Genomic DNA, 57,671 nt, shown 5'->3' on the forward strand with positions numbered 1-57,671 from the left:
CCTCGCCAACGGGCGGATCTACCTGCCCCCCGCGTCGATCCCCGGCGGGCACGGGCTGCGCTCGATGGCGCTCCAAGCGCTCGCGCACCGTCTGCTCGGGCATCAGGAACCCGAGAGCTACGCCGAATTCCTTCGCCAGCGGCTGGAGATCAACTACTTCGCGGCGGCCTGTCTCATGCCTCTCACCCAGTCGGTGGAGTTCCTCAACCGGGCGAAGGCGGAGCGCAACCTCGCGGTCGAGGACTTCCGGGATGCCTTCGGCGTCACCCACGAAGCGGCCGCACTGCGATTCACCAACCTCGCGACGACACACCTGGGGATGCCGGTGCACTTCCTGCGGGTCGGCGAAGACGGCGCGCTCTACAAGGGCTACGAGAACGACGGATTGCAACTGCCGACGGATATCACGGGCTCGACCGAGGGCCAGCTGGTGTGCCGCCACTGGAGCGCCCGCACCGCGTTCTGGCGCCCCAACCGCACCAACGAGTTCTACCAGTACACCGATACCCCCACCGGCACCTACTGGTGTTCGACCCAGACCGGCACCGCGAGCAACGAGGAGTTCTCCATCACCTTCGGGGTGCCATTCGCCGATGCGAAATGGTTCCGTGGGCGGGACACGACCAATCGGGTGACCTCACGCTGCCCCGACGCGAATTGTTGCCGGCGCCCCGACACGGAGTTGTCGAAGCGGTGGGCGCACCAGGCGTGGCCGAGCGCGAAGCTGCACGCTCACATCCTGGCGCCGCTGCCCTCCGGCACGTTCCCCGGCGTCGACGACACTGAGCTCTACGCCTTTCTCGAGGCTCACTCGGGGGAGTGATCCGCGGCCCGGGCGGCGGCTGCTCCGGCCTCCCGCAGCCAGCGGGCGGGGTCGGCCATCGCTGCCGCGGCCGAGCCCGCGACATCCGCTAGCCCGGATGCCCAGAGCGCCCTGCCGTCGGAACCGACCGGCGCCACCGCGAGCTGCCCCGCGATCACGGCGACCGGCACGCCACGGTCGCCCGCCAGACCGATCAGAGTGCCGACGAGCTTTCCCGTGCTGGATGTCGCGTCGAAGCGCCCCTCGCCGGTGATCAGCAGATCCGCATCCGCTACCGCTTCCGGCACTCCCGTGAGGGCGCAGAGGTACTCGGCGCCGGGCTCGATGCTGGCACCCCAGGCCGCGGCGAAACCGTAAGCAGCGCCACCCGCGGCGCCCATTCCCGGTCGTGTGGGATCGGCAGCGTGGCGGTCGGCGGTGGCAACTTCGGAACCGCACGAATCTGCACTGCGGAGGTCAGCACCGAGAAGCCGCGCGAAGTGGGCGAGAGCCGCGTCCAGCTCTGCGACCTCCGTTGGCGAGGCCCCCTTCTGTGGCCCGAAGACCGCGGCGGCGCCGGTCGGTCCGAGCAGGGGAGCCGAGACATCCGTCAACAGCGTGACACCGCCCGGCGGCGGCGCTCTGAGCTGCGAGCGGTCGAGGGAGCCCAGCGAGGCGAGCGCGCCTCCACCCGCGGTGAGGGTGCCGTCGGAGCGAAGACCGAGCGCGGAGAGAGCGCCGGCCGCCCCATCCGTCGAGGCCGACCCTCCCAACCCGATGATGAGCCGCGATGCCCCAGAGGCCAGCGCGCTGCCGATCACCTGACCGAGCCCTTCCGTCGATGCACCGAGCGGATCGAGCCTTCGCATCAGCGGGATCCCCGACATCTGCGCCAGTTCGACCACGGCCGTGCCGTCCGGCAGCAAGAGCCAGGCTCCGGGGGTCTGCCTTCCATCCGGACCGGACACCGGACCGGCGTCGCGTCGCCGCGCCCCCGGCACGGAGGCTTCGACAGCGTCGAGTGTGCCCTCGCCCCCGTCGGCCAGCGGGATCAGCGTGAGTGAGTCCCCTGGGCGCACCGACGCCCAACCCTCCGCGATCGCTCGGGCAACATCGAGCGCACCGAGAGAGCCCTTGAACGAGTCGGGCGCGATCACGATCTTCATTCGACAGTGCCAGTCACGCTCCCGATGTTAGCGGGGCGGGTTTGTCAGGGTGTTGCCTCATCCAGCCGGGCGAAGGCGAGCGCGAGCGCGGCGTGCGCCGTCGAGGTGACCTCGACCGTCGCGCCCGCGGCTTCGAGAGTGAGCAGCGCGGCGCCGACGATCGGCCGGTCACGCACGAGGGATATCCGGGCGAGGGGACTGCGCCGGTTGAGCTTCTCCTCGATGGCGGCGAGAAACGGCCCGTGTCCCGCGGCGAGCACCCCGCCGCCGAGCACCACGGGAACGGGACGCGAATCCAACTCCAGTCGACTGATGGCCGCACCGGCGAGCGCCACGATCTCCTCGGCCTGGCGGTCGAGGATGAGCATGGCCGCCGCATCCCCGCTGTCCGCGGCATCGAAGACCAGGGGGGCGAGGAGCGCAAGGCTCGACACGGAGAGGCGTGCGAAATGGAGCGCTTCGATCACCGCCCGGATGTCGGGCAGCCCGAAGAAATCAGGAACGGACCGGCTGAACTGTGTGGCGGGCCCGCGGCCGTCGGCCGCCCGGGCGGCATGCCACAGGGCCTGCTCGCCCAGCTGGAAGCCGCCGCCCCAATCACCGGAGATGGGGCCGAGAGCGGGGAATCGGGCAGTGGCCCCGTCGGCGCGCACGCCGACGCAGTTGATGCCGGTCCCGCAGATCACGGCGACGGCATCCGCCTGCTGGGTGCCGGTGCGCAGGAGGGCGAACATGTCGTTGTCGACGAGGGGGCTGCCGACCGAGGCCCAGGGAAGGTGAGCGACAGCCTCACGAAAGATCTTGATCTCGCTCTCCAGGTCGAGGCCGGAGACGAAGACACCGGTGCCGACGAGGGGGAGTCCTGAGCTCTGGAGCACCTCAGTGACGAGGGAATCGACCACCGCGACGGCCGCGCCGAGCCCCTGCGTCTGCGGGTTGGAGGCCGCGCCGCGGGCATGTGCCCGTACGGTGCCCTCGAGGTCGACCGCGACGGCATCCGTCTTCGACCCGCCGCCATCGATGGCGACGATGACGCCCGCATCCGCGCTCATCGCGTCCACGCGAGATGTCGGCTGTTCTCGGCCAGCAGCAGGTCGGTGAGCTTCTCGGCGCGATCGAACTGGCGCACGAGTGGATGGGCGACCATCGCCCGCAGCACACGGTCGCGGCCGCCGTGCAGCGCAGCATCGAGAGCGAGCCGTTCGTAGCCTGCGACGTCCGCGATGAGGCCCGCCAGGTCATCCGGGAGCGGGGCGATCGGCAGGGCCGTGAGCCCCGCTGCGGCCACCGTCGCCGGCACCTCGATCACGTGGTCGTCGGGCAAAAACGGCAGGGCGCCGTCATTGCGGATGTTCACCACCTGCACGTCGCGCCGGTCCGAGACCAGGGATGCGATCAGGTCCACCGCCGCCTCGGAGTAGTACGCGCCGCCACGTTTCTCGAGGATGGCCGGCTTGGTGTCGACGTGGGGGTCGGCGTAGAGCTTCAGCAGTTGCGCCTCGACCTCCATCACCGCTTCCGCACGGGTGGGGGAGCCGAGCTGCTCCCGCAAGACCTGGTCATGACTGTAGAAATAGCGGAGGTAGTAGGAGGGCACCGATCCCAGCAGCGACAGGAGCTCCGGTGGCAGTTCCACCTCTTCCGCGAGGTCTCCGAGGCGTGAGGCGAGCAGTTCGGGCAGTGCATCCCGGCCGCCGACGGTGACGCCGCGCTCCCAGGTGAGGTGGTTGAGGCCGACATGGTCGAGGCGCACCTCGCGGAAGTCCACGTCGAGCATCGCGGCGAATCGCCGCTGGAAACCGATGGCGACATTGCAGAGTCCCACGGCGCGGTGGCCGGCCCCGACAAGGGCTCGCGTGACGATGCCGACCGGGTTGGTGAAGTCGATGATCCAGGCGTCCGGTTTCGCGTGGGTTCGCACTTTCTCGGCGATGTCCAGCACCACCGGCACCGTGCGGAGGGCCTTTGCGAAGCCTCCCGGTCCCGTCGTCTCCTGCCCGATCACTCCGGCCTCGTGCGGCCAGGTCTCGTCGCCATGACGCGCGGTCTGTCCTCCGATGCGCAGCTGCAGCAGCACGACATCGGCGTTCTCCACCCCGGCGACGACATCCGAGGTCGCGTGGATGACTCCCGGATGCCCGGCGCGGGCGAACATGCGCCGCGAGACACCCGAGACGAGTTCGAGGCGGTGCGCATCCGGATCCACCAACCAGAGTTCCTCGATGGGCAGAACCTCGCGAAGGCGCGCGAAGCCGTCGATGAGCTCGGGCGTGTAGGTGGAGGCCCCGCCGATGACAGTGAGTTTCATGCTGTTTTCCTTAACCTTTGACGCCGGTGAGCGTGATGCCCTCGACGAAGATTTTCTGTGCGAAGAAGAAGATGATGACCACGGGAACCAACACGAGGATCGTCATGGTCATCGTGATGCTCCAGTCGGTGCCGTGAACGCTGCGGAAGCTTGCCAAGCCGTACGCCACCGGCCAGGCCGCCGGGTTCTCGGAGGTGTAGAGCAGTGGTCCGTAGTAGTCATTCCACGAGTTGAAGAACATGAAGAGCCCCGCGGCGGCGATGCCGGGACGCGCCATCGGGACGATCACCCGCAGCAACACGGCCCACTCGCTGCAGCCGTCGATCCGCGCGGCATCCGCGTATTCCTTCGGGATGGTGAGGAAGAACTGGCGCAGCAGGAAGATCGAGAACGCGTCCCCGAGCAGATTCGGCAGGATGAGCGGCCAGAGCGTGCCGGTGAGATGCAGTTGCGACCACATCACATAGATCGGAATCGCGGTCACCTGAGGCGGCAACAGCATCGCGACGATGATGCAGAGGAACAGCACCCCCGATCCGCGGAACCGGATGCGTGCGAGCGCGTACGCGGCCGGCACCGATGAGACAAGCATGAAGCCCGTCGCGAGCACGGCGTATAGCGCCGAATTGCCGAACCACTGCCCGAGCGGCACCGTCTGGAACACGCGGACGTAGTTCTCCCAGTGCCAGGTGGTGGGGATCAGCGACGCGGTAAGCGCCTGCTTGTTTGACATCAGTGAGGTGAGGAACACGAAGGCTATCGGGGCGATGAACAGCACCCCGATGGCGACGAGGATCGCGTGTTCCCCGATCCACGCCAGCACCCGACGGCGGGAGCGCGGGGCCGCGACTACGGTCATGATGCCTCCTCCGGGGTGAAGGCGCGCACCCGGCGAAGCAGCACGAGAAGCACCACGCTCGCGACCGCGAACAACACCACCGCCAGCGCGGAGGCGTAGCCGAGCTGGTAGTTGCTGAAGCCGCGCACGTAGAGCCATTCCGTGTAGGTGAGCAGTGAGTTGTCGGGGTAGCCGATGGTGGCTCCGCCGCCCTCGCCGACGGTCGCCCGACCGGAGGCGACGCTCGACGCGACCGCCGCCTCGGTGAAGTACTGCAGGGCGGCGATGACCCCGGTGACCACGGAAAATACGAGCACGGGCACGATAGCGGGCAGTGTGACGTACCAGCCCTTCTGCCAGCTCTTCGCGCCATCAAGCGACGCCGCCTCGTAGAGCTCCTGCGGAACGTCGAGGAGAGAGGCGAGGAAGATGATCATCACGTCACCCATCACCCACACGCCGAGAAGCAGCAGCGAGGGCTTGGACCACGCCGGATCATTGAACCACAGCGGTCCGTGGATGCCGATTGCCTTCAGGATCAGGTTCACCGGCCCGGTCCCCGGGTTGAACAGGAACACGAAGGCCACGACGGCGGCCACCGGTGGCACCAGGGCGGGCAGGTAGAACAGCGTGCGCCAGAACCCGGATGCCTGCTTTGCCCGTACCAAGAGCCAGGCCACCCCGAGGGCGGTCAGGATGCGCACGGGCACCAGGATCACCACGAACCAGAGCGTGTTCCCGGCCGCCTGCCACACATTCGGATCTTGGGTGAACAGGTAGGCGTAGTTGCGCAGGCCGATCCACTGGGGGGCCGAGACCAGGTCGAATCGCGTGAAGGAGTAGTACACGGAGGCGATGAGCGGGTAGACGAAGAAGATCAGCAACCCGAGGATGGCGGGCGCCAGCATCCCGAGCACCGCCCATCGCCTTGGTCGGCGGCGCATCCTGGGTCGCGCCGCTGGGGTGGTCGTCACGCTACGGTCCGGCGGTCAGGGCGATGGAGGCGTCGATGTCCTTGTCCACCTTCGCGAGGCCCGCGGCGAGGCCAGTGCCCGATCCCGACTGGTACTTGTGCCAGTAGTCCTCGAACGACTGCTGGTAGCCCGCACCCACGGGGCTCGGGGGTGTGGTGCCCGAGTGCTCGTTGGCCGCGATGTCCAGAAAGGTCTTGAACTGGGGGGTGACCTCGAGGTCCGGGGAGGCGAGGGCCGCGGATGTGGTTGGCACATTCTTGAGCCCATTGGAGAGCTTGACGATCGCGCCGGTGTCGGTGGTGAGGTACTTGAGCAGTGCCCAGGCTGCCTCGGGGTTCTTCGCCCCCTTGGAGATTCCGGCGATATTGCCGGTGATGTAGCCGCCACCGTAGAGCTCGGTGTGGTCATCGGCGGTCGGAAGGGGCGCGGTGCCGTACTCCAAGTTCGGAGTCTGGTCGTCGATGAACGCGGTGCGATACTCCCCGTCCAGGTTCATGGCCACCTGGCCGGTCTGAAAGGCGTTGTCTGCGGAGAACTCCTGACCGAGCCCGGAGGTGAAGGCGTTGACCTTGTCGTACCCGATGGCATCGATGAAGCCCTTCTGCCACGTCATCAGCTCGGTCCAGGCGGCATCCCCGCCTATGGCCGAGTTGCCGTTCTTCTTGAGCCAGGTCGCGCCGGCCAGCGGGCCGAGGTGCGAGGCGGCGTTCTCGTAGAAACCCATCATCGGGTTGAACCCGAGGGTCTTGATCGACCCGTCGGCGTTGTACGTGGTGAGGGCGATCGCCATCTTCTCGAGTTCGCTGAGGGTCCTCGGCGGTTCCGAGTATCCCGCCGAGGCCAGGAGTTTCTTGTTGTAGTAGAGCCCGTAGTCGTCGGCGAGCACCGGCATGCTGCAGCGGGTGCCCTTGTACTCCGTGTAACTGCGCACGGTGGTGCTGAACTGCGTGAGATCGACCTTGTCGCGGGTGATGTATGGTCCGAGATCGCGGAATGCGCCGCTGCTGCAGAAGTTGCCGACGATGTCGGTGGAGTACGAGAGTCCGACGTCGACCGAGTTGCCAGCGGCGATGGCCTTCTGCAGCTTCTCGTCATCCTGGCCGCTGTGCACGTCGACCTTCACACCCGGGTTCGCTTTCTCGAAATCGTCAACGACCGACTGCACGACCTTCGCCTCTCGATCCGAGAAGAAGTGCCAGAAACTCACCGTCCCGGTGAGTTTGGCCGGGGCTGTGGCATCGATCGCGGAGTTCGTGGCAGCGGGAGAGCATCCGGTCGCAACCAGTGCGACGGCGGCCGACATCGCTAAGACGAAGGCAGCGCGACGGGTGGGGGAGTGACGGTTCATGGTTCGAGACCTTTCTGGTGGGGCGAGGGGGTCAGGACAGGGTGTCGAGTTCGGCGGACAGGCGTTGGCGCACCTGGTGCACGAGAGTGTGGCGGGCACCGCGCAGCACAGGATCGCCCGACACCGCCGACCCGCGAATCCGTGGTCGCCAGGGCTGGTCACGTTCGATCTCGGACCGCACGAGGGTCGCGAGCTCGTCGCCACCGGCGATCCCGATCGGGCCGCCGATCACGACGACCCCCGGATCGAGGATCGCGAGCACCGGCACGACACCGAGCGCGATCCGAGGGGCCATCTCGGCGAAGACGGCACTGCGGTTCGGGTGGTCGGTGAGGGCAAGGGCGATGCTGCGGGCATCCGTTCCCTCGACGCCGTGGCGTCTCGCGATCCCGACGATCGCCGGGCCGCCGATGAGGTCCTGAAGGTCGGCGGCGTCGGGATCGATGCCGGCGGCAACGCGAGGCACGGGGAGGTAGCCGATCTCGCCGGCACCCCCGGCGCTGCCGCGGTGCACCGTGCCGTCGAGGTCGACAGCGAGGCCGAGACCGTCGTCCATCCAGAGCAGGGCGAAGCTGGATGCTCCCGCGCCCGCGCCTTCCGATCGCTCGGCGATCGCGGCGAGGTTCACGTCGTTCTCGATGTGAACGGTGCGGCCCAGAAATTCCTCGAGCTGGCGACGAACCCCGGTGCGCGGCCAGCCGGGGAGCGTATCGATGAACGAGAGCTCATCGGTTCGCGGATTCACCGAGCCCTGCACCCCCACGCAGACCAGGCGCACAGTGGAAGCGCTCGTCGCGCTGGCGAGACTCGCGGCCTCGATCGCTCCGCGCAGGTCGGCGACGGCCGAGCGGTCATCATCCCCCTGAAGCCGCGTCTCGACGACCGGATGCTCGGTGCCCGTGGCATCCACCACCGTCGACCGGATCACGGATTCGTTGATGTCGACGGCGACTCCGAGCACCCGGTCCGACCGCACGCCATAGGTGACGGCATTGGGGCCACGGCCTCCCGATATCTCGCCGACCACCTGGATCAGTCCGGCGGCCTCGAGGCGGGAGACGATCTGCGAGGCGGTGGGCTTCGACAAGCCGGAGAGCTGCCCGATCCCGTTGCGGGTGAGCGATCCGTGCTGAAGAAGCAGGGAGAGCGCAGTGCGATCGTTGGTCTCGCGCAGCCAGGCCGGGGTGCCCGGCACTGTTGTCGACATCGGTGCTCCTGGTGTTCGGTGCGAATTCACGGATTCACGAGTGCGCCGAATGTATCAGTAAAGTTTCCTAACAGTAAAGAGGGACCCGATCATTTCGTGGTCAGCAGGGCGAGGGAAGTGCTGCGTCACACCGCCAGAGGTGGGTGCAACTGCGGCTCCGGCCGATTCGAGTCGAGTCGGGAGCTCCGGCACGGATACCATCGATGAATGGCTGACGGTGGCGGTGGAGCACGCGTCACCGGCACTCTCACCTCGTGGAATGACGATCGCGGATTCGGTTTTCTCACGACGGATGTCGGTGACCGGCGCGTATTCGTGCACATCTCGGCATTTCCCCGGTCCGCGGTGCGTCCCGTGCTCGGCGACGCCCTCAGCTTCGAGATCGAGACCGCCGCTGACGGGCGCTCGGTCGCGCGCCGGGTCACCGGAGAGCGGATTGCGCAGTCCGCGATCCCCGCACCGGAGCCGTCCGCGCCACCCCGGCGCACCCTGATCCAGCGGATCCTCGCCGGCAGGAGACCAGCATCCTTCGACTATCTGGCGAACGTCGGATTCCTCCTGGTCTACGTCTTTGTGAGTGTTCAGTGGCCCATGCCACCCTGGGTTCTGGGCGTCTACCTCCTCACCAGCATCCTCTCCTTCATCGTGTACGCGGTCGACAAGAGGGCCGCGACGAGCGGCGGGTGGCGCATCTCTGAGAGTTCGCTTCTCGCGCTGGGCATCATCGGGGGCTGGCCCGGTGCAATCGCGGGGCAGCAGGTCTTTCGTCACAAGACGCGCAAGCGTGGCTTTCGTTCGGCGTTCTGGGGCACCGTGGTTCTGAACGTGCTCGCTTTCGTGACCTTCAGCGTGGTGCTCTCGGAGCGGTTGCACGGCACTTTCTAGTACCAATCCCGCAGGCGGGGCGGGTAATATTCTCTCGACTACAGCGGTCTCACCTCACTTTTTCTTTTCTCAGGACGGTTCACTCATGACGATCAACGAAGAGAAGCAGGGCACCAGCGTCGGCGACAAGCTCCAGGCTGTCGTCGACCAGGCCGGTGAGCTCTACCAAGCCGGACCGAACACTCTCAATCGCAAGATCAACGAGGTGGATGCCGTGCTCGGCGCCGCAGTCGAGGCGATCCAGGAGCTCGACGAGCGAACCTCCTGACAGCGATCGATCGCCTCTCACCGGGCGGTGCAGTAGCCGTATTCGCTGATCGTCGCGTCCCCTGTGCAGCGTTCGTGGGTCCAGGTGCGCGGCCCGAACGAATCCGCCGTGGCGTCCACGAAAAGGTCGATTCCGTCGATCTGCGGGCCCACCCGGAAATACGAAACGATGGCATCTCCCTCGGTCGTCAGGGACGACACCGAAAGCTCTGCGCCACCCCGACCGGCGGCCTCCTCCATGCATGCGATCGCGCCGGGCGGCACCGTCTCGCCCTGCGCGAGCACGATTTCGCCGCACGAGACGAGTGGCGACCGGTCGGTGAACTCTGGCGGTGCGAACGAGCGGATGCTGCATCCCGCCAGCATCACGACCGCGCCGGCCAGCACGACCGCGGTGCAGGAGTTGGTGGCGGACATCGCTGCGACCCTTCCACAATCGCAACGCTAGCGGCGCGAATGCCGACACGCGACCCAACGTTTCGGGGTCTTCGGTCGTCGTGGCCCGCCGGGCGAGCCCGCAGCGGCCGACGGTGGACCCCACACCGCAATCTCCAGATTCCTGGTGTAGAAGGTGATGAGGACTATCGGATCGGAACCATCATGCCCCTCGTTCGAATCGATCTCGTCGCCGGACGCGATCGGGATCAACTGCACGCCATCGGCAATTCCATTCAGGCGACTCTCGTAGACGTGTACGGGCTGCCAGAACGCGACCGCTTCCAGATCGTCACCGAGCATGCGCCGGGCATGCTTGTGGCTCTGGACGTCGGGCTCGGCATCGAGCGTTCAGAACTTCTCGTGATCATCCAGATCTTCACCCAGGCCGGACGCACGGATGAGGCGAAGCAGCAATTCTTCGCCGCACTCGCGCGCAACCTGGACGCCGTCGGTGTCGCCGGTTCGGATCTCGTCATCGGTTTCGTGGAGAATTCGCCTGCGGACTGGTCGTTCGGGTTCGGTCGCGCCCAATATCTGACCGGCGAGGTCGAGCTCCCGGGGAGCTAACCGCGGGCCGGATCGGCTTCTGCTGCCGTTCGCCTGCGACGGACGGAGGGAGGCGAACGTGACTGTGCGGAAGGGGCGCACCAGCGACCCCTGCGCACACTCGCACCGCCGCCTTCGACGCTGGGGCGGGGAAGCCGTCGCGTCCGTACCGACGCGGCAGGCGAGGCGTATCCGACTAAATGACACTTGTGTCATAAATGGCCCGCCTCAGACCTCGGGCGTGCACCCTCATCACTAGGAGTCAGCACCCCCGCGCTCCGATTGTCAGGGGAATATCATGCAACCATTTGCCGGCACATCCTTTCATCTGGGCTCGAAGCGCCGTTCGCCACGGCGGTCCGTCATCGCGCTCATCGTGGCGCTGGCTATGGTGATCAGCGGGTTCGGCCCCTGGGCGGGGATGAAGACGCTCTTTCGACCCGATGTGGCTGCGGCCGCTGTCCCGACGAGCGCCACCGATGTGACGAAGGTGCCCCACTACTTCGGCCCGTACCCCAACTGGGCGAACAGCCCGCAGACCCTGGCGGACGCCATGGTGAAGATCGGCATCGGCACCCCGACTCCGGTGCTTTACGGCAACCCGCTGACCGAGCGCAAGTACGCGACCGACTACGCGAAGCCGACCGGGGAGTTGGGGCCGGTGCTGGTGGTGCTCGACCATTCCACACTGCCGGACGGCACCCTCAACGACTTCCAGAGCTGGAACCAGGGCAACGCGGGAGGGAGCCCGACAACCTCCGCCGGCAACCTCTTTCACGCCCTGGTGCTGCGACCCACCGGTACCGCGGGAGAGTACACCGTCGTCTATGTCAGTGACGAGCTGAAGGTACCGGTGCCGACAGTGAGCACCGGGGAGGTCGCAACCTATTCCGTGCCCGGCGTGGCGGTGCGCAAGAACGACGTGATCGGCTTCTACGGCCAGGGAGTCCCGGTGGATACCGAGGTCCTCGCCAACGCCGACACTCTGAGTACACCGGCGAGCGGTGACCCGACGCTGGCCACCAACCTCGCTCCGGCCAAGGACAGCACAATCGCGCTCGGGGTCTCGAACTACCCCGACTTCTCCCACGACCGCACCTATTCCTTCGCGGCCGACGTCACGCCGACGATCACCGACCCCGGCACGGGCGCTGAAGCCACGGCTTCGGTCGACCCGAAGACGGGCGCCATCTCCGGGGTCACGGTCACCAGCCCGGGTTCCGGTTATGCGATCCCGCCAACGGTCGAGATCACCACAGCCGGGGTCATCCCAACCACGGTGGCGAAGGCCGTCGCCAGAATCGCCACCGGTGTGATCACCAGCATCGATGTCAACGAGACCGGGTACGGGTTCACCGCGCCTGCCGCGACCCTAACGGGCGGCAACCCCACCGCTGGCGCTGAGGCCCACGCGCTGGCGAGCGGGACTGTCGACAATCTCAAGCTCACCGACGGCGGCAAGGGGTATCAGGCCCAGCCGCTGGTCACGGTGTCCAAGCCCGATCTTGCCGACGGCGTGCAGGCCACCGCCAGCGCGACGATGGATGCCAGCGGTGTGGTCACCGGTGTGGACATCGCGAACGCCGGTAGCGGGTATACGTCTGCTCCGACCGTCACCATCACCGATGCCAGCAAGACTGCTCCCGAGCGTGAAGCCAAAGTCGAGGCCACTATCGGTGTCACCCGCATCGATGTCACCGACGGGGGAGCCGGCTACGATTCGGCACCGACCGTGACGATCGCCGACACGGTGGGCACGGCAGACAAGGGTGCCAGCGCCACCGCCAAGGTGGCGGTCAAGGGCTCGGTCACCGACATTGTGGTCACCACTCCCGGGGCGGGCTATCTCACCCCTGGGATCAAGAAGTTCGTCGACACCCTGCCGGGAGAGGGGGAGGCCAACGCGAACGATCTGGGCCAGTACATCCCGATCGCGGTTCCCGACACCACCACCTACCCCGGCACTGACTACTACGAGATCGCGGTCGTGCAGTATCGGATGAAGTTCCACCGTGACCTGCCTGCCACTCTGTTGCGCGGCTATGTGCAGCTCTCCACCAGTGTCGTACCGGGCAAGAGAGTCCCCCTCGGCAACGCGAACCTGGACCCGGCAGTGCCCGACAGCCCGATCAGTTTCACCGGGGTGGACAAGCCGCACTACCTCGGACCGACGATCATCGCCACGAAGAACAAGCCTGTCAGGGTCCTGTTCCGCAACCTTCTGCCCACCGGTGTGGCGGGTGACCTGTTCCTCCCCGTCGACACCTCGGTGATGGGTGCGGGTGCAGGTCCCGACATGATGATGCTCGACCCCACCACCAAGATCCCCGTGGACATGGCGAAGGACGAGAAGAGCGTGCTCGACGGCGTGCGCAACCCGATGTGCGGGCAGACACCGAAGCCGACCACCTGCTATTCGGAGAACCGCGCCACCCTTCACCTCCACGGCGGCATCACCCCGTGGATCAGCGACGGCACACCGCACCAGTGGGTCACCCCGACCGGGGAGAATACTGCGTACCCGAAGGGTGTCAGCGTAAGCAACGTGCCGGATATGCCCGATCCCGGCCCCGGTGCTGAGACCTTCTTCTACACCAACCAGCAGAGCGCGCGGATGATGTTCTACCACGACCACTCGTGGGGAATCACCCGGCTCAACGTCTACGCCGGTGAAGAAGCCGGATACATGATCACCGACGACACCGAGCAGAAACTGATGGCTCCCGGTGGCGCTCTCGAGGGACTCGGCATGGGCACCTCGCTCACCATCCAAGACAAGACCTTCGTGCCGAACACGAAGCGGATGGCACAGCTCGACCCGACCTGGGATGCGAAGAAGTGGGGCGGTGAGGGCAACCTGTGGCAGCCACACGTCTACATGCCCGCCCAGAACCCCGGTGACCCCAGCGGGATGAGTTCGTTCGGTCGCTGGTTCTACGGTCCGTGGTTCTGGCCGCCGGCTAAAGACGCCAAGTACCCGCCCATGGCGAACCCCTACTACGACCCCACCTGCGACCCGAATGTGGCTGACTTCTGCGAGCCCGCCCTGATCCCGTCGACACCCAACAACTCGGTGGGCATGGAAGCCTTCCACGACACGCCAGTCGTGAACGGCACCGCCTACCCGACGACGACGATGGATCCGAAGTCTTACCGGTTCCGGATCCTCAACGGCTCCGACGACAGGTTCTGGAACCTGTCGTGGTATGTCGCCGATCCCGCCACCGGCACGGAGGTGGCGCTGAAAGCGAGCGAGGTCCAGGCGGCACTGACCGATACATCCATCTCGCCGACTCCGGACACTGCCAAGAGCCCGAAGGGTCCGGACTGGATCCAGATCGGCAACGAGGGTGGCTTCCTGCCCACCCCCGTCGTGGTGCCTGCCCACGAGACCACCTGGATCACCGACCCCACGCGATTCGACGTGGGCAATGTCGACCAGCACTCGTTGCTTCTGGCCCCGGCCGAGCGGGCCGATGTTGTGGTTGACTTCTCCGCCTACAAGGGCAAGACGCTGATCCTCTACAACGACGCTCCTGCCGCCTTCCCGGGACGTATCGCCGGATACGACTACCGAGCTGGCGGTCCGGACCTGTCTCCCGGTGGAGCCCCGACCACCCTTCCCGGCTACGGGCCGGACACCCGCACTGTGATGCAGGTGAAGGTCTCCAACACTGCTCCGGCGCTGGCCTTCGACCGGCCGAACACCACGGCCGACCAGATGGGCAAGCTGATGGCGGCGTTCGATCACCACACGGACGCTGCCGGCAATCCTGCCGGGGTCTTCGAGTCGAGCCAGAACCCGATCGTGGTCGGCCAGGCCGCGTACAACCAGGCCTACGGAAAGAGCTTCGTCGGTAGCGGATACTGCAACTCGCCCACCAACCCTGCCGCCAAGTGCGACGGCTTCGCACGGATCGCCGAGCAGGGTGGAGACCAGTTCAAGTTCGACACCCTCGCAGGCCCACAACTCAGTGTTCCCATTGAGGGCAAGGCCGTGCACGACGAGATGAACTCGGCGAACTTCGACGAGTGGGGACGGATGAGCGGCAACATCGGGTTGGAGGCACCGGGCGCAACACCGCTCTTACAGAACATTATCCTCTACCCGTACGTCAACCCCGCGACGGAGAAGCTGGACGGCACCAAGGGGACGAACAGCCTCAACGTGACTCCTATCTCCACCAACGCCGATGGAACGCAGATCTGGAAGATCACGCACAATGGCGTGGATACCCACCCGCTGCATTTCCATCTCAACGATGTGCAGGTGATAAACAGGGTCACCTGGGACAACATCATCATCCCGCCCGACCCGACAGAGCTCGGTTGGAAGGATACCGTGCGGGTCAGTCCGCTCGAAGACACGATCGTGGCGGTCCGGCCCATCCTTCCGAAGCTTCCGTTCGCGATCCCCGACAGCGTGCGGCCGCTCAACCCGATGATGCCGCTTGGCGCCAAGGGCTCGACAACCGGACCCAATGGGTCGGAAGCCGGGTTCAACAACACCGATACGAACGGTGATCCGATCAACCCGATCAGCAACGACATGACCAACTTCGGCTGGGAATACGTGTGGCACTGCCACATCCTCAGCCACGAGGAGATGGACATGATGCGGCCGATCTCGGTCAGTGCCGCTCGGACGCTGCCCGACGCGTCGGTGGTGAGCTTCACTCGGCCCACAAGTGACGTGCTGTTGAGTTGGACCGATCCGACTCCGGTGTCGGCCACCGATCCCACCACCTGGGGCAACGCGAAGAACGAGATCGGCTACAAGGTCGAGCGCGCCCCGTTGGTCAATGGCACGGTCGGCACTTACGCCCAGATCGCAACCACACTGGCGAACGTCACCGTGTACAGCGACGTGACAGCGGGGACCGGGCAGTACGCCTACCGGGTGATCGCCTGGAACGCGGCCGGCAACACGGTGTCCGCACCGATGCTCACCGCATCCACAACGCCGAAGGTGACCGCCACGTCCCCCCTGTCCGGGGAGACCGGGGTGTCGACGAAAGTCCGGCCCTCCGCGACGTTCAACGAAGCGGTCACCGGCATCAGCAACACCACCTTCACGCTGAAGCAGGGCACCACGGCCATTCCGGCCACGGTGACCTACGACACGACGACGCAGACGGCCACCCTCGTCCCGACGACGGCACTCGCCGCAGACAAGCCCTACACCCTCTCGTTGACCACGGCCATCAAGAGTGTGTCGGGCGGCTCGGTAGCCGCCACGAGCTGGGGTTTCATCACCGGCCCCAGGCCGACGGTCACCACCACCAATCCCACCGCCGGAGCCACCGGAGTCGGGCTGGGGACAGCCACAGTGCGGACTCCGTTGAGTGCAACGTTCAGCGAGGCCGTCACAGGCCTACCCACCACGGCCGCCAGCACGACCAATTTCACCCTGAAGCTGGGAACGGCGACCGTGGCCTCGAAGGTGACCTACAACGCCACTTCGCGGGTCGCGACTCTGACCCCGGATGCCCCGTTGTTGGCTGATCGTACCTACACCCTCTCCCTGGCCAACGCGGTCAAGGATGTGGCAGGCAACCAGCTCACCGCCAAGACGTGGACCTTCATCACGGGTCCCGCCCCGGTCGTCATCGCCCGCACCCCCGCGGTCAATGCCACCAGGGTCAGCCGGACGGCGAACATCACCGCGACCTTCAGCGAGGCGGTCACCGGACTGCCGACCACGGCTGCGGCGAGTGGCAACTTCACCATAAAGCGGACGTCCAATGGTGCCGCCTTCGCCTCAGTGGTCAGCTACTCCGGCACCACCAGGGTGGCAACGCTCAACCCGACCGGCACACTGCTGGCCAACACGCAGTACACCGTCACCCTCAGCAGCGGAATAAAGGACACCGCTGGCAACCCACTGGCTCCCGTGACCTGGAATTTCACGACGGGCAACTAGCGCCTCCCAACCGCACACCGCCGCCCGGAAGTCGGGACCGGCGGCGGTGTGCCCGGCACACGGCCGCACCGTTACGGCGGACTAGGAGGGGATCATGTCCGGAATGGGTTCCCGCGCAGCGCGGGTGGAGCAACGCCGAGCACGGGGACGGCTGGTCCGTCGGCTGCTCGGCCTGCTCGTGGCAGCTGTGACTCTCGTGCTGATTCTGCCTTCGTCCCCTGCCTGGGCGCACGCCGAATTATTGACCACGACGCCGGCTGACGGTGCGGTTCTCGCCCACGCACCGAGCTCAGTGGAATTCGTGTTCGATGAGCCCGTATTTCTTGTTCCCGACGGCTTCCAGCTCTACGGCGGTGGCGCTGGCCACCGTACGGTTCCTGCCGAGGCTGTGGATGCGACAGTGCGGGTGACACTGCCGAAGGGCCTGGCCGAGGGAAGCTATGTGCTGGGCTGGCGAGTGATCTCCGACGACTCGCACCCAGAGTCCGGCGTGCTGTCGTTCGCTGTGGGTCATGCCGACGCATCGGTCCCGACGGTCGTCGAGCGGGACACCCGACCGGTGGATATCCTCTATGGCGTGCTCACCGCTCTCGGCTATCTGGGCCTCTTCTGCCTTGCCGGTCTCACGGTTTTCGACCTCTGGGTCGCCCGCACCATCGCGCCGGGACGTCGGTTGCCCCGTCTGGCCGCGATTGTCGCCCTCAGCGCGTACCTGATCCTCGTGCCCCTCACCTCCGTTCGGGAGCGGGGCTTGAGCCTGGGTTCGCTTCTCGATCCGGCGGTCGTCACCACCGGGTGGTCCGGGGGCGCCGCGGTCGTCCTGGTCCTCGCAGCCTCGGGGGTCGTGCTGATGCTGCTCCGAAGGCGACTGCCCCGCCGGGCGGCCTTCTGGGCAGGGATGGCGGGGGCAGCGGCCGCGCTCGCCTCGGTGCTGCCTGTGGGCCACACCCGCACATTCGAACCCCTCTGGCTGGTGATGACCGCCGACATCATCCATGCCGCGACCGCGGCAGTGTGGCTGGGCGGTCTCGTGGCGTTGATTGTGCATCTCGCCCGTGCTCGACGCCGGGACGGCGACCCTGCGGAAGCCGCGCTCGTACTGGGCCGGTTCTCTACGCTGGCCGGTGGCCTCGTCGTGTTGCTGGGTATTACTGGTGCCGTCCTGGCCGTGGTGATCGTCGGCTCTGTTCCGGCTCTCGTCGGCACCGCCTATGGCCGGTTGCTGCTGATAAAGATCGGTGTCGTGGTGGTGATCGGTTTTCTTGCGGCGTGGAACCGGTTCGGTCTCGTCCCTCGCCTGGCGCGAGAGAGAATCACGGGGAGGGCCTGGCGCCGGCTGGCAGTGACGATCCGGCTCGAGCTGCTGGGGCTGGTGCTGGTCGTGGGGCTCGCCACTGCCCTGACGCTGCAGAACCCGCGGGCGACCGACGTGGCGGCCGCGCCGGTATCGGCCGCGACCGACGTGCTGACATCGGCGGGGATTCCTGTGGCGGCAGACCTCGGCACCGGCCATGTGACCGGCCGGTTCGGCCCAGGCAAGCCCGGGATCAATGTCATCGTGTTCGACCTCACCGATGCTGGTGGTGCTCCCATAGCGCCGATCGATCTGCCGGAGGTGAGTGTGTCCGAGCCGACCCAGAGTCTCGGGCCGCTGCCAGCGACAGTCGAACCAGGCAAAAGACCGGGCAGCTACCGGGCCGTGGTCGTGCTGCCCGCTGCCGGGCAGTGGAAGATCACCGCCGCTGTCCGGGTGAACGAGTTGGAGCGGCCTGCGGCCGTCATCGATGTGGTCGTGGTGCGCTGACACACACCGGTCGGGCTGCGGGGGCGGGTCACAGGGAGGTGTTCGTCGCGTCAGCCGAGGACGTCGACGAATTCACCCCGGGGATCGCGGTCGGCCGTGTCGAAGGCGGGCTCTCCGAGGGGGAGAGCAGGCGACTCCGCTAGGGGGAGTCGAAGCGTGAATGTCGTGCCGCGACCCAGCGAGCTGTCAACCGAAACGGTGCCGCCGCGGGCTTCGGTGGCCGCTTTGACGATGGCGAGTCCCAGCCCGCTGCCGGCCCGCTCGCCCGCGGTCGATGCCGTCCTGAAGATCTCGAATACCGAGTCGATGTCTCCCACGGGAATACCCGCGCCGGTATCCCGGACTGTCAGTACCAGCGAGCGGTCCGAAGCATCCGCCGTCATTGCGATCGTGTCTCCCGTGCTGGTGAACTTGACCGCGTTCTCAAGGAGGCAGTCCAGCACAGCTTCGAGTCGCTCGTTATCGCCCTGCACCACCCCGACAGCACTCTGGGAACTCCAGTTCCGGTCGGCAGCGACCGACCACCGGCGCAGGACGTCGGCCAGCATTCGGTCCACATCCACCGCCTTCGTGGCCGACGGCTCCACGACCCGCACCAGGGTGAGCAGGTTGGTCGCCAAGGCCGAGGCTTTGACGAGTTCCGCCACCACCAGCTGGGCATCCTCCCGCACGATCGGTTCGGCCGACTGGTCGGCGATGAGTTGCGCATAGCCCCTGGCGATGGTCAGGCGGGTGCGTACCTCGTGTGAACCGAACCGGGCGGCCGTCTCGCGCTGTTCACTGCGGTGTCGGTCGGCCTCCTGCAACGCCCGCAGCCCTTCCTGCGCTGCCCATTGCCGGTTCACATGCCACATGAGAAGCGCCAAAATGGCGCCCATCAGGATGGTCTCGGTGCATTCTTCCCATCTGATGATCCCGGCCATCGCATGACGGACGAGCGCGATCCCGGTCACCGCCGAGATGATGGCGAACACGACCCGGGTCGCGCGCCGCGGCCACGGGCACAGCCCGTAGATCAGCGCAAAACTGGCCCAAACGAGGTGATACGGGATCGTCTCGTTGCCGGGCAGCGCGAACGTGAGGTAGCAATTCACCCCCGCGAAGACGGCCCACGCGGCTGCGAGGAGAACCTTAAGCCGAAATCCGATACCCGACATTGCGCACCGTTTCAATCTTGTCGTTGGACAGTTTCCATCGAAGCCGGCGCACGCACACGTCGATGACGTTCGTGCCGGTGTCGAATTTCGTTCCCCATACACGCTCGAGCAGCTCGGCTCTGGTACACGGCTCGGGCGCTCGCTGGAGGAGGAAGGACAGCAGCACGAACTCTCGCTGCGTCAAAGGGATGCGGCGACCGTCGACAATCAGTTCCCGTTGCAGCACATCGATCTCGATGCCCGCGCTGCGTAGGTACCGAGTGGCCCTCGCGATCGACGCCTGCGTCAATACCGGGGTTCGGATGCGGGTGCTGACCCGGGCCAACAGCTCGGCGTTGTCGAACGGTTTGGCCAGAAAATCAACCGCACCACCTTCCAGGACACCCACCCTCGTCTCAATCTGGGTCATCGACGACAGCACGAGGATCCGACTCGACGGGCGGAATCGCATGACTTCGGCGAGGACGTCCTCGCCTCGTCCATCCGGAAGGATGAGGTCGAGGACTATCAGCTCCGGGTCGACGGCGCGGATCGCGGCAAGTGCACCCGCGACCGTGCCGACAACGGTGACCGAGTAATCGGACCCACCGAGGATTCGTTCGAGGAGGCGGGCCAACACGGGCTCATCCTCGACCACGACGATGCGATTCACAGCGGCATCCGTCTCCACCCGAGCATTTTGGGAAGCGGCGGGGACGCCACTGGGTGAGCAGATCACAGCAGTTCAGTTCTTCTGCGCCCCAGAGTCGGGTTATCTGGGAGATGTCAGAAATATACCGGATTGGTCCCCCTAATGGGGGACTGCACTGGCCCCCAAAAGGGGCACATGTCACCATCGTGAAAACGAGCCTTCCTGAGCGCATTGGATAGGCTCGGAGCATGGCTGAGTTCATCGAAGACTGTGACGTTTATGCTGCCTCCTCCTATGCCGTCGCCGTGTCACACGGGCATCGCGTGAAGCAGAAGATCGATCTCAAGGCACGGGTCGACACCGCCACCGGCGAGGTCACGTTTTACGTTCCTCTGGACAAGATCGACACGCTGCGCGACTGATCGCAACGGTCGCTGTTCGGCGAAGCCGGGGGATTCCCTGCGGTCAGTCGATGGTGAGGGCCTCGAGCGACGCTAACGGCACGATCCCTTCGGCTTTCGCTCTCATCCTCGGGTCCACCGATACGAGCGCATCGGCCTGGAAATTCGCAACAGCGAGGTATTCGGCATCGTAGGTCGAGTCCCAGTCGTGCTCGCGGGCGATCCGCCGGGCGGTACGACGCGACACGCGGTCGCCGAGAAGGCGCATCGTCAACTCGGTCATGCGGTCCTGGTGGCGCAGAGCAACATCCTCGTCCAGTTCGCCGCTTCGCACCGCGGTGAGGAGCAGAGCCAGAGCCTGGGAGCGGATCACCGTGGGAGCGACCAGTTGGTGCTGCCGACTGACCGGAATGTCGACTGCGACGAGGTGCAGGAGGGTGGGGGCATCGATGGCGTACCGAGACATGCTGGCACCCTAGCCGCGTCTGTTCGCGGTGGGCAACGAGTCGAGCCGGTATGGGGAGGGTTGTCCCGTGCTCGCGATTGTGTCAATCACATCGTCAGCGGCATCCGCGAGACAGGTGTCTCATGGCGCGTTTTCGTCGTGCCGGTGCGACCAGCGTCGCACGGCCTTCTCCGCCTCGACGATGATCAGCACTGTGGAACCCACGGCAATACACACCAGCCATTCCCAGAAATTCAGTGGCGTGAGCCCCAACAGTCTGGCGGAGAACGGCCAAGTCATGACGGCCCAGTGAAGCGCGAGGGCGCCAAGGGACGTGTACAGGAGCGGCTTGTTGGTGAGCAGTCGGAGTTGGAAGAGGGACTTGTTCTCCGCCCGGGAACTGAAGACCTGGAAGAAGCTGAGCATCACGAACATTGTCAGAGCGAGGGTTCGCGCGTGCGTTTCGGGGAAGCCGACCCTCAGGTCCATGATGAAGCTCAAGAGCACAGCCAGGGCCATCCACGCTCCCGTGATCCCGGCTCGGAACCAGAGCGTTCGCGAGAGGAGGCCCTCGGAAGGAGGCCGTGGCAGCCGGATGAGTTCGTCGCCCTCAGCCGGTTCGAAGGCTAGGGCGATGTCTTGGACACCGTTGGTGACCACGTTCATCCACAACATCTGGACCGGCAAGAACAGTAACGGAGTGCCGGCGAACACGCTCAGGGTCACCGCCACCAGTGCAGCAGCGCCGGTTGAGAGCAAAAAGTAGGTGGTCTTCCTGATGGCGGCGAAGGTGACTCTGCCTTCCTCAACCGCGTGCACGATGGTGACGAAGTTGTCGTCAGTCAGAATCACATCCGCGGCCTCCCGGGCCACATCTGTACCCGACCTTCCCATCGCGATGCCAATGGTCGCCGCCTTCAGAGCCGGGGCGTCGTTGACGCCGTCGCCCGTGACGGCGACGATCTTGCCGACGCTCTGCAGCGCGTGGACAATCCTCAGCTTGTCCTGCGGAGAGACCCGGGCAGCCACACTGGTCTCTTCGAGACGCGCGGCGAGCATGCGGTCGTCCAGGGTCGCCATCTCGGCGCCGGTCAGGGCGGGCCTGCGAGTCGACATCCCGAGCCTGCCGGCGATGGCCATCGCGGTCACGGGGTGGTCGCCGGTGATCATCATCACCGAAATCCCGGCCCGCCGGCACTTCTCGATGGCCTCGGCCACTCCCTCGCGAGGCGGATCGGTCATCCCTTCCATGCCGAGGAAGGTGAGGCCTGATGGCGCGGGCAACGGGTGGCCGAGTTTTTCGTCGTCGGCGACGGCTCGGGAGCCGGTGGCGATGACCCGCAGCCCCTCCCTGCCCATCTCCTCGTTGGCCGCATGGACCTGAGAATGGTCGAGAGTACGCGTGCCATCCGGATGCGCCACCGCCACGGCAGCGTCCAGCAGCGCTTCCGGAGACCCTTTGACATACAGGGTGCGACGCCCATGGGAATCGGCGTGGACAGTCTGCGAATACCTCAGGTGAGGTTCATACGGCTGGTGGGCGAGCGGGTCGGCTGTGCGGTCCTGTTCTGTGATTGCACCCCGCGCCACGGCGATCTTCGCCATGGCGGCGTCGACGGCGTCACCGGAATATTCGGCGCCTTGCTCGGCGGAGAGGGTCGCCTCGTTGGTCAATGCACCCGCCCGCAGCACGGCCCGTACGAGCGCCAGCTTGACCATCCCGGCCTCTTCGTTCGTGGCAGACAGGTCGAGGAGGCCTGCGGTAGTCCAGATTCTCTCCACGGTTAAGCGGTTCTGGGTGAGCGTCCCGGTCTTGTCGGAGCCGATGACGTTGGTCGACCCGAGCGTCTCGACGGCGGGCAGGGTGCGGATAATGGCATTGCGTCTCGCCATCCGCGAGACGCCCAGACTCAGCGCGACGGTGAGGACGATGGGCAGGGACTCGGGAATGGTGGCCACCGCAAGCCCGACAGCCGTGCGGAACATGAGCGACGCATCGTGACCGAGAACGAGCCCCGCGATGAAGATAAACACCACGGTAACGAGAATGATCAGGCCGATCCGCCGCTCGAGACTGTGGGTCAGCAGTTGCAGGGGCGTCTTTCCCGGCGGTTCCTGGATCAGGGCGTTGATTTCCCCCAGCGCCGTTCCTGCCGCGGTCGCGACGACGAGGCCTTTCCCGCGGCCATTAGCGACGAATGTGCCGCTGAAGGCAATGTTCGACTTGTCGGTATCGCCGACGTCGACTGCGAGGGGTTCGATGTGTTTGGTCGCGGCGAACGTCTCGCCGGTCAACATCGACTCATCCAACTGGAGACTGTTGGCTTCGACGAGCCGAAGATCGGCGGGGACCCGCTCTCCGCTCTCCAGCAGCACGAGATCCCCTGGAACGACATCACGCCCAGGGATGATCAGTTCCCTGTCGTCACGCAGTACTCTGCAGGACGGTGTGGACATCGATTTGAGTGCCTGGACATCGGCTTCCGCCTTGCGCTCCTGAACGAAGCCCAACGACGCGTTGATCGCGAGGATCAGGAAGATGGCCCCGGAGTCGACCCAGTGCCGCTGCACGAGCGTGATCAGTGCCGCGACCAGCAGGATGGCGATCAGAGGGCTAGCAAACTGGCGCAGAAGCACGCGCCACCGAGGAGTTGAGCCCGCGAAGGTCAACTCGTTCGGGCCGGCGTCGGCCAACCGCCGGGAAGCCTCGGCAGAACTCAAACCACGCGGTGTCGACGACAACTCCGCAAATGCCGCGTCGACGCTAAGACTGTGCCAAGTTGTCGGCGTGCGCACGACGTCGGACGAATTGATCGACCGAGCGCTCATGTGTGTCAGTCTTCATGATTGCTGGAGCCAGAGCAATGCGCCTGCTACTCCTCGGTGGTCGGTTGCCCGCCGGGCTCCCGGCGACGCGACGGCGATTGATCCTGCCGGTGGCGTTCATGCCGGGGATATTCATCGCGTTGCCGAGACGCGCACGCTTCGTCGTGGCGCTGTCACGAACGATGGGCGCGATGATGTTAAGAGTTGCTGGAGTCAAACTCGCGCGTCTCACCAGGATCGAGCCGAACGGCCTTTCCCGCGACCATCACCGTGATCGGCGCGGTTCCACCCGGGTAAACGGATAGGCGCAGCAGGTCCGAATCCACTGTCACACGGATAAGTTGTTGCTGGAACGAGAGCGTGAACTCGATCTGTTCGACCTCCGGCGGAAGAACGGGGTGCAGCCACAGCATCCCGTCATGCAACTCCAGACCGGTATAGCAGCGCGTGACCATGTCGATCGATCCGGCCATCGCACCCACATGCACTCCGGTGTGGGTGGTGCCGCCCTGGACGTCGTCCAGGTCGCTCTCGAGCGCCTGAACGAGGAAGTCCCAGGAACGCGCGCGGTCGCCGCGCGCTTCCACCCACGAGTGCACGACGTTGCTGAGGGTTGAGCCATGGCTGGAGCGTTCCCGGTAATACTCCACGGTGCGCGGGATCGCCTCAGCCGGAAAGTCGTAACCGAGCCCTCGCAATACCTCGCGAAGCTCGTCGGCGCTGAACAGGTAGAGGAGCATCAGCACATCCGCCTGCTTGCTGAGCTTGTAGTTGTTGGTGGTGTCGCCCTCGCTGGCCAGGATGAGGTCGAGACGGCCGATCGCTCCGTAGCGCGCGCGGTAGCCGACCCAGTCAAACTCCTCCAGCCGTTCATAGCCCTCGAACTGGCTGATCACACCGTCGGCGTGGAATGGCACGCGTAACCGGCTGCCGATGAGCCGCCACCTCTCGGGCTCTCCGGGACGCAACCCGACCCGGTTCCACACCTGGTCTGCGTACCTCGGCAGGAGCAGGGTGACGGCATCCGCCGCCCGCTGCATCACCCAGGCTGCAAGCACGTTCGTGTACGCGTTGTTGCGAATGCCCTCACCAGGGGCATCCGGATACCCGTCGTGGAACTCATCCGGGCCCATCACGCCCGAGATGTCGTACCGGTCGGCCGCCTCGTCGTGCACGGCGATACTGGCGAAGAATCTGGCGATCTCGATGATCAGCTCCGCGCCTTGGTCGGCAAGGAAGCTGATGTCGCCGGTGGATTCGTAGAACTTCCACACGCTGAACGCGACCGCCAGGCCCACATGCCGCTGCAGGCGCGAGTTATCAGGCATCCAGTCGTTGTCGCGAAGGTTGAATAATTCGGTGGGCGTCTCTTCGCGCCCGTCAATGCCGCTCTGCCACGGAAACATCGCCCCCTCGTGGCCAGCCGCCTTCGAAGCCTCCCTCGCCTCGTCGAGCCGACGGTAGCGGTAGCCGAGAAGCGCCCGGCTGATCTCGGGGCGGTGCATGGACAACGTCGGGTAGACGAACATTTCGTCCCAAAAGATGTGACCGCGGTAGCCCTCACCGTGCAGCCCGCGGGCCGGCAGTCCAGCGTCAAGATCAGCCGTAACGGCAGCGACGCTCTGCAGCACGTGGAATGTGTTGAGGTTGAGTGCCAGCTGCTGGCGGCCGTCGGTGAGCTGTGGATCTGTCTTCAGCAGCACAGTGAAGTCGTTCCACAGCACCTGCCAGGCGCTTTCGTGCGCGGCGAGGAGTGACGAAAAGGCGGGCAGTCGTCGCATCCGGCTGGTGGCCGCGAGCGTGGGCGACGAGATAGCCCGATCGCGCGAACTGCTGACAACCACGACCTTCTCGACGGTCAACGGATGTCCCTCCGCTATCTCCAGGGTGATTTCGTGTGCGATCCAGCCGGCAGCGTCCGTCAGCAGAGTTCGGGGCGCAAACTGCACCAGTCCGTCGCCGAGTACCCGCGTGCGAGCAGCCATGACGATGTGAATTCCCGACTGAGAGGTCTCCATTTCGAGCATCACGGTGTCCGCATCCGGCTCGGCGGTGGCACGTGGCACCAGGTGTGTATCAGCCAGCAGGCGGTACTCGGGCACGTTGCGGTTCGCGACGCGACCTTCCAACGCCGAGCGCACAATAAGCGGACCGGACCAGTTTTCGGCCTCGAACGTGGCCTCGAGGCCGGCCACCTTGCCGTCGTGCTGCGATACGAAGCGCTGCTGGGTTATGCGTGTGATGCGCCCCGCAGAGTCCCGGGTGCGGAAGGCACGGGTGAGCACGGCACGACCGAGGTCTAGGGTTTGCTCGTAGTCGAGAAGCTCGGCCGTGTCGACATCGAACCAGGTATCCGCGTCACCTCGATTCTCGTCACCGCCGATGCGAAACGTGAGGGGTAGCCAGTTCGGACAGTTCACCAGGCTTTCGTCTTCGGTGCTGCTGTCGTTGACCTGCGTGCGAAGCCGGTTATAGACGCCGGCGAGATAGGTGCCGGGGTAGTGCGGAGAAGTGGCATCGACCTCCGGCGCAGCACCGCGCGTCGCCCAATAGCCGTTGCCCAGTGTGCACAGAGCTTCCCGCAGCGGCTCCGTCGCCGGGTCGAATCCGACGTAGCGCAGCCTCCACGGGTCGTTCTCGAATTCAGCCCCCGCCCGGCCGGGGAGAGCCGTGGCGAGGCGGGTGTCGAGGTCGCTCAGGTCAGAAATGATCAGGTGGGCGCCCGCGGCGCGAAGCCGCTCGTCCGCGCCCCACCGGCTCACCCCGATGACCCAGCCGAATCCTCCATTCGATGCCGCAGTGACGCCGGCCTCTGCATCTTCGAGGACTACGATTTTCGCAGGGGTCACGTGCAGCTGGCGTGCCGCCTCGAGGAAGGTGGCCGGGTCAGGCTTGCCTGGCAGATGCATCCGCAGGGCGTCGGTGCCGTCTACGGTCACGTCGAACAGGTCACCGAGTCCGGCGGCATGCAGCACCCGACGGCCGTTCCGGCTCGACGTGACTACGGCGGTCGGGATGCCCTGAGCCCGGAGTCGATGCAGCAGCGTCACGGCGTCGGGGTAGGCGCTCACCCCGTTGGTGTCGAGCTGCTGGTCGAAGAAGTACTGTTTGCGAGCGGCCAAGGACTGCACGGTGGGGGCTGTCGGTGTGGCGAACACCCTCTGTTCGGTCCCCTCGGGAAGGCTCACGCCACGAGAAAGGAGGAAGGTGCGCACGCCATCCTCGCGCGGTCGGCCATCAACGCTGCGCCGATAATCTTCAACCTCGTCGAAGGGTATGGCCTTCGGGGCCAGTAGAGGTAGCACCTCGTCGAACAGCCGCTTCCACGCGGCGGCGTGAACGACAGCGGTCTCGGTAACGACGCCGTCCATGTCGAAGACGACGGCCTCGTAGCGTGTCATCGACTTCGGATGCTGGGCCACGGCAGCCATTCTAAGAGTCGGGTATTCAGTGGACGCGGCTGCCGGTCGGCCCACGTGTCTAGCGGCTCTAGGTAAAGGAGCTCAGGACTCCGAGGGGACCATGGGTAGCTCGGCTCCGTAGTTCCACGAGAGGATGGCCGGCTGCTCGCGGTAGAAACTGAGCACGGACACCGACCCGGCATCCAGAGTGATCTGGGCCCCGAAACGTGGGGCCATTCGCAGAAAAACGGCCGTCAGGATGCGCAGAAAGTGACCGTGCGCGATGAGGGCGACATCCCCCTCCGCCATCGCGGGCAGCACTCGCGTGAGAACACGCGAGGCGCGCGCGGCGACCTCTTCCACCGTCTCGCCTGGCGTCCGTCCACGAATCACGCCGTGGGTGAAAGCACTCCAGTTGTAGCCGAGCTCGTTGCGGATGTCGCGCGAGGTACGCCCTTCGTATCCGCCGTAGTCCCATTCCACGAGGAGCGGATCGATGTCGGCATGCAGGCCCGCCAGTTCGGCCGTCCGCTTCGCGCGCTGCAGAGGCGAGCTCAGAACCAGTGAGAAATCGTAGCCAGCGACCAGCTGACCTGCGCCGCGGGCAAGTTCCTCACCTCGAGCAGTGAGCGGAACGTCCGTGAGTCCGGTGTGGCGTCCTTCCTTGGACCACTCCGTCTCCCCGTGGCGCAACAGGACCAACTTCCCCGAAGGGTTATCGGGAGCGGGACGTTCGGGCAGCGGATCGTTTGTGAGCATCCTCCAACCGTAATCGCGATCGCCCGCACCTGGCCAAGCCATTGAAACTGCCCCAGTACAGCGCTCAGTTGAGATCGCCTACAAACCGGACGATGAACGCGAATGGGCAGGCATCGCTGGGGAATCGTGTGTCCAGTTGGTCGCCGTGTCCGTAGGACCCGCCCTCACGAGATTCCCAGGTACGTCAATCGCGACACGGTGGTCGTTCATGGACCGAGGCAGAAGCGCCCGCAAGTCGGCTTGTCCGGTTTAGGCGGCAAAATCCGAAATGAGTCGGCAGGCGACAAAGTGTGTCGCGTGCCCCACGAGTGTGGATCAATGGTCATGTCCGGACGGCGGAATTTCCGGCCTGTTCGAGTCGGGACGATGGTAATTTTCGCCCGCATGCTCCGGACACGCGTGTGATGTTGCCAAGCGCGGTCCTCGTGCGTATGACGCCCGCTCATCGGGCTTCATCTCGGGACACCTATCCGGGCACCCAGCTCCCCGCTGATTGCCCGATGTCGATAACCGCGAGTAAACGTCCGGTCATGGTCCGGCTTGCGGATTTTCGAAATGGGCGGACCTAACATGTTGCCCGGGAGGTCGTTGGGTGACGGACTCCATCGTTCACTCGACGTCAAGCGGGTTCCCCACAGGGCAGGCCCGTTCGACCTGTCCTTCGCTGATGAGGCCTCGTACGGACCGTGCGGGAAACCAGTCTCCGTTTGAGGAAACAAATTCGTCCTGACTTGGAGTAGCCGTGTCGATGGTGAAGCCGAAGTGAGTCCAGCATGACTCCAAGTTTTTGGTGAGGTAGGTGTAGAGATAGCGGAGTTCGGCTGGTGTTCGGGGAGGTGCTGGCCTGCTGCTGTGCTGGACGGAACACACGTATAGCGCCACAGCGTAGGCGGTGGCTTGGCCTTCGGGAACCGGCGCGGTTGTGCTAGTGGGTCCGCTCGGCATCCACCCCTTTTCTCCTTTGGCCAGAGTCGCTTTATATCCAGCGTTCCTCACGCACTCCACCAAGGCAGAAAATAGGGGCCCGCCGCTTGCGTAGGCAACCAGTTGCACAGCAGGGCGGATGGCAGAGGGATGCTGCGCCACGAGAGTCGCCCATTCCTTGTCGGCCTTCTCTTGACGAGCAGTCTCTGCTTCAGCGTCAGACAGCAACGGTCCCGGCGGAGGCTTCGCACCCAGATCCGGTTCTGTGAAACCCTCCACTGGGACCGAGGTCTTTGTAGATCGTGGCGTTGCGTGGCCGCTGCTTGTTGCGGAGGTGCAGCCCGCCACCGCGAGCAGCACGATGCTGGCAACAGCCACGGCAAACGCAGCTCCGCGTGAAGCTCTCTTGATGACATCTGCCGACCGGCGTGTACTCAAGAGAGAAGTTCTCTCAGCCGTACTCGCGCACGCGAGTAGCGCGCTCGTGCTGCTTCCGGCTTCAGTCCCAGGTGGGCGCCGGCCTCCGCGACACCGAATCCGTCCCACGCGATCAACATCACCAACTCCCGGTCATCTTCCTTCAACTGATCGAGCGCGCCTGCGAGGCCTGCCGCGCCTTCCTCCACAGGCGCCACAGAGGTGACAGCGAGCTCCTGCTTGAGTCGCTGGCCTAACGCGGATTGGCGCATTTGCCCGCGCCGATGATTGGCCAACACATTCCTGGCGATACCAAAGCTCCATGCCCGAACCTCCACTTCCGCGGTGGGGAGTTTGTGCTGTTGCTGCCACAAGACGACCAAGGTTTCCGAGAGACAGTCGGCGGCATCGTCGGTAGGGGTGACTCGCCGAAGGAAATAGGACAGCAGCGGCTGCAAAGTTGGCTCAACAGCTTCCTCGAAGGCGCGATGCGTTTCCAACGCGCGCGCCGTTTTCCCGGGGGCTTGATTCGTCGCACTCACTTGTGAGCCCCGCGAGATGAGTCGCACGCGTTAGCGATTTGCGCCTCAATGACCTTGATCGCATCGCCGGCTTCCGCGCCGGCCGCGAACTGCTCCTGCATTTGGACCAAGCCGCCACCATCACCCTGGATGAGACCCGGCCATTTCGTTTCCGCACGCATCACTGACGCCGCATGGTTCTGCGCGGTCGTGTCGCCTTTCTTGTGCGCCACCATCCACGCGTCGGTCCAGGAACAGTAGGCCACGTTCTCGAACATCATCTCGACGCCGCTTGCCTCCATCGTTCCGCCGTTGTCATGAAGCCGCGCCGTGACGGTGGAGATCACAGACTCTTTGGTGAGGGGTGCTGCCAGCGGCAACCAGTCGGGGTAGACACTTTCGACGTAAAGATCGAAGTCCGACTTGGTGGTGTCGATGAACTCGCTCGGACTCTTGCCGCACTCGGTACCGCTATCGCAGGACCGTCCAGTTTGGGCAAGGAAATGCGATACGACATCAGCGGCCGCCGGCAACCCGATCGCTGCCGATAGCACAATCACCCCAGCGAAACCAAAACCGAGCACCTTCCGGCGGCGACGGCGGATTGTGTTCCTCCGCCCGGGGACACCCGCATCCTGCAGAAGCGCTGCAAGGGTCTCCTCCGAAACGACATGCGATCGCGCGGGGTCTGAGATCGCGAGAAGGCGATCAAAATCCTCATCATTCACTTTCATACGGTGCTCCAAAGTTGGCCATTACCTAGTACATGTCCGAAACCAGCCCAAACGTGACAAGACATCCAGAAACTATTCAGAGCAATTGGATTTCGCCGTTGGCGGACGATCCCAGGGATGAAGCCTTGACCGCCCGGGATGTAACGGAACGAGTCGATTCGTTCCATGGCCGCGAGATGTCGGATTGCTTCGGTCGGAGGCGGGAGCGGCATTGCCACGATCCGCAGCCTCCCACCGCCCACGAGTGCAGACGAGCCGCCTGGGTGATTTTCCTAACGGCAGGAGCGTGCTTCGCCGCCACCATTCTTCTTTACATCGCGATTAGCCAGTTCGACTACCACCAGTTTTTTGTCCCCGGGCGTGTGCTCGTCAGCACCGCTGTCTGGTTCCTGCCCTCTCTGACTATCTTCCTGGCCGTGCTCGCCGCGAATGCAAGTGCGTGGAGCATAATCCTTCCTGGCCTGGCTCATCTCGGCCGAGCCCCACGGCTCGTCTCGACCGCTGCGTTGGTGGTTTCGTTCACGATACTTTCGCCCATCGTCGTTGCCACGCTCATGCTGGCAGCTTTTTACCCGTTGGCCAGGCTCTGGTACTAGAAAAGTCGCTGGCTGAAGAATCACTCGGCCAACCTGCAGTCAGGCGGCCGGAGCTGACATTCACGTCGATAAGCTCTGGGGCGTCACTCTCAATGCCGCGTTTTCGGATTCGTAGCGACCTGCATCGAACCAAGTCGTGGTCAACGTTCCACTTACGGGGGGGACCCAGCGGTGGATCCGTGCGCGTCTTCGCGATGCCGTCCTCAACGCAGTGCCATCATGGAGTGAGCGGGCGAAAGTGGACCAGCCATGACGGCGAGGAATGTGGTGAGCCAACGCACCGACGCAAGGGGGTCAACCACCGGCCGTCCGCATGTCGTGTGGTTCGCTGCGGGATCAGCAAGCGCCGCAGTGACCGGTGGATTATTGGCAGCGCTCTACATCACATCGGCTATCGGCTGGTCGCTGGAAGGCAGATCGCCGGGCTCGGGGTGGCTCGGTATCGTCATGGGAGTTGTTGTCGGCGGGATCGTCGGTGGGATCGGGATCGGTATTCAGCGTCGGGCGTCGATTCCGCGGGTGAGCGCACCGCTGATCGCTCTGGCACTACTGGTGCTGTTGGGGATCATTGTGTGGGTGGTGCTTATACCGTTCGACGCGAACGGAAGTCTCCGGTACGGGGTGGCTGTGATAGCGTCACTCGTCACGATCGCCACCGTCCTCGGGACCGCAATTGTCGCACTGACCAACTCGGCGCTGTGGCTGCGCGTTGGTGGTATGGCCAGCGCTCTCATCGCTGTTTCATTGGTGATTGGCCTACTGCAAGGCGGGTAGTGCCTGTTGATTCCATGAGCCGGTCATCGTTCCCCTTGCGATCACGACACCAGTAGCGCAACCTCGTTGCATGAGCACAACCGAAATGCCTCATCCTCTGTCGCGCAAGGATGCTGCGGCACTAATTGGAATACTCGCAGCGTTCTCTGGGGAGATCATTCTCGGGCAATTCAAAGACGAACAACTCGCTCCCATCGGAGACCGAATGACAAGAGACGAGCTGCTCCCGCCAGGGGCGTCGCAAGGAGAAATGCTCCAGAGCCTCGCGGACTTGATCGAGCGTATTAGAGCTGCGCTCGGCGAATATGACTCACCACCCTTTACCGATCACGTCATTTGAGGTTCCGTTTGCGGGCGGCCACTACCGACGAAAAGCGGTCTCGAACGCGAACGCGAACACGAACCTGCGTAACTTGCCGTCCACTCATCGTCCCCCGTATGAGCAACTGGCAACGGGCAACTTTCGGAGAGTGTGGGCATGTCTTGTGCGTCTTGTTGCCCGCTGGCACAATCCAATAGTGATTCGTCCTCGAACCGTCGTTACCGTGATGATCGTCGGTCTGGGCATCGCGACAACTGCCGGCTGCGCGTCAGAGCCGGCTCCAACCCATGATTGGTCTGCTCGCATGACCGCCCTCCTCAGTGATCCTGGCGGGCAGGGGGGTGCCGGCGGAGATCTCAGAGTTGACAAGGGGGCCAAAAGTGCTCGGGGGACTGCTGAACTGGCCAGCGTTCCCACTGGTGAGTACGACGTTCTCGCAGTGTGTACCGGGGCTGGAATTGTTCACATTGCAATCGAGAGCGCCAGTTCCTCTGGCAGAGTGCTCGCCTCATCCGACATCGCCTGCGGGGCCACCCTGAGACTTCCGGTCAGCCTGCCCATGACCGGCATCGTTCTCGAGGCCACAAGCACCAGCACCTCCGCGCAATGGCAAGCAACCTTGGTAACCCCGGGCTGGGAACCAAGCACCACAACTTATTCCCCCTGATAGCGATTCCCCAAAGGTTCCCCTGCGGGCGCCGACGGCCACCTCTCGGTCAAGCTATCTCCGGAGTCACCTAGCTATTCGGAACACTCGAAGCCCTGGCGGGCTGCTTTTTCGGAGTGCGTGGCAAGATCCGACATGAGCTGGCAGGCCACAATGGTGCCCCCAGGCAGATTCGAACTGCCGCCCCTGCCTCCGGAGGGCGATTGGGTGGCGCGTTATGGGTCGAAAATGCCCCGACTCCGGCCCATTTGCTGGATTCTACGCTGACCACGGATGCGCTCGCTGACCCCGTGCGTGCCTCAGTTGTTGCCATTCTGTTGCCACGGAGCCGATAGACCAATCGCCTTGGGTGGTGCCGAAAGCTAAGACTGGAGATCGGAGAGGGGCCGTCGTGACCCAACGAGCTAGAGATGTTGTTGCGGCTTGGCGCGCTCTCGAGCCCCCTGAAAAGTTGCGGATTCGAAAGTCAATCGTCCTTGATCGCGTTGTGGCGAGCATGGCGATGGAGGGTGAGCCGGTGTCTCAGGAATGGATCAATGAGGCGAGAGCCCGGCGAGCTCATCTATGAACTTCGACACCTCTCGAAGATCACTAACCTACGCCGACGCGGAAGCTCGGCGAATCGATTCCGGGATAACGGAAGCCTTCGCCAGCGGTCTCGGATAGTGTCCGGGCGTAAACGGCAGCTGCGTCGAAATCAGTTCCTCGGGCAGCCATGGCGACCGGGCCCGTTTGAAGAAGCCGGTCTTAGGCAGCATCGCGGTAAGTGCATCTCTATCCAGCGGCGCATCGGACCAAGCACGGAAAATGGTTTCGCCATCCTGCGAATCACTCTCCGACGCGATGTGTGGCGCGACAAGGGCCGCGTACTCTCGGCCGAACAGTGTCCACCAAACCGGATGAGGAGGTAGGCCCATCCACCCTTCCTTGTAGCGAATAAGCGCGTAGCGGTTCTCCTCCTTTCCATCGTACCACACCGAGAGGCCGCCCCACCCGACATTTCGGATCACCTCTGCCGATGCAAAATAAGCTTGGCCCGCGCGTCCGAACTCGACGACAAGCGCGCGTAGCGCGTTGCGCCATTTCGGCCCCTCGAACGCAGACCGCTCCAAGGAAAGGCGAAAAGTAGGCAGGTCGGCGGGCGAGCCGTCCCACTTGCGGGTCGCTAGGTTTCCATCGATGACGGGAAAAGATCCCTTCCAAAAGAGCAGCCCTTTGGAGTTGTCGGCGGCTTCCCTGAAGCCGGAGTCGCCTAGCGTTTCAAGCTTGCTCTGCAAGGGTTCGAACTCCCCGAAGCGGCGGGGCAGAGCTTCGGGCAGGTACTTTCGCGCAGTGGTCAAGTAAAGCGACGCGAGGTCGGCTACTCCGGGGAGAAAGTGCCAAGTCATCTCTATGAGATCGATCCGCTCGTTGCCCTTGGGTCGCGGGACAGTTCTATTTGCCTTTCCCGCCCAAATCGCATCAGATTGTTGATCAAGAATCGCGCCGTTGACACTCGCAGCCAACCGCTTCGAGAAGCGGACGGCATGAGGGATTGACACTTCCGCACTCCCTTCGACCAGAACTTGGTACATGACTGTGACGCCTATCGCGACAAGCGCGAGTTCCTCTGGCACATCCTCTGGCTCTACGTCGAACGGCCCATCGACGGTGAAGCAGTAGCCGGCGCGCTTACCTCGAACCACCGTGATGCCTTGTTCAGTGCTGTCAACGACATCTATGTCTGCGCCCGCCCGGACGATCTGAATTAGCTCAGCACGGGAGAGAAATCGTTCGCCGAAGACGGTCAGATCGTATGACATGCCCTGAAGTCTTCCATGCGTGGATCTTGTGTCGCGATTGTCAGTCCCTAGACAAGGGGCGGTGTTTGTGGAGCTTGGTCGATTCGCCGTTAGTTGATTGCGGTCAGCATTTAGCGACAGCAAGCGGAGCAGCAATGACAATCGCTGCAAGGTTCCTTCGACCTTTAACACGCTGGGGCTCGCTCAAGTTCAGCCACGCGGGGTGAGCTACTTCGCCGAGTTTGGTCGCAATGATGGTCAGCCGTTTCCGGTCGTTCGAGCTGAGATGTGAAAGATCAAGCTCCCCAACTGTTCCAATGCTTGTGAGCAGCACTGCGGCGTCATCGAGGTGGCGTCCGGGATCGCGCGAATCCACGACACTTGCGGCGCCTTTGCCGACAAGTGCGCCGAGTACGTCTGGCACGCCGAGAGCCACCGTGCGGGTCGTGGATGTCACGACAAACGTGTCCCGCCGCCGCAGAGATTGCTCGCCCGCAGTGACCGCGAATGCTGGCCGCATCATGAATCGTGGCTTCAACTGGGACGGCAGGTGATCGGCAACCATCATGTCGACCTGTTCCCGATTGCGCTGGAAACGGTAGACCGGCTCCTTCCTGCTGGATGGAACGATGGGCTCGAATCCGATCCTCGTCAATGCCGAGGCGATGCTCATTACGTTTGAGTGATTGGCCGCGACATCCACGACCAGGTCGACGTCTTTGGTCGCTCGTGGAGGGGGGATGCCGGCTCGCCGCGCATGGAGCTGAACCATGAGCCCGCCGACCAGAACCCAATCAGCGGTGTCTGTCGCCTCGATGACGTCAAAGACCGTGCTCCAGGGAGGCAGTAGGTCGTCGTCGCCGATGTCTATCGTGTGTTCTTCGCCAGCCATCGCTGCCTCATCTCCTCGAGTGCGGCAAGGCCAGCTGAGCGCTCTCGGGTTAATGTGCTTCTCACGAGGTCGGCAGCGATCACGGCAGCCGGTGAGTAGCGCCCCTCGAAGTTCAGCGAGTCGTGTCGCTCATAGATTGTCACGTCGCCGTTGTTGTCAGGTGACAAGAGGTGCCGTCGTGCGAACGAGTCAAGTGTCTCGTTGTTGCGGAGGTACCCCTCGACGACCTGAGTCTGGTTGGTGAGTTCGGTGTCAATCACGTCGGCAGCGCTCCTACCGGTGAGCACGAGCTCGTTGTCGGTCTTGACAATTGAGTCGGCCGTGTAGTGGTGCCCGACTGTTCGAGAAGCGACTTTGCGGGCGATCTCCTCCGCAGTGCTTATGCGGATACGTCGGCGGATTCGGGCTAACGTACTCTGCGAGAGTCCGGTGGACGACTGGCCAGAAAGTTCGCCGAGTAGCGCCCAGGAGGACGCGGCCGACCACGTGCGTCCCGCGCCCGCGTTGAGCGACCGGCGCTCGCTGATTGAGCGGGGAGTCACGAGCCAGGTGCCGTCGGAGAGTTGCTCGCCGGAGAGCTTGCCAGCTCGCAGAAGGTCTGTGACTTGGCGTTGAGACACGCCGAGTGCCCGGGCAGCATCCTTCGTCATCAAGTTGTCCATGTCATTTCACCTCTGCTGTCAGAGCAATTATGACATATCTGAATCGCCGCGAAAAGGTGGTCCTGGAACTTCCTTTGCCTATTCCAAGGGCAGGAATACCCGAAGGAACAGTTGGCGCTGCATTTTTGCTGATCAGCCGCCACCCCCGCGCTGCGAGCGCTTCCCAACCTCCCACACCCATCGCAAGCTCTTGGAGTGGGAGGTTGGGAAGTAAAGGGGTGGCCGCAGATAAGCAAAATTCAAAAAAGGTAGGTCAAAGTGGAAGCGGGCCGGCCGGGGGTTGCTGGGCGTCAGGCTGACAAGTCCGAGATAACGTCAGCGCCCCGACGTACTGTCGAATCATGGGAAGCATCAGCGCATACCAAACCACGTCAGGCAAGCGCTATCGAGCGATGTTCCGAAAGCCCGACCACGCTCAAACCCAGAAGCATGGCTTCAAGACCAAGCGTGAGGCCGAGTTGTTCCTCGCGAGCGTCGAGATCGATAAGAGCCGCGGTGCGTACATCGATCCTTCAAAATCGCGTGTGCTCGTGGGGGAGTGGCTCGATGCTTGGATGGATGGTCGCACAGACTGGCGCGCAACTTCACGAGAGCGAGCTCGCGGTATCGTGGCGCTTCACATCAAGCCTTCGCTCGGCGGCTACCCGCTCGGCTCGTTGACTCACGTCGCGGTCCAGGCATGGGCTGGTGGCCTCTCAAAGACGCAGTCGCCGTCGAGTGTGCGCAAGATTGTAAACGTGCTCTCTCGCAGCCTCCAGATGGCTGTGAAGGATGGCCGGCTTCCAGCCAACCCAGCTCACGGGCTTAATCTCCCGAAGGTCGGCAAGCTCTCCAAGCGGTATCTGACTCACGACGAAGTGAGGGATCTCGCCGACGCGGTCGATTCGCTTGGCAAGGGGATGTATCGGGGTGAGCGAAACAACTACGGACTCATGGTGAAGGTCCTCGCCTATTGCGGGCTCCGCTGGGGCGAGGCATCCGGCTTGCGAGTTCAAGACATCGACTTCGTTCGTGGCCGGCTCGAAGTACAGCACACGATCGTCGAGGTTGATGGGGTGCAACTCGACTCCCAGCCCAAAGACTACGAAGCCCGTTCCATCCCAGTGCCGGCCTCGATCCTCGCCGACCTTAAATTCCACGTCGAAGGCAAGGAAGGCGGTTTACCGGCTTTCGCGGCAGCCCGCGGTGGCTGGCTACGCGGTCGCGTCTTCCGTCGCGGCTGGCTCGACGACGCCGCGAGCATGATTGGCCAAGATGGTTTGACTCCTCACGAACTGAGGCACACAGCAGCCAGTCTCGCGATCAGTGCGGGAGCGAACGTCAAGGCCGTACAGCGGATGCTTGGACACGCGTCTGCGGCGGTGACGCTCGATGTGTACTCGGACTTGTTCGAGTCAGATTTGGACGCGGTGTCAGCGGCGCTCGAAGACGCGATTGTTCGATCTGCGCGATCGATCTCCCAGAATAAGTCAGCTTCTATACCTCTACCTGAATAGAGGCCACGTCCACCTCAGCGACGCCTAATTGTCACCCGCACCATTTTCGTTCTGGAGCATCGTGTAGGACACGGTCGGAGGCTCGCTTGCATCTTCGACCTCGGCCCATGTGACTCGGGACCGGCGGCCGTAGAGGTGCAGCGCGGTCTCCAAAGTCTCCATCGCGCGTTGAGTTACCAGCGCCACCACCGCAACCGACGAGGTCATCCGTATGTGTGCCGACTGGTTCTCAATGTCCACGACAGCCTCGCTGCGCTCCATCGCCTCGACGAAGGCCCACTGTTTGCCATGGCTCAATCCCGACAACAGCTTCCACCAAGCGACAAGAGCCATGCGCGCGCTCGGGCGCATGGCTGGATCAGCTGTGATCGCAGCCTCGGCCTTAATAACTGTGTCGCTGTAGCTCACAACGGTGAACTGGAAGTCAGCCGGAGCCCCGAGGCTAGGTCGAGTCGCGATGAGCGCGCGGATTTCTTCCTGCGCGACCGCCTTCTGGCGCGAGTTCGGGTTGCCCAGCGATTCCTGGAACGTGTCGTGGTACTTCGCGTCTTCGACTGCCACCAAGTAGCTGCGGCGTAGCCGCTCATCTCGGCTGGCGGGCTCCAACAGGTAGATGGCGAGCGAAGCACTCTCGAGTGCGGCTCGGAGTATCGGATAGAGCGCGGACATCGGGAGCTCTCCTGCTCCAGTAAGGACCGGCTCCAGGATCGTTTGGACGGCCATGAGCGCGTCCAACGATGCCGACATGGCCGTGCCGTGCAAGCTGCCGGTGCGCCATCGTCCGAGGTACCGGTCATCGAGTCGAAGGCTGGACCTGTCGTCAACAACCGCGACAAACTCACCCTTCAGCTTCGCCTCGGCTTCCGCAATTCGGGGGAACAGCAGCCGCAGGAGCGCAATGCCCATTTCCTCAGAGTCGGGGCTGATCGCTCGGTTGAACTCGAACTCGGGCGGGTCCGGAATCGTCATGTCTGAGAGTAGACCCAACTGCGATAAGTGCTCATGCTGTTCACCGCGCTTCACCGCAGCCTTGGCCTGCCTCCTGGCCCCACCACCGATGAGATGATCGACGCCGCCGTGACGGGCCGGCCCGCAGAGGCCGACGATCTCGACTGGAGGCAAGCTGATTCCGGTTAGGGACCTGCCGCTGAGCGAATTCCCCAAGGACGTGGCCGCCCTGGCCAACCGGGTCGGCGGCTTGCTCGTGTATGGCGTGAGGAGGCCGAGAAGCGCGCAGCCTGTGAGCGATCGGTTCCGTCCGTTGTTGCCAAAGTGTTGCCACGAGCGCCGAACAGGGCGGTTACAACGAGGTTCACACAGCGTCTGAGCAGTATTTTTACGAAGTGCCCCCAGGCAGATTCGAACTGCCGCCCCTGCCTCCGGAGGGCAGTGCTCTATCCCCTGAGCTATGGGGGCTCAAGTGCAGGTCTACGTTACCAGCCCTCTGCCAGCCGCTCTGTCGGGCTGAAACGTAGGCTGCACCCATGACCGATGCTTCCTGGCGCGACCGGCTGCGCGCGCTGACCGTCTTCAGCGGACAATTGCCCACCTTCGACACGGATGCCGCCCCCGCAGACCCGTCAGAGCTGCTCACAGAGTGGCTGGGCTTCGCGCTCGACGCCGGGGTATCTCAACCCCACGCGATGACCATTGCGACCGTGAGCGCAGAGGGCGAACCATCCGCCCGCACGCTGTTGCTCAAGGACGTGACGCCGGAGGGCCTCTGGTTCGCCACCCTGTCTTCGAGCCCGAAGGGCCAGGACCTCGAAGCGCACCCTCGCGCAGCACTACTGCTGTACTGGCGAGAGCAGGGGCGGCAGATCCGAGTGGTAGGGGATGTGGAGCCCGGGTCGCGAGAACTGGCACGGATCGATTTCCTGAAGCGCCATCCCAATGCGCGGGCGATCGCTGCCGGCGGGCAACAGAGCCAACCGCTGCCGGCCACGGAAGCCGAGTACGAGGCCGCGGTGGGTGCGGCACGAGAGCGGATCGACGCCGATCCACAGTATGTACCCGACGAATGGCAGGCCTACCTCGTGAGGCCGGTCGAGTTCGAGTTCTGGCAGGCCGCCCGTGAGCGCGACCAGCTGCGCCTGCGTTACCGCCGCGACGGCGAGGGATGGGCCCGCGACCTGCTCTGGCCCTGAACCTCCCGGCGGGTGACCTGCTCCAACACGCCCAGGCGGGCGATTGCGGACTAACCGGGTCGGCGCGACGGCACGGATTGTCCGTTATGGCCCGGAATCGCGACAGGGGAGCCGAGCCGAGCCGAGCCGCGGGGAGCCGCGCGGAGACGAGCGGAGCCGCGCCGACCCAGGGCGGCCCGCGACATCCCGCGGTAACACTCCTCTGGCAGGATCGTCGCATGCTTCGTAACGTCGCCGCCCACCTCGAACTCGACATCGCCGGTCGCACCACCATGGTGCTGAGCCTCGCCGTCGCCCAGGGGGCCGCCCTCGCCTCCGAGCGACTGGACATCAGTCTCGACGGCATGTCGCTCACCCCGGGCGAGCTCGTCGATCGCCACGGCTCGCGCCTGCACCAGCTCATCAGCGGCAAGGGTCGCATGACCATCGACTATGCGGCGGAGGTGACGGGACACTCTCTGCCTGCATCGGCCGACGATCTCGACTCCATCATCTACCTGCGGCCGAGCCGCTACTGCGAGTCCGACACGCTGCTGCCCACCGCATCATCCGAATTCCGTGGGCTCAGCGGGCTCGAGCTGCTGAGCGCCGTCAGCTCCTGGGTGCACGACCGCCTGTATTACGTTCCTGGATCGAGTCGCGTGACGGATGGCGCGGTGGGCACCCTTCTCGCCCGCCAGGGCGTCTGTCGGGACTACGCCCACCTCGTGATCGCGCTGTTGCGCGCCATCGACGTGCCCGCCCGCATGGTTGCGGTCTATGCCCCGGGGCTCAGCCCGATGGACTTTCACGCGGTCGCGGAAGCCTTCATCGACGGCAACTGGCACGTGGTGGACGCCACAGGGCTCGCCCCTCGCCAGAGCCTGCTTCGCATCTCCACCGGCCGGGATGCGGCGGACATCGCCTTCCTCACCAACCACTGGGCCAATCTCACCCTGCTCGACCTGCAGGTTCTGGCGATCGTGGACGAGCTGCCGAGCGACGACTTCCAGCAGCAGGTGCAGCTGGGCTGAGAACTACTTCAGCGCCCCGAGCGCGGCCGTGACCAGCGCATTCGCGTCGGCGGCGGATCCGAAGTAGACGGATGTCGCGACCAGCCAATACGCGCCGGTGAACACGTCGACGCGCCCGACCCCGCCGCTCGTCGAGAAGTAGGCCGCATCGCCGAGCCCCGACGCCGCGGTGCCCTTCGCAGCAGTCGCTTTCAGCGAGGCGAGCGCCGGGGGCGCTGGCCGGGCCACCGCGATGGCGAAGGTGTCGCCGCTCGTCTGGTTCAGCCAGCTGCAGGCCGTGCCCTGGTCGGCGACCGCGCTCGCACCCGCAGTTCCGGCTTTCGGTGCGAAGGAGTTGTCCAGTCCGAAGTTGGGGTTGAAGTCGTAGACGACCTGCGCGGAGACTAGGGTGTTGCACGGTATTTTCGTCGGCGTTGCGCTGGCGGTCGACGACGGAGTCGGCGTCGGTGACGGGACGACAGAGGGTGAAGCGCTCGGAACAGAGGACGTGCTCGGCGTCGGACCGGGCGTGGACTTCGGCTCCGGAACACAGCCGGCGAGGCCGAGGGTCACGGTCGCGGCGAGCGCGGCCACGAGGATGGTCGATCGCAGTCGAGTCTGGATGATGCTGTTCATAGTGTGAGAAGCCCCCCGGTAAGCGTGCCTCTATCTTCACCCAGTCTCATTCCTCGCATAGCGGGGCGCGCCAGCAAGGTGCCCGATGGCGCCCGATAGAATCGTTGCTCGTGACTCCCGCCGAACTCTCCGCCCAGCTGCTCGCCATCGTCACGGGCGCGCTCGAGCGACGGGGAGCGGATGCCTCTGGCCTGTCCCTCGACGATGTGAAGGTCGAGCGGCCCAAGAACCGTGACCACGGCGACTGGGCATCCAACATCGCCATGAAGCTCGCGAAGCAGGTCGGTACCAACCCCCGCGAACTCGCCCTTGAGCTGGCCGAGCTCATCCGTTCCATCCCGGGAGTCTCGGCCGTGGATGTCGCGGGCCCCGGTTTCATCAACATCAGCCTCGACGCGGCTGCAGCCGGTGCTCTCGCGAAGGCGATCGTCGAGCAGGGATCCCTCTACGGCAACGGCACTCTCTACGCGGGCGTGACGATCAACCTGGAGTTCGTGTCTGCGAACCCCACCGGACCGATCCACCTCGGGGGAGTCCGCTGGGCGGCGGTGGGCGACAGCCTCGCCCGCATCTTCACGGCCGAGGGCGGAATCGTCACCCGCGAGTACTACTTCAACGACCATGGTGGCCAGATCGACAGGTTCGCCCGCAGCCTGTTGGCGAGCTACCTCGGTGAACCCACGCCCGAAGACGGCTACGGCGGACAGTACATCTCCGACATCGCCGCCCGGGTCGTGGAGATCGCTCCCGACGGCCTGGCCGCGCTCCCGCGGGACGACCAGCAGGAGACCTTCCGCGCGATCGGCGTCGACCTCATGTTCGGCGACATCAAGGCGAGTCTTCACGACTTCGGCGTGGACTTCGACGTCTACTTCCACGAGAACACTCTGCACGAGAACGGTGACGTCGAGAAGGCGATCGCCCGGCTGAACGACCTCGGCCACATCTACGAGTCCGAGGGGGCGACCTGGCTGCGCACCACCGAATTCGGCGATGACAAGGACCGGGTCGTCATCAAGAGCGATGGCGAGGGCGCCTATATCTCGGGCGACCTCGCCTACTACCTCAACAAGCGCGAGCGCGGTTTCGAACGCAACCTGATCATGCTCGGTGCCGACCATCACGGCTACGTGCAGCGCCTGATGGCGATGACGGCGGCCTTCGGCGACCTTCCGCGGGTGAACCTCGAGATCCTGATCGGCCAGATGGTCAATCTGCTCAAGGACGGCAACCCACACCGCATGAGCAAGCGCGCCGGAACTGTCGTGGTGCTCGAAGACCTCGTCGAAGCCGTGGGGGTGGATGCGGCGCGCTATGCGCTTGTGCGCTCCTCCAGTGACTCGCAGCTCGACATCGATCTCGACCTGCTGACCAAGCGCACCAATGACAATCCGGTCTTCTACGTGCAGTACGCGCACGCCCGCACACAGTCGGTCGCCCGAAATGCTGCCGACAGCGGGGTGGACCGGAGTGCCTTCGATGCATCACTGCTTACTCACGAGACGGAGAGCAGTCTGCTCGGTGTGCTCGCCGAATTCCCGCGCGTGGTCACCCAGGCTGCCGAGTTGCGGGAGCCGCACCGGGTCGCCCGCTACGCGGAGGAGCTCGCCGGCGCGTATCACCGCTGGTACGACAACTGTCGGGTGACGCCTCTGGGGGACGAACCGGTCAGCGACCTTCATCGCACTCGCCTGTGGCTCAACGATGCTACCGGCACGGTGTTGCGCAATGCTCTCGGGCTTCTTGGCGTCTCGGCGCCGGAGCGGATGTAGCGCATGGCGTCACAGGACGGCGAGCAGTACGACTGGAACCTCGGCCGGTCGGGTCGTGAGTACCCGGACGACACCGCGGCGGATGAACCGGATCCTTTCCCCTTCGTCGAGACGGAGATCGTGCGCCGACGTGGGCGCGGATGGATCGGGCTCGGCGTCTTTCTCGTGATCCTCGTCGTGATCGTCGTCGCCCTGGACGCGGGGGCGCGATGGTACGCCGGCAACCTGATCGCGGCCAAGGCGCGAAGCTCACTCTCCATCGCCGACTCGACACCGGTCACGGTCGACATCGCCGGCGCGTCGGTGCTCTACCAGGCGGCGATCGGCAGATTCGAGCGGGTGGATGTCGCGATCGCCAAGCTCGGTGTCGGTGACGTCAGTGGAAAGGCCACCCTCACGGCCACGGGAGTACCCCTCAGCACGTCGAAGCCGGTCGAGAGCGCTCGCCTTGCTGTCGTCACCTCGCCGGATGAGCTGAAGAAGCTGCTCGCGGGGTTCACCAGCCTGCCGGTCACTTCGGTCAAGATCGGGTCCGGAGCCGTGCAGATCGGCACCGCTGTCACGGCCCTCGGCGTAACAGTGCCGATAGCGATCTCCTTCGTACCCACAGCCGTCGACGGCCAATTGGAGTTGACCCCGAAGTCACTGGTGGTGAATGGTGCGACGGTCACGCCCGATGGCCTGCGCGCCACTTTCGGGCCGCTCGCCGACCCGGTGCTCGCGACCCAGAAGATCTGCGTTGCCCAGTATCTGCCGAAGCAGCTTCCCCTCGACTCGGTGACCGTCAAGGGCTCGTCCCTCGAACTCGCGGTGGCGGGCAAAAACGTCCTCCTCGGCCGCGCACTCCTCACGACCAAGGGGGTGTGCGCGTGAGCCCCAATCCGCTGGCGCCCGCGTGGCTCCGCCCGCCCGCCGATGCGAATGTGCTGCCCGCGGCCGTGTGGTCTCAGAACGCCGGGCGCGTGGCATCCGGGATGCTCGAGGTGGCCGGGGTCACGGCATCCGCGCTCGCCCATCAGTTCGGGACGCCGCTCTACGTGGTCGATGAGGCCGACGTGCGCGCCCGTGCCGCCGAAGCCCGGGACTGCTTCGATCGCGAATTCGCGGCGCTCGGATCGGCCGCGAAGGTCTACTACGCCGGCAAGGCGTTCCTCTCCACCGAGATCGCCCGTTGGGTGACCGAAGCGGGGCTGTACATCGACGTCTGCAGTGGGGGAGAGCTCGCGGTGGCTCTCGCTGCCGGGGTCGATCCCTCCCGGCTCGGCTTCCACGGCAACAACAAGTCCCTCGCCGAGATCGACCGCGCCGTCGGCGTCGGCGTCGGCGTGCTGGTGGTCGACAGCCTGGTCGAGATCGAGCGCATCGCGGATGCCGCAGCTCGCCACTCCCGTGTTCAGAGCGTTCGGCTGCGTCTCAACAGCGGGGTGCACGCCCACACCCACGAGTACCTCGCCACGGCCCGGGAGGACCAGAAGTTCGGCATCACGCTCGCCGATGCCCCTGACGCGGTCGCTCGCATCCGTTCGCACGGATCCTTGCTCTTCCTCGGGCTCCACTCGCACATCGGCTCGCAGATCTTCGAGGCCGACGGCTTCGTCGAGTCCGCGAAGCGACTGCTCGCCCTGCATGCCGAGCTGCTTTCCGGCGGCCCGATCCCCGAGCTGAATCTCGGTGGGGGATTCGGCATCGCCTACACCTCGGTCGACACCGCCCTTCCCATGCCCGAGATCGCTGCGCGGTTTGCCGGCATCGTGGCCTCCGAATGCGCGCGGCTCGACATCCCCGTGCCGCTCGTCGCGGTCGAACCGGGGCGCTCGATCGTCGGGCCGTCGACCTTCACCCTCTACGAGGTCGGAACCATCAAAGACGTCGAGGTGACCGTGGGAGAGACGACGGCCATCCGCAAGTACGTGAGCGTCGACGGTGGCATGAGCGACAACATCCGTACCGCCCTCTACGCCGCCGACTACTCGGTGCGGCTGGCCAATCGTGCCTCAGACGCGCAACCCGCCCTCGTGCGCATCGCCGGCAAGCACTGTGAGAGCGGTGACATCGTGGTGCTCGCGGACTACCTGCCGGCAGACGTCACGACCGGAGACCTGCTCGCCGTCCCTGCCACCGGCGCCTATCACTGGGCGATGGCCAGCAACTACAACTACCTCGCCCGTCCCGCCGTCGTCGCCGTGCTTGACGGAATGGCTCGCGTGATCGTGCGCGGCGAGACCGAGGCCGACCTGCTGTCGCGAGATGCCGGGATACGCCCCAACCCGAACGGAGCACCATGATCGAGTACCGCAACCTGAGAGTGGCCCTCCTCGGCGCCGGATCGGTCGGCGCCCAGGTGGCTGCACTGCTGCTCGAGCACGGCCCGGAACTCGCCAATCGCGCGGGCGCCGGACTGGAACTCGTGGGTGTCGCGGTGCGCGACCTCGACGCGAGCCGCACGGCGGAGATCCCGAAGGAGCTGCTCACGACGGATGCCGAATCGCTGATCCTCGGCGCGGACATCGTGATCGAGCTCATGGGCGGTCTCGAGCCGGCCCGCACGCTCATCCTGCAGGCGCTCAATTCCGGAGCGGATGTCATCACGGGCAACAAGGCGCTGCTGGCGACCCACGGGCCGGAGCTCTTCGAGGCCGCGGAGCAGGTCGGCGCGCAGCTCTATTACGAGGCGGCCGTCGCCGGCGCGATCCCCATCATCCGTCCGCTGCGCGACAGCCTCGCCGGCGATCGCATCAAGCGCATCCTCGGCATCGTGAACGGCACGACCAACTTCATCCTGGATCGCATGGACACGGCGGGGGAATCCCTCGAAACGGCCCTCGCCACCGCGACCGACCTCGGCTACGCAGAGAAGTCCGATCCCTCCGCCGACATCGAGGGCTATGACGCCGCGCAGAAGACGGCGATCCTCGCAAGCCTTGCGTTCCACACCACGGTTCCCCTCGAGTCCGTCTATCGCGAGGGAATCACCGCCGTCACACTCGAGCAGGTCGTGGCGGCGAAGAAGGCCGGGTATGTGGTCAAGCTGCTTGCCATCTGTGAGCGACTGACGGATGCCGACGGCGTGGAGGGCGTGTCTGCTCGCGTCTATCCCGCGCTGGTTCCGCGCGATCATCCGCTCGCCGCCGTCCATGGCGCCAAGAACGCGGTCTTCATCGAGGCGGAGGCCGCGGGCGATCTCATGTTCTACGGAGCGGGTGCCGGTGGCATCGAGACCGCCTCCGCCGTGCTCGGCGACCTCGTCTCTGCGGCTCGACGTCACGTGATCGGCGGGCCGGGTGTCGCGGAGTCGACGCACGCCAACCTGCCGATCCTGCCGATCTCCCGGGTGATCACCCGCTACCAGATCACCCTCAGCGTCGTGGACGCTCCGGGAGTGCTCGCCGCCGTCGCCGCACTCTTCAGCGAGCACGGGGTGTCGGTCGAAACGCTCACCCAGTCCGTCTACGGTGGCGCAATCACCTCCATGCCCACCGCTACCCTTGTGATAGGCACCCACGAGGCCTCCGAAGCCGATCTCGCGGCGACCGTTCTCGAACTCGAATCGAGCGATGTCGTCGTGCGGGTCACGTCCGTACTGAGAGTAGAAGGTTCATAATGGCCCACCAGTGGCGCGGAGTCCTCCGCGAGTACGCAGACCGTCTGAACATTTCGGACGCCACTCCGATCGTCACGCTCGGCGAGGGCGGCACTCCGCTCATCCCGGCTCCCGCCCTGTCGGCTCGCACCGGCGCCAACGTGTGGGTCAAGTACGAGGGCATGAACCCCACCGGGTCGTTCAAGGACCGCGGCATGACGATGGCCGTCTCGAAGGCCGTCGAGGCCGGCGCCAAGGCCGTCATCTGCGCCTCAACGGGCAATACCTCCGCCTCAGCGGCCGCCTACGCGACCCACGCGGGGATCAAGGCCGCCGTGCTCGTGCCGGAGGGCAAGATCGCGATGGGCAAGCTCGCCCAGGCGGTCGCCCACAATGCCGAGCTGCTGCAGATCCGCGGCAACTTCGACGACTGTCTCGACATCGCGCGCGACCTCGCCGCCAACTACCCCGTCCACCTTGTCAATTCGGTGAACAACGACCGCATCGAGGGCCAGAAGACCGCGGCCTTCGAGGTCGTGGAGGTGCTCGGTGACGCGCCCGACATCCACATCGTGCCCGTCGGCAACGCCGGCAACTACACCGCGTATTCCCGGGGCTACGGCGAATCCCTCGCCCGCGGCGACTCGACGAAGCATCCACGCATGTTCGGCTTCCAGGCCTCGGGTAGCGCTCCGATCGTTCTCGGCAAGATCGTCAAGAATCCCGACACCATCGCCAGCGCGATCCGCATCGGCAACCCGGCGTCCTGGGAGCTTGCGCTCACCGCGCGAGAGCTGACCAACGGATACTTCGGAGCGATCTCCGACACGCACATCCTCGAGGCGTATCGCATCCTCTCTGCCGAGGTCGGCATCTTCGTGGAGCCGGCCTCGGCGATCAGCGTCGCAGGCCTGCTGGAGCGCGCCGCGGCTGGAGAGATCCCCAAGGGATCCACGGTCGTGCTCACCGTCACCGGCCACGGACTCAAGGACCCGCAGTGGGCTCTCAAGACCGCTGACGGATCGGATGTCACCCCCACGGTCGTCGCGAACGACACCGACGAGGTGGCCGGCGTGCTCGGTCTCGCCAAAGTCAGCGTGTGAACACAGCCGATTCACCGTCGGCCTCGGTCGAGGAGTTCGCCGGAAGATCGGTGACCGTGCGCGTCCCCGCGACCACGGCCAATCTCGGCCCGGGGTTCGACACCCTCGGCCTGGCGCTGTCGCTCTACGACGAACTCACCGTCACGGTGCGGGATGCGCCGGGGGCGACGGTGGAGGTCATCGGGGTCGGAGCGGGCGAGGTGCCCACCGACGAGTCCAACCTCGTGGTGACCGCCATCGCCTATACCTTCGCGGCCTACTCGCAACCGCTGCCGGGCCTCGACCTCGTGGCGCGCAACAACATCCCGCACGGCCGGGGACTCGGGTCATCCGGGGCCGCGATCGTCTCGGGCATCATGGCGGCTAAGGGCCTGCTCGACGGCATCGTCGACATCGACTCCGGCGCCCTGCTCGCCCTCGCGACCGCTCTCGAGGGGCACCCCGACAACGTCGCACCCGCGCTCTTCGGTGGGCTCACCATCGCCTGGACCACGGATGCCGGCCCGCAGCACAAGAAGCTCATCGTGCACCGTGGCGTCTCCCCGCTTATCGCGGTGCCGGAGTCGACCATGTCGACCGAGCTCGCCCGAAGCCTGCGACCGGCCTCGGTGCCCCACGAAGACGCGATCTTCAATGTCTCGCGCTCGGCCCTGCTGATCGCCGCCCTGATCCAGAGTCCCGAATTGCTGCTCGCGGCCACAGAGGACAAACTGCACCAGAGCTACCGCGCCGCCGCGATGCCGGAGACCGAATCGCTCATTCTCGAACTCCGCTCCCACGGGCTTCCGGCCGTGGTCTCTGGAGCCGGTCCGTCGATCCTCGTGCTGTGCAGCGACCCCGCCCAGCGGCTCGTCGCCGCCGAGCTGATCGCCGCACGATCCGGCTCGCCGTGGCAGTCGCTCCTGCTGGCCGTCGACTTCAAAGGTGCTACAGTGACATTGCATCCGGTAGAAAATTCGGGTTAACCGAAACCCCCGGACAGCACGCTCATCAGACAACACATTCACAGGCGCTAGCTTCGTTATTTACCAGTGCTTTCCCGCGCAGTTGCGAACATTCGCACAGGCGCTACCCGAAGCGAAAGCGCCGAACGTCAAACCCTCCCGCAAGGCTCAGTCGCACCTGTCAGGTGCGGACCTTGTTCGGGGAAAGGAACCCTCTTAGTGACTGACCTCACTGTCCGTGCCTCAGGTACAGACTCCATCGCCCTCGCCAAACTCCGCCTTCCCGAGCTCCAGGCTCTCGCGGCCGAGCTCGGCCTCAGTGGATCGTCCAAACTTCGTAAAGGAGAACTCGTGGATGCCATCTCCCAGATCCAGAACAACACCGCACGCCCCGTCGCTTCGGAGCCGGTCGCTGACGCGCCGGTAGGTGACGCCGTGGTCACCGACGCGCCGGTGGCCGATGCGCCTGTCGCCAAGAAGCGGGCGTCGCGCCGCGCCAGCACCTCGATTGTGGATGCTGCCGCCGCCGAAGCGCCCGTCATCGAGTCGACACAGCGCGAGCCGCGCCGTGCGTCTGCGGCCCGTTCCGCCGGGAAGGCGGAGCCGAAGTCGGTCACCCGCCACGTGAACCGCGCGGAAAGCGGTCTCGACCGCATCCCCGGCCAGGAGGCCGAGCGCATCGCGCTGGCCGACGCTGCTCTTTCTGCCGGTCTCGACCGCATCCCCGGCCAGGAGGCCGAGCGGGCCGCCGTCGCGGACTCGCAGCAGACCGATGGCCTCGATCGCATCCCCGGCCAGGAGGCCGAAGCGGAGGCGCAGGCCGATGACGCCCAGCCCACCCGCAACTCGCGCAACCGCAACCGCAACCGCGGCGGAGATCGTCAGCAGGGCGACCGTCAGCAGGGCGATGCCTCGGCCCAAGGCCAGAACGGCCAGGCTGCCCAGAACAACCAGAACAATCAGAACAACCAGAACAACCAGAACAACCAGAACAACCAGAACAACCAGAACGGTGAGCAGTCCGATGGGCAGCGCGCCAATGGTCGCAATGCGAACAACCGCAACCAGCAGAACAACCAGGGTGGTGGCCAGCAGAACGGCAACTCCCGCCAGCAGGGCAACGACCGCCAGCAGCAGAACAACAACGACCGCAACGGCAACAACGACCGCAACCAGCAGCAGCTGCTCGAGGATGATGACCGCGGCGGCCGCAACCGCTACCGTGACCGCAAGCGCCGCGGCGCAGGCGGCAACGACGACTTCGAGCCCGAGATCACCGAGGATGACGTGCTCATCCCGGTCGCCGGCATCCTCGACGTGCTCGACAACTACGCCTTCGTGCGCACGAGCGGCTACCTTCCGGGCAACAACGACGTCTATGTCTCCCTCGGCCAGGTGAAGAAGTACAACCTGCGCAAGGGCGACGCCGTGGTCGGAGCCATCCGCCAGCCGCGCGAGAACGACAACTCCGGTCGCCAGAAGTACAACGCGATCGTGAAGATCGACTCGATCAACGGACTGCCCATCGAGCAGGCCGCCGACCGTGTCGAGTTCGGCAAGCTGACCCCGCTCTACCCCTCGGAGCGCCTGCGCCTCGAGACCGAGTCGGGCAAGCTCACCACTCGCATCATCGACCTCGTGTCGCCGATCGGCAAGGGTCAGCGCGGCCTCATCGTCTCGCCGCCGAAGGCCGGCAAGACGCTCGTGCTCCAGGCCATCGCCAACGCCATCGCCAAGAACAACCCCGAGGTGCACCTCATGGTCGTGCTGGTCGACGAGCGTCCGGAAGAGGTCACCGACATGCAGCGCACGGTCAAGGGTGAGGTCATCGCCTCCACCTTCGACCGCCCGGCAGAGGACCACACCACGGTCGCCGAACTCGCCATCGAGCGTGCCAAGCGTCTCGTCGAGCTCGGCCACGACGTCGTCGTGCTGCTCGACTCGATCACCCGCCTCGGCCGCGCCTACAACCTGGCCGCTCCGGCCTCCGGGCGCATCCTGTCCGGTGGTGTCGACTCCTCGGCTCTCTACCCGCCGAAGCGTTTCTTCGGTGCCGCTCGCAACATCGAGGACGGCGGATCGCTCACGATCCTCGCCACCGCGCTCGTCGAGACCGGATCCAAGATGGACGAGGTGATCTTCGAGGAGTTCAAGGGCACCGGCAACATGGAATTGCGCCTCTCACGTCAGCTCGCTGACAAGCGCATCTTCCCGGCCGTCGATGTCAACGCGTCGGGCACTCGCCGCGAGGAGATGCTCATGGGCGTCGACGAGACGAAGATCAACTGGAAGCTCCGTCGCGCACTGGCGGGACTCGAGACCCAGCAGGCCCTCGAGCTCGTACTCACGCAGCTGAAGGACACGTCGTCCAACGTCGAGTTCCTCATGAAGATCCAGAAGTCGCTTCCGGGCGCATCCGGGTCGAAAGAGGACTAATCCCGATGGCAGACTCTGGCGTGTTCGAGTCGGTGAAGACCCTCTTGGTCGAGCATGCGGACCTTCAGGAACAACTTGCCGACCCCGAACTCCACTCCAACCCGGCCAAGTCGAAGAAGGTCAATCGGCGCTACGCCGAGCTCAGCCGCATCGTCGACGCCTACAACCGGTGGATGGCGCTCACTGACGACTTCGAGGCTGCGACCGAGATGGCGGCGGACGACGAATCCTTCGCTGAGGAGCTTCCGAACATCAAGTCGGAGCTCGACGTGATGGAGGAGCGCCTGCGCCGACTGCTCATTCCGCGGGACCCCAACGATGGTCGTGACGTGATCATGGAGATCAAGATGGGGGAGGGCGGAGCAGAGTCCGCGCTCTTCGCCGGCGATCTCCTGCGCATGTACCTGCACTATGCGGAGTCCAAGAAGTGGAAGACCGAGATCATCGAGCAGACCTCGAGCGACCTCGGCGGCATCAAGGACGTGCAGCTCGCCATCAAGGGCAACTCGACCGACCCTGCAGAGGGCGTCTGGGCGCACCTCAAGTACGAGGGCGGGGTGCACCGCGTGCAGCGCGTGCCGGCCACCGAGTCGCAGGGACGCATCCACACCTCTGCGGCGGGCGTGCTCGTCTTCCCCGAGGTTGACGAGCCCGAAGAGGTGGAGATCAGCCAGAACGATCTCAAGATCGACGTCTATCGCTCGAGCGGACCGGGCGGTCAGTCGGTGAACACCACCGACTCCGCCGTGCGCATCACCCACCTTCCCACCGGCATCGTCGTGGCCATGCAGAACGAGAAATCGCAGCTGCAGAACCGTGAGGCGGGCATGCGCGTGCTTCGGGCCCGCGTGCTCGCACGTCAGCAGGAGGAGATCGACGCCGCGGCTTCGGTCGTGCGCAAGAGCCAGATCCGCACGATGGACCGGTCAGAGCGCATCCGCACCTACAACTTTCCCGAGAACCGCATCGCCGACCACCGTACGGGCTACAAGGCCTACAACCTCGATGCCGTGATGAACGGTGCTCTCGAGCCCGTCATCCAGAGCGATATCGAAGCGGATGAAGAGTCGCGTCTCGAGGCCCTGGCCGGAGATGCGGACTAGTCTCGCCCCGCCGCGCGCCATGACCACTCCGGAAGTCCCCACAGTCTCGACGACGCTCCTCCGCGCCGTCGAACTGCTCACTCGGGCTGGAGTTCCCTCTCCCGACGTCGATGCCGAGTTGTTGCTCGGTTTCGTGCTCGGGATGAGTCGCGGCGAGGTGCAGGCGAAGGCCATCACCGGCACGGCCATCTCGGTCGCGGATGCGGCGACGATCGCCGCCCTCGTGGAGCGTCGATCGGCTCGAGAACCGCTGCAGCACATCACCGGCAGGGCGCCGTTCCGGTCGCTCGAGCTCGCGGTCGGGCCCGGCGTGTTCGTGCCGCGGCCCGAGACCGAGCAGGTGGCGCAGTTTGCCATCGATGCTTTGCGCGCGGCGGCCACTCCAGAGCCGATCGGTATCGACCTCGGCACCGGCAGTGGCGCGATCGCGCTTGCTCTCGCCACCGAGGTGCCCCACGCCCGGGTCTACGGCGTGGAGAATTCACCCGAGGCATTCATCTGGACGCGGCAGAACTTCCGCGAGAGCGGCGCAGGGAACGCTCGCGCTGTGTTCGTTGACCTCGTCGCGGCCCTGCCAGAGCTCGATGGCACCGTCTCGGTGGTCATCTCGAATCCTCCCTACATCCCCCTCGGCGCGATCCCGCGCGACCCGGAGGTGCGGCTCTTCGATCCCGGGCACGCGCTCTACGGCGGTGAGGACGGGCTGGATGTCGTGCGTCAGGTCTCACACACCGCCCGGCGCCTGCTGCACCAGGGCGGCACCCTCGTGCTGGAGCACGGTGAGCTTCAGGCGGCCGCGATTTCGGGCATCCTCGCCGCCGACGGCTGGCGTGCGATCGCCTCGCACCCGGACTTCCTCGGGCGGGACCGCTCGACGACCGCCCTGCGCTGAGGACGAGCGCCCGCCGGGGCATCCCCTCCCGCGCCGCAACTCCGGCAGGGCGGGCCAATGCGGACACTCCGGGCTGGCGCGCCGGCCCGGAGTGTCCGCATTCGCCCGGTTTCGGGCGAATGGCGCTCCCAGGCGATGGAGCTACTCTTCCGACGCCTCCAGGGCCGCGGTGCACTCCGCGATCGCCTCGGCGGTCCAGGTGCGCTGGTCTTCCGTGCCCACAAGATCGGCCCAGCGGGATGCCTCGGTGAAGGACTCGAGCGCCGCGGAGGGGTCGCCGGCCTCAAGCCGATACCAGCCGAGATTGCTGTGCAGCGACACGAGCCAGCGGCGAGTGCGTGGATCGGGTGACTCCTCGGCGAGGGACGCGGCTAGAGCGGTCCAGTCCTCTGCGCCGTCCGGGTCGACGATCGCGAGCATGTGCAGTGCATCCACCCGCAGGAAGCCGAGGTCGGCGCGATGGGCGATCGACGCGGCCTGGCGAAAGAGCCCGGCCGCGGCATCCGGATGCCCGGAGCTGTTCATGAGGCGACCAGACTCGAGGAGCACCCGCACTCCCACCACCGGAGCCGCGTCATCGAGCTCGATGAGCAGCGCCGCGGCCTCATCGAATCGTCCCTCGAGGCCGATGGCTCGGGCAAGCTGGGTCGTCAGCTCGGCACGTTCGGTGTCATCCCAGGGGCCGCCCTGCTCCAGTTCGACGCGGAAGCGCGACTCGGACTGCGCCGGATCGTCGAACAGCCAGAGTTCGTCGAGCGTCGCCTGTTCGAGCATGGTCAGTCCTTCCGTGCCTCCGCGAACGCTTCGATCGCGGCGAGAAGCGAGGGAGCATCGGTGAAATGGTGGGCCGTGATCCCGATGCTCGCAGCCCCGTCGATATTCTCCCGCATGTCGTCGGCGAAGAAGCTGTCTCGGGCGTCGATCGAGTAGCGCGCGAGCACGCTCCGGAACACCTCCGGTTCGGGCTTGCGTGCTCCGTAGTCCGAGGAGGTGTAGAGGTGATCGCCGAACACCGAAACGAGCTCAGGGGCGAGATCGCGCAGGTATTTGCCGGTCAGGGGGCCATTGTTCGTCAGAAGGGTGACCTGCCCCAGCTCGGCCGCCCTCCGCACGGCGGCGATCGAATCGCGCCACGGCTCCATCGCGGAACCGCGAATACGCACCCAGTCGGCTTCGGACACCTCGAACCCGATCGCCTCGTTGAACGCGGCAAGGTAGACCTCCGCTGAGGCGAAACCGCCGGCCTCCGCCGCGATCTCGCCCTCCTCGTGCCACCAGCGTTCCCGCAACTGCTCGAGTGACAGGCCGGTGAGTTCGGTCATGCCAGCCATCCGCCGTTGCCAGTCGTAGCCGTACAGCACTTCGTCCATGTCGAAGATGAAGAGCAGCATCAGGTGTTCCGTCCGGCGAAACGGGAGATGGCCTGGTCGAGTGCAGCGGTCTGCGGCACGCCATCCACAGCGTCGAAATCGAAGGGATACAGGTCCACAGGGCTCCTTCCGTCACCCGATTGTCTCAGGCCGCGCTGGGGGTGATGTCAACGCAGAAGCCATCGAACAGCTCGAAGTAGGATGTCTAGCGATATGGCGACGATCTATAACTGCTCTGAGCAGGACGAACTTCTCACCGGAATGCGGCTCGCACGGGTCGCCATCGGCCGGGGGGAACTCGTCGTGTTCCCCACCGACACCGTCTACGGCCTCGCCGTCGACGCCTTCAACACCTATGGGGTGCAGCGTCTTCTCGATGCCAAGGGCCGCACCAGGCAGTCGCCCCCGCCGGTGCTGATCCCGGGCATCCCCACCCTCGACGCTCTCGCCGAGACGGTACCGCCGGAGGTCCGCGCGCTCGTGGCGGAGTTCTGGCCCGGTGGCCTCACGGTGATCCTTCCCGCCAACCCCTCGCTCGACTGGGACCTCGGCGAGACCGGCGGAACCGTCGCGCTCCGGATGCCGAACAACCGCCTCGCGCTCGAACTGCTGTCGGAGACCGGGCCGCTCGCCGTGTCCTCTGCCAACCTCACCGGGGAGATTGCGGCGCGCACCGCCCAGGATGCCGAGCGGATGCTGGGCGACAGCGTCGAGGTCTACCTGGACGGAGGGGAGGTCGGCCTCGACTACGAAGCGGCCGGACTGGGATCGACGATCGTCGACGCGACCGGCCTGATCGACGGTGGCGTTCTCAAGATCGTCCGCCACGGGGTGATCACCGAGGCCCGGATCGAAGCCGTTCTCGAGAAGTTCAGCGCCGAGAACTCGCCGTGAGATTCATCTTCTACGTTGCTGCCGGCGGTCTCTCCGCCGTGGTGACGTTCGTGCTCGCGACAGCGGTCGCGAGGCTCGGCATGAAATACCGGCTCTATCCCGCCATCCGCGACCGGGACGTGCACAAGCGCCCGACCCCGCGCCTCGGGGGTATCGCCATGTTCATCGGTATCCTCACGGCCTTCGGGGTCGCGTCCCAGCTGCCCCAATTCCACCTCATCTTCGCCAAACCGGGTCCGATCTTCGCGATCCTCGGATCGGCGCTCATCATCGTGCTCATCGGTGTCGCCGACGACATCTGGGATCTCGACTGGGTCACCAAACTCGCCGGGCAGATCATCGCCGCCGGGCTCCTCGCCTGGCAGGGCGTGCAACTGACCACGCTCCCGATCGTGGGGGGAGTGGTCGTGCTCTCCTCCTACACCGGGCTGATCATCACGGTCTTCGCGATCGTGCTCGTCATGAACGCCATCAACTTCATCGATGGGCTGGACGGCCTGGTCGCCGGCGTCGCGATCATCGCCAACGGCGCATTCTTCATCTACAGCTACATCCTCGTTACCCGCAGTGCGGCAGCGGAGTACTTCAATCTCGCGCTGCTCATCTCGGCGGTTCTGATCGGCGCGTGCGTCGGCTTCCTCCCGCTGAACTGGCACCCGGCCAAGCTGTTCATGGGGGATGCCGGGGCGCTCCTCGTCGGCCTGCTGATGGCGACTTCCGCGATCTCCGTCACCGGTCAGGTGGATCTCGCCGCACTGCAGTTCACCAAGCAGCTCGTGCCCGCGTTCATCCCGATCCTGCTTCCCCTCGCCATCCTGATCATTCCGCTGCTCGACTTCGCTCTCGCGATCTTCCGCCGCCTTCGGGCGGGAAAGTCGCCCTTCAGCGCCGACCGCAAGCACCTCCATCACCGCTTGCTGGATATGGGCCATTCGGACATCCCTGCGGTGTTGATCTTCTACTCCTGGACCGCAGTGGTGTCGATCGGATGCCTGCTCTTCATGTTCTTCGACGCCATCTGGGGCGTACTGTTCATCATCGTCGGCCTGGTCATCTGCACGGCCTTCACTCTGGCGCCCCTCACCCGTCGAAAGTCCGTGGAGGCCTCCGTCCAGCTCGCCAGTGCCGACAACGACGCCGAGGCGGCCGCATCCCGGTTCGACCCCCTCGATGAGGCGGCCTACGACGCGGCATCCACCGACACCCCCACGAAGGAAGCATCATGAGCGCGATCCCCATCCTCAAGCGGATCCTGGCCTACGGCGGCGTCCTCGCGCTCGCCATCGCGGTGGTCGGGTCGGTCGTCGGACTCATCTTCGCCGGGGGAATCGGCCTCGTCAGTGCGCTCATCGGCACGGTGATGGCCGTCGTCTTTCTCGGTATCACGACGGCAAGCATCGTCCTGGCCACGAAGGTCGCGAAGGGCGACCTGCTGAGCGTCGCCTTCTTCGGGATCGTGATGGGGGCGTGGCTCGTCAAGCTCATCGTCTTCATCGTGTTGATCGTTCTTCTCAAGGACCAGCCGTGGATCCAGACCCAGGTGCTGTTCCTCACCGTGGTTGTCGCCGTGATCGGCACCCTCGTCGTGGATGTGGTGGTGATCGCGCGCTCGCGAATGCCCTACGTCAGCGACGTGAGCCTGCCAACGGATGCCGCTGCGGCCGCCGACCGACAGCAGTAGAGGTTCGGCTGGCCCCATTCTCTTGATAGAGTTATGACGAACGCCCCCCTTCTTCTCGCCGCGTGACTACACGCCCCGATTCTGGAGTTAGCGCTGCTACCCCACGCACTTAATCTCATCCTCCCGCTCGCCAGCGAAGGCGACGGCGGCGGTAGCTTCGTCGGGCCCAGTATCGGTGAATTCTTCCCGCCGATCATCGCGTTCGCTGG

The 57,671-nt window shown here is 65.1% G+C and carries 50 protein-coding genes and 1 tRNA gene (2 of these 51 cut by a window edge); 27 read left to right on the forward strand and 24 right to left on the reverse strand.

The features are described from left to right. Positions 1 to 823, forward strand: the 3' portion of a protein-coding gene (locus ABIB54_RS08625; RefSeq protein WP_354575117.1) for a helix-turn-helix domain-containing protein. It extends 608 nt beyond the left edge of the window; 823 of the gene's 1,431 nt are visible here — the last part of the coding sequence; the start codon falls outside the window, past its left edge; it ends in the stop codon at positions 821 to 823. Here the strand turns inward: ABIB54_RS08625 and ABIB54_RS08630 are convergent. The 7 genes from ABIB54_RS08630 to ABIB54_RS08660 form a co-directional block, all read right to left on the reverse strand. Further along, the gene (locus ABIB54_RS08630; RefSeq protein ID WP_354575118.1) at positions 808 to 1,968 is read right to left on the reverse strand and encodes a glycerate kinase; all 1,161 of its coding nucleotides are present in this window, start codon (positions 1,966 to 1,968) and stop codon (positions 808 to 810) included. The two genes, ABIB54_RS08625 and ABIB54_RS08630, sit on opposite strands and share 16 nt — an antisense overlap. A gap of 44 nt (positions 1,969 to 2,012) precedes the next feature. After that, the gene (locus ABIB54_RS08635) at positions 2,013 to 3,020 is read right to left on the reverse strand and encodes an N-acetylglucosamine kinase (protein ID WP_354575119.1); all 1,008 of its coding nucleotides are present in this window, start codon (positions 3,018 to 3,020) and stop codon (positions 2,013 to 2,015) included. Continuing rightward, entirely contained in the window at positions 3,017 to 4,276 is a 1,260-nt protein-coding gene (locus ABIB54_RS08640; protein ID WP_354575120.1) for a 6-phospho-beta-glucosidase, read from the reverse strand. The genes ABIB54_RS08635 and ABIB54_RS08640 overlap by 4 nt, the downstream gene beginning before the upstream one ends. A gap of 10 nt (positions 4,277 to 4,286) precedes the next feature. Then, a complete protein-coding gene (locus tag ABIB54_RS08645) occupies positions 4,287 to 5,135 on the reverse strand; it encodes a carbohydrate ABC transporter permease (RefSeq protein WP_354575121.1) in 849 nt (282 codons plus the stop codon). Beyond that, positions 5,132 to 6,022 carry a carbohydrate ABC transporter permease gene (locus ABIB54_RS08650; protein ID WP_354575354.1) on the reverse strand — a complete coding sequence of 297 codons (891 nt, stop codon included), beginning with the start codon at positions 6,020 to 6,022 and terminating at the stop codon, positions 5,132 to 5,134. Before ABIB54_RS08650 ends, ABIB54_RS08645 begins: the two co-directional genes overlap by 4 nt. 67 nt (positions 6,023 to 6,089) lie before the next feature. Next, positions 6,090 to 7,436, reverse strand: a complete 1,347-nt coding sequence (locus ABIB54_RS08655) for an extracellular solute-binding protein (RefSeq protein ID WP_354575122.1) — start codon at positions 7,434 to 7,436, stop codon at positions 6,090 to 6,092. 31 nt (positions 7,437 to 7,467) lie between these two features. Beyond that, entirely contained in the window at positions 7,468 to 8,643 is a 1,176-nt protein-coding gene (locus ABIB54_RS08660) for an ROK family transcriptional regulator (protein WP_354575123.1), read from the reverse strand. 207 nt (positions 8,644 to 8,850) lie between these two features. On the opposite strand from ABIB54_RS08660, the gene ABIB54_RS08665 reads away from it, so the two are divergent. Both ABIB54_RS08665 and ABIB54_RS08670 read left to right on the forward strand, forming a co-directional pair. Further along, a complete protein-coding gene (locus ABIB54_RS08665) occupies positions 8,851 to 9,528 on the forward strand; it encodes a DUF1294 domain-containing protein (RefSeq protein WP_354575124.1) in 678 nt (225 codons plus the stop codon). 85 nt (positions 9,529 to 9,613) lie between these two features. Beyond that, positions 9,614 to 9,796, forward strand: coding sequence for a hypothetical protein (locus ABIB54_RS08670; protein WP_354575125.1), 183 nt, complete (start codon positions 9,614 to 9,616; stop codon positions 9,794 to 9,796). A 17-nt stretch (positions 9,797 to 9,813) separates the two neighbouring features. Here ABIB54_RS08670 and ABIB54_RS08675 read toward each other — a convergent pair whose 3' ends face one another. After that, positions 9,814 to 10,212 (reverse strand): hypothetical protein, encoded by a 399-nt coding sequence (locus ABIB54_RS08675; protein WP_354575126.1) that lies wholly within the window; start codon positions 10,210 to 10,212, stop codon positions 9,814 to 9,816. Between the two features lie 183 nt (positions 10,213 to 10,395). Between ABIB54_RS08675 and ABIB54_RS08680 the strand changes: the two genes are divergently transcribed. The 3 genes from ABIB54_RS08680 to ABIB54_RS08690 all read left to right on the forward strand — a co-directional run bounded on the left by ABIB54_RS08680 (position 10,396) and on the right by ABIB54_RS08690 (position 18,506). Beyond that, positions 10,396 to 10,800 (forward strand): tautomerase family protein, encoded by a 405-nt coding sequence (locus ABIB54_RS08680; protein WP_354575127.1) that lies wholly within the window; start codon positions 10,396 to 10,398, stop codon positions 10,798 to 10,800. A 277-nt stretch (positions 10,801 to 11,077) separates the two neighbouring features. Continuing rightward, positions 11,078 to 16,702 carry an Ig-like domain-containing protein gene (locus ABIB54_RS08685; protein WP_354575128.1) on the forward strand — a complete coding sequence of 1,875 codons (5,625 nt, stop codon included), beginning with the start codon at positions 11,078 to 11,080 and terminating at the stop codon, positions 16,700 to 16,702. 94 nt (positions 16,703 to 16,796) lie between these two features. After that, the gene (locus ABIB54_RS08690; protein WP_354575129.1) at positions 16,797 to 18,506 is read left to right on the forward strand and encodes a copper resistance CopC/CopD family protein; all 1,710 of its coding nucleotides are present in this window, start codon (positions 16,797 to 16,799) and stop codon (positions 18,504 to 18,506) included. A gap of 50 nt (positions 18,507 to 18,556) precedes the next feature. Here ABIB54_RS08690 and ABIB54_RS08695 read toward each other — a convergent pair whose 3' ends face one another. After that, positions 18,557 to 19,663, reverse strand: coding sequence for a sensor histidine kinase (locus ABIB54_RS08695; RefSeq protein WP_354575130.1), 1,107 nt, complete (start codon positions 19,661 to 19,663; stop codon positions 18,557 to 18,559). Further along, positions 19,638 to 20,315, reverse strand: a complete 678-nt coding sequence (locus tag ABIB54_RS08700) for a response regulator transcription factor (protein ID WP_354575131.1) — start codon at positions 20,313 to 20,315, stop codon at positions 19,638 to 19,640. The genes ABIB54_RS08695 and ABIB54_RS08700 overlap by 26 nt, the downstream gene beginning before the upstream one ends. Positions 20,316 to 20,542: 227 nt before the next feature. Here ABIB54_RS08700 and ABIB54_RS08705 point away from each other — a divergent pair, with 227 nt between their 5' ends. Next, positions 20,543 to 20,716 (forward strand): hypothetical protein, encoded by a 174-nt coding sequence (locus ABIB54_RS08705; protein WP_354575132.1) that lies wholly within the window; start codon positions 20,543 to 20,545, stop codon positions 20,714 to 20,716. Positions 20,717 to 20,759: 43 nt separating this feature from the next. Here ABIB54_RS08705 and ABIB54_RS08710 read toward each other — a convergent pair whose 3' ends face one another. From ABIB54_RS08710 to ABIB54_RS08735, 6 genes are all read right to left on the reverse strand, one after another. Then, positions 20,760 to 21,161, reverse strand: coding sequence for a type II toxin-antitoxin system VapC family toxin (locus tag ABIB54_RS08710; protein ID WP_354575133.1), 402 nt, complete (start codon positions 21,159 to 21,161; stop codon positions 20,760 to 20,762). Positions 21,162 to 21,281: 120 nt separating this feature from the next. Beyond that, positions 21,282 to 23,969, reverse strand: a complete 2,688-nt coding sequence (locus tag ABIB54_RS08715) for a cation-translocating P-type ATPase (RefSeq protein WP_354575134.1) — start codon at positions 23,967 to 23,969, stop codon at positions 21,282 to 21,284. Positions 23,970 to 24,163: 194 nt separating this feature from the next. Next, complete coding sequence (locus ABIB54_RS08720; protein WP_502917107.1) at positions 24,164 to 27,397, reverse strand: beta-phosphoglucomutase family hydrolase; 3,234 nt, start codon at positions 27,395 to 27,397, stop codon at positions 24,164 to 24,166. Between the two features lie 72 nt (positions 27,398 to 27,469). Next, a complete protein-coding gene (locus tag ABIB54_RS08725) occupies positions 27,470 to 28,126 on the reverse strand; it encodes a histidine phosphatase family protein (RefSeq protein ID WP_354575136.1) in 657 nt (218 codons plus the stop codon). 1,358 nt (positions 28,127 to 29,484) lie between these two features. Continuing rightward, positions 29,485 to 30,009 carry an RNA polymerase sigma factor gene (locus tag ABIB54_RS08730; RefSeq protein ID WP_354575137.1) on the reverse strand — a complete coding sequence of 175 codons (525 nt, stop codon included), beginning with the start codon at positions 30,007 to 30,009 and terminating at the stop codon, positions 29,485 to 29,487. Next, on the reverse strand, positions 30,006 to 30,722 hold the full coding sequence (locus ABIB54_RS08735) for a hypothetical protein (RefSeq protein WP_354575139.1): 717 nt from the start codon (positions 30,720 to 30,722) through the stop codon (positions 30,006 to 30,008). Before ABIB54_RS08735 ends, ABIB54_RS08730 begins: the two co-directional genes overlap by 4 nt. Before the next feature lie 32 nt (positions 30,723 to 30,754). Between ABIB54_RS08735 and ABIB54_RS08740 the strand changes: the two genes are divergently transcribed. The 3 genes from ABIB54_RS08740 (at position 30,755) to ABIB54_RS08750 (ending at position 32,432) form a co-directional block, all read left to right on the forward strand. Further along, entirely contained in the window at positions 30,755 to 31,318 is a 564-nt protein-coding gene (locus ABIB54_RS08740; RefSeq protein ID WP_354575140.1) for a hypothetical protein, read from the forward strand. A gap of 267 nt (positions 31,319 to 31,585) precedes the next feature. Further along, positions 31,586 to 32,092 carry a hypothetical protein gene (locus ABIB54_RS08745; RefSeq protein ID WP_354575141.1) on the forward strand — a complete coding sequence of 169 codons (507 nt, stop codon included), beginning with the start codon at positions 31,586 to 31,588 and terminating at the stop codon, positions 32,090 to 32,092. 70 nt (positions 32,093 to 32,162) lie between these two features. Continuing rightward, entirely contained in the window at positions 32,163 to 32,432 is a 270-nt protein-coding gene (locus ABIB54_RS08750) for a hypothetical protein (RefSeq protein WP_354575142.1), read from the forward strand. A 1,245-nt stretch (positions 32,433 to 33,677) separates the two neighbouring features. On the opposite strand, the gene ABIB54_RS08755 is transcribed toward ABIB54_RS08750, so the two are convergent. The 3 genes from ABIB54_RS08755 to ABIB54_RS08765 form a co-directional block, all read right to left on the reverse strand. Next, entirely contained in the window at positions 33,678 to 34,883 is a 1,206-nt protein-coding gene (locus tag ABIB54_RS08755; RefSeq protein WP_354575143.1) for a hypothetical protein, read from the reverse strand. A gap of 103 nt (positions 34,884 to 34,986) precedes the next feature. After that, positions 34,987 to 35,754, reverse strand: a complete 768-nt coding sequence (locus ABIB54_RS08760) for a hypothetical protein (protein WP_354575144.1) — start codon at positions 35,752 to 35,754, stop codon at positions 34,987 to 34,989. Then, positions 35,730 to 36,416, reverse strand: a complete 687-nt coding sequence (locus ABIB54_RS08765) for a hypothetical protein (RefSeq protein ID WP_354575145.1) — start codon at positions 36,414 to 36,416, stop codon at positions 35,730 to 35,732. The genes ABIB54_RS08760 and ABIB54_RS08765 overlap by 25 nt, the downstream gene beginning before the upstream one ends. A gap of 341 nt (positions 36,417 to 36,757) precedes the next feature. Here ABIB54_RS08765 and ABIB54_RS08770 point away from each other — a divergent pair, with 341 nt between their 5' ends. Continuing rightward, positions 36,758 to 37,912, forward strand: coding sequence for a site-specific integrase (locus ABIB54_RS08770; RefSeq protein WP_354575146.1), 1,155 nt, complete (start codon positions 36,758 to 36,760; stop codon positions 37,910 to 37,912). A gap of 24 nt (positions 37,913 to 37,936) precedes the next feature. On the opposite strand, the gene ABIB54_RS08775 is transcribed toward ABIB54_RS08770, so the two are convergent. Further along, positions 37,937 to 38,881, reverse strand: coding sequence for a hypothetical protein (locus tag ABIB54_RS08775; protein WP_354575147.1), 945 nt, complete (start codon positions 38,879 to 38,881; stop codon positions 37,937 to 37,939). A gap of 33 nt (positions 38,882 to 38,914) precedes the next feature. On the opposite strand from ABIB54_RS08775, the gene ABIB54_RS08780 reads away from it, so the two are divergent. After that, positions 38,915 to 39,049: a hypothetical protein gene (locus tag ABIB54_RS08780; RefSeq protein WP_354575148.1), complete on the forward strand. Its 135-nt coding sequence runs from the start codon at positions 38,915 to 38,917 to the stop codon at positions 39,047 to 39,049. A 207-nt stretch (positions 39,050 to 39,256) separates the two neighbouring features. On the opposite strand, the gene ABIB54_RS08785 is transcribed toward ABIB54_RS08780, so the two are convergent. Next, positions 39,257 to 39,328, reverse strand: a tRNA-Arg gene (locus ABIB54_RS08785). 68 nt (positions 39,329 to 39,396) lie between these two features. Between ABIB54_RS08785 and ABIB54_RS08790 the strand changes: the two genes are divergently transcribed. Beyond that, positions 39,397 to 40,059 carry a pyridoxine/pyridoxamine 5'-phosphate oxidase gene (locus ABIB54_RS08790; RefSeq protein ID WP_354575149.1) on the forward strand — a complete coding sequence of 221 codons (663 nt, stop codon included), beginning with the start codon at positions 39,397 to 39,399 and terminating at the stop codon, positions 40,057 to 40,059. 218 nt (positions 40,060 to 40,277) lie between these two features. Next, entirely contained in the window at positions 40,278 to 41,072 is a 795-nt protein-coding gene (locus tag ABIB54_RS08795; RefSeq protein WP_354575150.1) for a transglutaminase-like domain-containing protein, read from the forward strand. Positions 41,073 to 41,075: 3 nt separating this feature from the next. Here ABIB54_RS08795 and ABIB54_RS08800 read toward each other — a convergent pair whose 3' ends face one another. Then, positions 41,076 to 41,687, reverse strand: coding sequence for an arginyl-tRNA synthetase (locus ABIB54_RS08800; RefSeq protein WP_354575151.1), 612 nt, complete (start codon positions 41,685 to 41,687; stop codon positions 41,076 to 41,078). Between the two features lie 110 nt (positions 41,688 to 41,797). Between ABIB54_RS08800 and argS the strand changes: the two genes are divergently transcribed. From argS to prmC, 9 genes are all read left to right on the forward strand, one after another. Beyond that, complete coding sequence (gene argS, locus ABIB54_RS08805) at positions 41,798 to 43,459, forward strand: arginine--tRNA ligase (protein ID WP_354575152.1); 1,662 nt, start codon at positions 41,798 to 41,800, stop codon at positions 43,457 to 43,459. Between the two features lie 3 nt (positions 43,460 to 43,462). Continuing rightward, a complete protein-coding gene (locus tag ABIB54_RS08810) occupies positions 43,463 to 44,332 on the forward strand; it encodes an LmeA family phospholipid-binding protein (RefSeq protein ID WP_354575153.1) in 870 nt (289 codons plus the stop codon). Further along, positions 44,329 to 45,744 (forward strand): diaminopimelate decarboxylase, encoded by a 1,416-nt coding sequence (lysA, locus tag ABIB54_RS08815; RefSeq protein ID WP_354575154.1) that lies wholly within the window; start codon positions 44,329 to 44,331, stop codon positions 45,742 to 45,744. The genes ABIB54_RS08810 and lysA overlap by 4 nt, the downstream gene beginning before the upstream one ends. After that, complete coding sequence (locus ABIB54_RS08820; protein ID WP_354575155.1) at positions 45,741 to 47,060, forward strand: homoserine dehydrogenase; 1,320 nt, start codon at positions 45,741 to 45,743, stop codon at positions 47,058 to 47,060. The genes lysA and ABIB54_RS08820 overlap by 4 nt, the downstream gene beginning before the upstream one ends. Beyond that, a complete protein-coding gene (gene thrC, locus ABIB54_RS08825) occupies positions 47,060 to 48,142 on the forward strand; it encodes a threonine synthase (RefSeq protein WP_354575156.1) in 1,083 nt (360 codons plus the stop codon). Before ABIB54_RS08820 ends, thrC begins: the two co-directional genes overlap by 1 nt. Next, positions 48,139 to 49,107, forward strand: a complete 969-nt coding sequence (gene thrB, locus ABIB54_RS08830) for a homoserine kinase (RefSeq protein ID WP_354575157.1) — start codon at positions 48,139 to 48,141, stop codon at positions 49,105 to 49,107. Before thrC ends, thrB begins: the two co-directional genes overlap by 4 nt. 198 nt (positions 49,108 to 49,305) lie before the next feature. Beyond that, positions 49,306 to 51,522 (forward strand): transcription termination factor Rho, encoded by a 2,217-nt coding sequence (gene rho / locus ABIB54_RS08835; RefSeq protein ID WP_354575158.1) that lies wholly within the window; start codon positions 49,306 to 49,308, stop codon positions 51,520 to 51,522. A 20-nt stretch (positions 51,523 to 51,542) separates the two neighbouring features. After that, positions 51,543 to 52,625, forward strand: a complete 1,083-nt coding sequence (prfA, locus tag ABIB54_RS08840; RefSeq protein ID WP_354575355.1) for a peptide chain release factor 1 — start codon at positions 51,543 to 51,545, stop codon at positions 52,623 to 52,625. 19 nt (positions 52,626 to 52,644) lie between these two features. Further along, positions 52,645 to 53,517 (forward strand): peptide chain release factor N(5)-glutamine methyltransferase, encoded by an 873-nt coding sequence (gene prmC, locus ABIB54_RS08845; protein ID WP_354575159.1) that lies wholly within the window; start codon positions 52,645 to 52,647, stop codon positions 53,515 to 53,517. Between the two features lie 141 nt (positions 53,518 to 53,658). Here prmC and ABIB54_RS08850 read toward each other — a convergent pair whose 3' ends face one another. Together ABIB54_RS08850 and ABIB54_RS08855 are read right to left on the reverse strand one after the other, a co-directional pair. After that, the gene (locus ABIB54_RS08850; protein ID WP_354575160.1) at positions 53,659 to 54,291 is read right to left on the reverse strand and encodes a hypothetical protein; all 633 of its coding nucleotides are present in this window, start codon (positions 54,289 to 54,291) and stop codon (positions 53,659 to 53,661) included. A 2-nt stretch (positions 54,292 to 54,293) separates the two neighbouring features. Beyond that, the gene (locus ABIB54_RS08855) at positions 54,294 to 54,908 is read right to left on the reverse strand and encodes an HAD family hydrolase (RefSeq protein ID WP_354575161.1); all 615 of its coding nucleotides are present in this window, start codon (positions 54,906 to 54,908) and stop codon (positions 54,294 to 54,296) included. A gap of 192 nt (positions 54,909 to 55,100) precedes the next feature. Between ABIB54_RS08855 and ABIB54_RS08860 the strand changes: the two genes are divergently transcribed. The 4 genes from ABIB54_RS08860 to atpB all read left to right on the forward strand — a co-directional run. After that, entirely contained in the window at positions 55,101 to 55,781 is a 681-nt protein-coding gene (locus ABIB54_RS08860; protein ID WP_354575162.1) for an L-threonylcarbamoyladenylate synthase, read from the forward strand. Beyond that, on the forward strand, positions 55,778 to 57,007 hold the full coding sequence (locus ABIB54_RS08865) for an MraY family glycosyltransferase (protein WP_354575163.1): 1,230 nt from the start codon (positions 55,778 to 55,780) through the stop codon (positions 57,005 to 57,007). Before ABIB54_RS08860 ends, ABIB54_RS08865 begins: the two co-directional genes overlap by 4 nt. Next, a complete protein-coding gene (locus tag ABIB54_RS08870; protein WP_354575165.1) occupies positions 57,004 to 57,462 on the forward strand; it encodes a Cg1360 family ATP-synthase-associated protein in 459 nt (152 codons plus the stop codon). Before ABIB54_RS08865 ends, ABIB54_RS08870 begins: the two co-directional genes overlap by 4 nt. 81 nt (positions 57,463 to 57,543) lie before the next feature. Continuing rightward, on the forward strand, positions 57,544 to 57,671 hold the beginning of the coding sequence (gene atpB, locus ABIB54_RS08875; RefSeq protein WP_502917111.1) for a F0F1 ATP synthase subunit A. The gene runs 706 nt beyond the window's last position; 128 of the gene's 834 nt are visible here — the first part of the coding sequence; it begins with the start codon at positions 57,544 to 57,546; its stop codon lies beyond the right edge, outside the window.

Origin of the sequence: Frigoribacterium sp. UYMn621, from assembly GCF_040549525.1 — a bacterium.
In the GTDB taxonomy this organism is placed as follows: domain Bacteria; phylum Actinomycetota; class Actinomycetes; order Actinomycetales; family Microbacteriaceae; genus Lacisediminihabitans.

Coding starts and splice junctions, on each gene's coding strand:
- ABIB54_RS08860 (WP_354575162.1), top strand. CDS start 55,101: ATGGCGACGATCTATAACTGCTCTGAGCAGGACGAACTTCTCACCGGA.
- ABIB54_RS08720 (WP_502917107.1), bottom strand. CDS start 27,397: ATGGCTGCCGTGGCCCAGCATCCGAAGTCGATGACACGCTACGAGGCC.
- ABIB54_RS08630 (WP_354575118.1), bottom strand. CDS start 1,968: ATGAAGATCGTGATCGCGCCCGACTCGTTCAAGGGCTCTCTCGGTGCG.
- ABIB54_RS08870 (WP_354575165.1), top strand. CDS start 57,004: ATGAGCGCGATCCCCATCCTCAAGCGGATCCTGGCCTACGGCGGCGTC.
- ABIB54_RS08660 (WP_354575123.1), bottom strand. CDS start 8,643: ATGTCGACAACAGTGCCGGGCACCCCGGCCTGGCTGCGCGAGACCAAC.
- ABIB54_RS08735 (WP_354575139.1), bottom strand. CDS start 30,722: ATGAAAGTGAATGATGAGGATTTTGATCGCCTTCTCGCGATCTCAGAC.
- ABIB54_RS08790 (WP_354575149.1), top strand. CDS start 39,397: ATGACCGATGCTTCCTGGCGCGACCGGCTGCGCGCGCTGACCGTCTTC.
- ABIB54_RS08800 (WP_354575151.1), bottom strand. CDS start 41,687: ATGAACAGCATCATCCAGACTCGACTGCGATCGACCATCCTCGTGGCC.
- ABIB54_RS08740 (WP_354575140.1), top strand. CDS start 30,755: ATGTCCGAAACCAGCCCAAACGTGACAAGACATCCAGAAACTATTCAG.
- ABIB54_RS08655 (WP_354575122.1), bottom strand. CDS start 7,436: ATGAACCGTCACTCCCCCACCCGTCGCGCTGCCTTCGTCTTAGCGATG.
- ABIB54_RS08775 (WP_354575147.1), bottom strand. CDS start 38,881: ATGACGATTCCGGACCCGCCCGAGTTCGAGTTCAACCGAGCGATCAGC.
- ABIB54_RS08705 (WP_354575132.1), top strand. CDS start 20,543: ATGGCTGAGTTCATCGAAGACTGTGACGTTTATGCTGCCTCCTCCTAT.
- ABIB54_RS08645 (WP_354575121.1), bottom strand. CDS start 5,135: ATGACCGTAGTCGCGGCCCCGCGCTCCCGCCGTCGGGTGCTGGCGTGG.
- ABIB54_RS08680 (WP_354575127.1), top strand. CDS start 10,396: ATGCCCCTCGTTCGAATCGATCTCGTCGCCGGACGCGATCGGGATCAA.
- ABIB54_RS08710 (WP_354575133.1), bottom strand. CDS start 21,161: ATGTCTCGGTACGCCATCGATGCCCCCACCCTCCTGCACCTCGTCGCA.
- ABIB54_RS08750 (WP_354575142.1), top strand. CDS start 32,163: ATGAGCACAACCGAAATGCCTCATCCTCTGTCGCGCAAGGATGCTGCG.
- ABIB54_RS08715 (WP_354575134.1), bottom strand. CDS start 23,969: ATGAGCGCTCGGTCGATCAATTCGTCCGACGTCGTGCGCACGCCGACA.
- ABIB54_RS08675 (WP_354575126.1), bottom strand. CDS start 10,212: ATGTCCGCCACCAACTCCTGCACCGCGGTCGTGCTGGCCGGCGCGGTC.
- ABIB54_RS08695 (WP_354575130.1), bottom strand. CDS start 19,663: ATGTCGGGTATCGGATTTCGGCTTAAGGTTCTCCTCGCAGCCGCGTGG.
- ABIB54_RS08810 (WP_354575153.1), top strand. CDS start 43,463: ATGGCGTCACAGGACGGCGAGCAGTACGACTGGAACCTCGGCCGGTCG.
- ABIB54_RS08665 (WP_354575124.1), top strand. CDS start 8,851: ATGGCTGACGGTGGCGGTGGAGCACGCGTCACCGGCACTCTCACCTCG.
- ABIB54_RS08690 (WP_354575129.1), top strand. CDS start 16,797: ATGTCCGGAATGGGTTCCCGCGCAGCGCGGGTGGAGCAACGCCGAGCA.
- ABIB54_RS08670 (WP_354575125.1), top strand. CDS start 9,614: ATGACGATCAACGAAGAGAAGCAGGGCACCAGCGTCGGCGACAAGCTC.
- ABIB54_RS08640 (WP_354575120.1), bottom strand. CDS start 4,276: ATGAAACTCACTGTCATCGGCGGGGCCTCCACCTACACGCCCGAGCTC.
- ABIB54_RS08685 (WP_354575128.1), top strand. CDS start 11,078: ATGCAACCATTTGCCGGCACATCCTTTCATCTGGGCTCGAAGCGCCGT.
- ABIB54_RS08780 (WP_354575148.1), top strand. CDS start 38,915: ATGCTGTTCACCGCGCTTCACCGCAGCCTTGGCCTGCCTCCTGGCCCC.
- ABIB54_RS08635 (WP_354575119.1), bottom strand. CDS start 3,020: ATGAGCGCGGATGCGGGCGTCATCGTCGCCATCGATGGCGGCGGGTCG.
- thrC (WP_354575156.1), top strand. CDS start 47,060: ATGGCCCACCAGTGGCGCGGAGTCCTCCGCGAGTACGCAGACCGTCTG.
- ABIB54_RS08850 (WP_354575160.1), bottom strand. CDS start 54,291: ATGCTCGAACAGGCGACGCTCGACGAACTCTGGCTGTTCGACGATCCG.
- ABIB54_RS08855 (WP_354575161.1), bottom strand. CDS start 54,908: ATGCTGCTCTTCATCTTCGACATGGACGAAGTGCTGTACGGCTACGAC.
- prmC (WP_354575159.1), top strand. CDS start 52,645: ATGACCACTCCGGAAGTCCCCACAGTCTCGACGACGCTCCTCCGCGCC.
- ABIB54_RS08795 (WP_354575150.1), top strand. CDS start 40,278: ATGCTTCGTAACGTCGCCGCCCACCTCGAACTCGACATCGCCGGTCGC.
- ABIB54_RS08760 (WP_354575144.1), bottom strand. CDS start 35,754: ATGGCTGGCGAAGAACACACGATAGACATCGGCGACGACGACCTACTG.
- ABIB54_RS08765 (WP_354575145.1), bottom strand. CDS start 36,416: ATGGACAACTTGATGACGAAGGATGCTGCCCGGGCACTCGGCGTGTCT.
- ABIB54_RS08770 (WP_354575146.1), top strand. CDS start 36,758: ATGGGAAGCATCAGCGCATACCAAACCACGTCAGGCAAGCGCTATCGA.
- ABIB54_RS08650 (WP_354575354.1), bottom strand. CDS start 6,022: ATGCTGGCGCCCGCCATCCTCGGGTTGCTGATCTTCTTCGTCTACCCG.
- ABIB54_RS08755 (WP_354575143.1), bottom strand. CDS start 34,883: ATGTCATACGATCTGACCGTCTTCGGCGAACGATTTCTCTCCCGTGCT.
- ABIB54_RS08820 (WP_354575155.1), top strand. CDS start 45,741: ATGATCGAGTACCGCAACCTGAGAGTGGCCCTCCTCGGCGCCGGATCG.
- ABIB54_RS08725 (WP_354575136.1), bottom strand. CDS start 28,126: ATGCTCACAAACGATCCGCTGCCCGAACGTCCCGCTCCCGATAACCCT.